We start from the raw sequence: 57671 nt of genomic DNA, 5'->3' as shown, positions 1-57671 counted from the left end.
GTCACCGTATCTGCACAGCTTAGTCTCGGCAAGCATTGACACTTGGTATGCCAATCATCAGTCTGACACGATGGCGACCATTGCGGCGAGTTTGCACATTGATGAAGCGGCCATGAAGCAATGTAGCACTACACTACTGCCTATCGTGTACGATGCTCTTGAGACGCCTTGGTTAACGGCCCATATTCGTGAGATGCTAGCAGCGTTTTATGCACAGCCTGCTATTAAAGAAGGTTTGGCGCACGGTCACGATTAACTTATAACCCTTACTTGTCAGCATACTATTATGAGTCAACGCAATAAACTCAGCTTGTGGCAAAAAATCAAACGGTTACTGACTTCTGCCGCACCGCAGTCAGTCATTGATAGTGCAAACGAGCAAGGGCCTGCATCACTTGCTGATAGCGAGATTAATAATACAAAAAATATGTCGGCTGATATTTCTAATATCAGTTCTCAAGCTACTGATATTACTGTCTCTGATATCTCTCATGAGTTAGAGGCGAATCAGGGCAGCGAACAGAATAACCCTCAAGCGCAAACAAATACATCTCAACTTAAAACCGATAACTTAAAAACCGATAGCGCAAATGCAGAACCTCAAAATCATAGTGACACGCCTATCGTCGACTGCTTAAAGCAATACTTCAATGACAAACAGTGGCACTACACGCATTATCGACCCAAAACCAATGACAGCCAAAAATCGCATCATTTATCCTTGAGAATGCGTCATAAGCAAATAAACTGTGGCTATCTGTTTCGGGTGCAAGAAAAAAACAAACTACTGGCCATCTACGGCATCTTGCCATTTTTGATACCAGAAAGTCATCAAAGTGCCGCGATGCTACTCATCACCCAAATCAACTATGACATGCTAGTCGGTAATCTGGAGATGGATGTCAACGATGGTGAGATACGCTACAAAAATGCTATCGATGTCGAAGCAGTCGGTATAGATGATGAGATTATTGAGCATTTACTACAAAGCGTGGTTGCGATGACTACGGTCGCCAACGAGCTTTTTGGCAACTTGGTTAATAATCAAGACCCTGCTGAAGACATGCAAACGCTACTTGTCGAGCTACGTCAACAGTCAGACGCGCGCACGTTCTTTTTACCGACTCAGTTTGTTCAATAACTCAGTTTGTTCGATAACTCAGTTTGTTCGATAATTAAGTTCATTCGATGAACCGGTTTTTCAATCAAGCCATAATCTATGATAGCGGATACTTATCTCTTTATTTTTCTATCCAAAAACCATCAAGACTAAGCTAGAAATCTTATGCTAAAAATTGCCTACTCTGACGTCTTTCGATATTCCGTGCCAGAAAAGCACCGTTTCCCTATGCAAAAGTACATTATGATTCCTGAGCGTTTACTGGCAGAAGGCACTATTAGCCAAGATAACTTCTTTGCCCCTGCTCGCTTGAGCGAAGATGAGATTTTGACCACGCATACCGCAGAGTACTGGTATCAACTTAAAACCCAAACACTGCCGCGCAAGGCTGCTCGTGCTATCGGATTTGAGATGACACCGCAGTTGGTAGAGCGTGGTCGTTATATTGCTCATGCAACGTATGAGTGCGCGCTATATGCTCAGCAATATGGCGTGGCTATGAATGTTGCAGGCGGCACCCATCACTCTTTTGCTGGTCATGGAGAAGGGTTTTGCGTATTTAATGATGTTTGTATCGCTAGCAATTTATTGTTAAATCGTGGACAGGCACAAAAGATTTTAGTGATCGATTTGGATGTTCATCAAGGCAATGGCAACGCCAGCATCATGGCAGATGAGCCACGCGTTTTTGTCTTTAGCATGCATGGTGCAAAGAACTACCCGTTTCGTAAGCAAGTATCAGACTTAGATATTGAGCTAGACAATGATACCGGCGATGCTGAGTATTTACAGATATTAGAAGACACGCTACCACGCTTAATCGCTGAGGTTGCGCCAGATATGATTTTTTATCAGTCTGCAGTCGACGTGCTCGCTACCGATAAGCTCGGCAAACTTGGTTTGACACAAGCAGGATGTAAGGCGCGTGATGAATACGTTCTGCAGCAAGCAAAAACCGCCAATATCCCTGTCGCTATCGTGATGGGTGGCGGCTACTCAGAAGATATCGAAGACGTGGTCGAAGCGCATTGTAATACCTTTCGTTTGGCACAGCAGATATTTTTTGAAGAATTGGTCTAATAAGATATCGCTGAAAAGGCTTATATCTTTAGCTATAACAAAGCGGTAATACCTTGCCAACCGACACGTATTCCAAGCACGATTAAGATTAATAAAATAAGCTGACGAAAACGCGCTTGCGGCAAATAGCGACGCAAACGGATTCCAACTAGCAGTGTGACTATAGACAGCACACTCAAAAAAGTAATCAGCTGCCATTCACCACTGCTCAGTGCCATGATAGGCTCACGCAACACGATAATTTGGGCAATCTTTCCTAAGAAATAGCACATGTTACCGACTTTGGCGATGGTGTTTTTATCGTCACTGGCAGACAATAAATACATCATCAGTATGGTCGACATTGCATTGGTCGAGCCGCCAATCACGCCTGCACCAAAACCAACGGCAATTAACATAGGCTTGGTGTTTGGTAGACGGATTTGTTTGCCGAGTAAGCTACTCACAACGTAGAAGGCAATGACCGCGGCCAACAATAAGAGAATATAAGCGCTATCGACCCATAGCAAGAGTTTCGCACCTAGAATGCTACCTAATAGGCTAGTAAGCGCAAGCAACCAATAGCGTCTGCCGTAGTAGATAAAGTTTTGCCAAATGGTGCGTTCACCGCCTACTAGCCACGTCATCACATTAACGACTAGCGAGGGAAAAATCACTAACACAATGGCGTGTTGCAATGGGTACATACTAGCAAGCGCAGTGGTCGTCACTAGCGTTGCGCCAAGTCCGCTAATACCATGCAACAGTGAGGCAAGCGCAAAAATGATCGTCAGCACTAGCATCTGAGTGCTATCGTTACCAGCTATATTCATCATATCGGTCACACCATTTGAGGCTCAGCGTCTGTATCTACACACTATCTACATGCTAGCTATCAGATTTAGCGCCTGTAGCTCTAACTATCTTTACGTTGACCGATTGCTTGACCGATGATGCTAGCCAGTTGCTCAGCAATTTTATCTTTACTGGTCTTCTCAAGTGTTACCGCATCACGCTCATAGCGCTCAGAGAAAAACACCTGCATCGCATTGTCATCACTAGCAAAACCGATATCTGCGCGTGAGACATCATTGCAAGCAATCATATCCAAATCTTTTGCGACCAACTTACCACGGGCATAACGCTCGACATCTTGCGTCTCTGCGGCAAAGCCGACGACAAATAGCTCTGGATGCGCAAGAGAAATCGTCGCTAGAATATCAGGGTTTTTAACCAGACTGAGCGTCATGGCATCTTGTGTCTTTTTAATTTTTTGCGGTGCAGCTTCTTCCGTACGATAATCTGCCACTGCTGCGGTCGCGATAAAAATATCTGCTTTTACAAATTGGTTGTCATCATAAGACTGTAGCAAGTCATGATTGTCATTATGGTTATGGTCGCTTACATCATCATCACCGCAACCACAGTCGCCATGATGATGCTCGTGAGAATGGTTATGAGAGTGATCGTGTTCATGAGAATGGTCGTGCTCATCTTCAAAGACCAATTGAAGCTCGCTATGCGTGCCATCTACACATTGCTGCGCCGCTATCAGCATATCTTCAGCAGACAGCACATCGATCCGTGTGACATTAAGCGGCGTGGGCAATGCCACTTTACCACCAGCGATTAAGACAACGTCTGCACCAGCAGCCACACAGGCGCGCGCCAATGCAAAGCCCATTTTTCCTGAAGAGTGGTTAGATAAATAACGTACAGGATCAATCGCTTCTACGGTGGGACCTGCGGTAATGACCACTCTTTTGCCTGCCAGCAATTGCGGCGTTGTGTTCATCGCTATGAACAGTAAAACCTCACCCAATAACTGCTCAGGCTCAGGCAATCGCCCTGCTCCGACATCACCGCACGCTTGCTCACCGCTAGCTGGCTGGATAATCTGATAATTCATATCGCGCAAGGTTTGCACATTTAGATTGACCGCTGGATGCGCCCACATCTGCTGATTCATGGCAGGAGCAATAATGACAGGCGCTGTAGTGGCAAGGCACACTGTAGTCAATAGATCATCAGCCATACCCATGGCCAGACGCGCAAGCGTATTGGCTGAAGCAGGTGCAATGACGATTAAGTCGGCCCACTTGGCCAGCTCAATATGCCCCATGCCTGCCTCTGCCTGCTCATCGAGCAACGACACGTGCACCTCGTTACCCGTCAACGCCTGTAGAGTCAGCGGTGTGATAAATGCTTGTGCACCTGTCGTCATGATAACGCGCACATCAAAGCCTGCCTTAACTAACAAGCGGGCAAATATAGCAGATTTATAAGCGGCGATACCGCCAGTAATAGCAAGCACAATATTGGACATAAGCGTGGTATCAACAAAAAAGTGAAAAGATAAAATTGCGCTTATAGTAACAATTATGAGATAAATTGGGTAAGATTTTCCGTATCTATCTCAGATAACAAGTATCAACCCATTTTCAAGGAGTGACCATGGCGATCAAAGACTGGCATGAGGATGACAGGCCACGCGAAAAACTTTTAAAATTTGGTGCAGCTCATTTGTCTGACGCCGAGATACTGGCCATATTTTTGCGTACGGGTACTCAGTCTCAATCAGCGATTGAATTAGCGCGGCATTTGATTGATCAGTTTGGTAGCTTAGCCGAGCTATTAGCCGCCCCTCAAAAGACGGTTCTTGCCTGTCATGGTATGGGCCCTGCAAAGTACGCCCAAATATTAGCCTCACTTGAGATGGGTACGCGCTATCTGGATAGTCAGCTCAAAACTGGACAAGCACTAGGACGCTCACAAGCGGTCAAAGACTATATCAGTACTCAGTTGCGCGGTGAGCATCGTGAAGTGTTTGCCGTACTTTGTCTCGATAATGCGTTGAACCTTTTAAACTTTGAGATATTATTCACGGGTGGTATCTCATCATGCTCGGTCTGCATCAAGCATGTATTGCGACACGCACTAAGCCATGCTGCTAGCCAACTTATCATCGCTCACAATCATCCTCATACCGATGCCAAGCCATCAACGGCAGATAACTTATTGACCTATGAGCTAAAAAAAGCCTGTGACCTACTAGATATCTCGCTTGTCGATCACATCATCGTCGGACGTAACGACACTTTGTCTTATGCCGAGAGTTGCCTTGCCCCTTTTGGTTAGCTCTTTGACAAGTTTTCGATAATAGCTGGCTACGTGTTCCAACTAGACATATGATGAATCTGCAAACAATTATTTTTGATACATATCATCGACAGAGCGTAGCATTTTGGCTCTTGATAGTTATCGACAACTGTTTCATATTAGTAGCCATTCTTGTCATTTATTTGTCAATTACTTACTAGACCGTTAATACTAGTACTTAAGAGACGTAAAACCGAGCATTTATGGATTAACAAATCATTCGATTTACTTGTAAGACAGTGAATGGCAAGACGAAAAACAATTATAGTTAGCTCTTTCATTCACGTACTTTTCGCATTTTTTATTCAGCGCTTTAAAGGAGATAGTCATGGCAATTGGCTTGTTTATTTTGGCAGTCATCATTCAGTTAGCCGTGGTCTTGGCCATCTTTTTGTTGTCCTTATCACGGGTCACCGGTAGCATCGTCGCCCTGATTACGGTTATCGTCACCGCAATTATCAGCCCATGGTCGCTCATTCTGGGTATACCAATGGCGCTACTGTGTTTGGTCTTACTCGTTGCACCGCTTCGCCAATCGTTAATCACTAAGCCTGTCTATAAAGCGCTAGGCGGTGCGATGCCGAGTATGAGTGATACAGAGCGTGAAGCGCTTGATGCGGGTACTAGTTGGTGGGAAAAAGAGCTGTTTATGGGTGCGCCGAACTGGGATACCTTTGCCAATTATCCTTATCCGCAGCTTTCAGAAGCAGAGCAAAGTTTCATTGATAATGAAGTAGAAACCTTATGTGGTATGCTTGATGAATGGCAAATTCAGCATAAAGATAAAGACCTATCACCTGAGGCATGGCAATTTATTAAAAGTAATGGTTTCTTAGGTTTAATCATTCCAAAAGAATTTGGCGGCTTAGAATTTAGCTCTTATGCCCAAAGCCGTGTAATGAGTAAAATCGCTTCGCGCTCGCCGACTGCCGCTGTGACCTGTATGGTTCCCAACTCGCTCGGCCCTGGTGAGCTACTGATGCATTATGGTACGGACGAGCAAAAGCAGCGCTGGTTGCCAGGTCTTGCCAAAGGTGACGAAGTACCTTGCTTTGGTTTGACTGGGCCTGAAGCGGGCTCTGATGCAGGTGCCATTCCTGATACAGGTGTAGTCTGCTACGGTATGCACGAAGGTAAGCAAGTGCTTGGCTTACGCATGAACTTCTCTAAACGTTGGATTACCCTAGCACCTGTCGCCACTGTCGTTGGTTTAGCATTTAAAATGCACGATCCTGAAGGTCTACTTGGCAATCCTCAAAAGACCGATTACGGCATTACCTGTGCCCTCGTTCCAGCTAATCACGAAGGTGTTGTAACAGGGCCACGTCATAATCCAATCGGCTCACCATTTATGAATGGTACGGTCGATGGCAAAGACGTCTTTATTCCATTAGATTACATCATCGGCGGTGTTGAGAACGCTGGTCGTGGCTGGCGTATGCTGATGGAATGCTTGGGCGTTGGCCGAGGTATTTCTCTACCAGCTCTATCGACATCAGCCAGTGAAATGACTTACCTATCTGTCGGTGCATTCGCCAAAGTTCGCGAACAGTTCAAGATATCAGTAGGTAAATTTGAAGGTGTACAGGACGCTACTAGCCGTATGGCGAGTAACACTTATATGTTAGAAGCATTCCGTCATTTGGTTACTTGCGGATTAAACCAAGGTGGTACGCCATCTGTTATGACTGCCATGGCCAAATACTATGCGACTGAAACCATGCGTAGCGTCGTTAACGACGGTATGGATGTGGTCGGTGGTCGTGCTGTGCAAATGGGTCCACGCAATTTCTTAGCGACACCTTATCAAGCGATTCCTGTCTCTATCACGGTCGAAGGCGCCAACATTTTGACCCGCTCACTCATGATCTTTGGTCAAGGTGCGATGCGTTGTCATCCTTATTTATTCGACGAGCTTCAGTTACTACAAAGCGAAGACAAAGCGGCTGCTACTGAAAAATTTGATACCCTTTTCTTCAAACATTTAGGCTACACGTTTAACCGTGGCGCCAAAGCCTTTGTCGCAGGTTATATCGGTGGTAGCGATAAGGCGCCGAATTTCGCAGACGCCTTTACCCGTCCCTATTACAAACATATTAACCGCTTAAGTGCGAGCTTTGCCCTAACTGCTGATATGGCATTAGGACTACTAGCAGGAGATTTAAAGCGTAAAGAGATGCTCTCTGGTCGTTTAGCAGATATCCATAGTCATCTATTTATTGCGACTGCTATTTTGCAGTTCTATGAGCATGGTAGTAAATCAGAATCTGAGCGCTTACATGCCGAAGTTGCGCTACAAAACAGCTTGTATACGATTCAAGAAGCCTTTGTATCATTCTTTGCTAACTTCCCGAATCGTATGGCAGCCAATGTGGTCAGCTTTGTGACTTTCCCAAGTGGACGTATCTTTACCCCAGCGAGCGATGAGCTGAAACGCCAGTTGGGTGATACTTTCATGGATGATTTTGCAGCCAACCCATTCCGCGATTATCTGAAAACCATGGTTTATTACAATACCGATGCAGACGATGTAACTGGTCGTATGGAGTATGCTTATCAGACCTTAGTCGAAATCGAACCATTGTGGCAGAAGTTCAAAAAGGCAGAGCATCAAGACAGCTTTGAAGGTCTAACCTTTGAAGACCATGTGGTACACGCCAGTCAAAATGGCGGCATTACTGAAGAAGAAGCAGAAGTTCTGATTCAATATAACGCCATGCGTTTTGATTCATTATTGACCGATACGTTTGACGAGCATCTATCGGAAGCGCTAGAACGTGACAATCCACATGCGCTTGAAAATGCGGTTCATCAACTGACTGATTACGCACAGCTAAAAAGACAAGCTCAGAGTAAAAACGGTATCGCTGTGGATACCGATGCATCTGCCGTTGATGAGCTAGCCACTAACGAACCAACTATTAATGATCTAGACAGTTCTGCAAACACAGACAATCATACTGGTGATGCCAACCCTAATCATGGTTATGAAAGTGATGGCGATGTAGAGTTGGTGAGTGAGCAAGATACTGTCAAAGAAGTAAATTCGCAGACAGATTTTGAAGAGTCAAAGCCTGAGAGAGAGGCACTCGATCATCGCCATCGTGATGCTGAATCACATCTTAACGAGCGTATGGGCAATAATCATAATCGTCATATTGCACCACCTGACGAGATCAATACTGAAGTAAGTGATAATGATATCAAACCTTTAGAACGCCAATCACCTTTATCACGCGAAGAAGACGATAAAGTTTAAAGGTCTATGCTGTTTTTGATATTAGTATTAGAAACTGAGTATTATTAGATTTTATAGTAAAATTTTTACTTTTCATTAGCCAGACTATCTATAAACGATAGTCTGGCTTTTTTTGGTCTATTAGAAATTTCAAGCTTAATTAATCATATTCTTTCCTTTGCATTTGGATAATTTAAAATCAACGGTTTGATATCAATAGTTTGACATATTCGCTTACCCTAAAAACTCTTTCATGAATATTTTGTTTCATATGGGAAACAAACCGTTTAGAATAAATATTGACTATATTATGGGCACATAGTTGTAACGAGGAATGTACATTTAGAATAAAATCAGAAAAAAATCTTGCAGTGCCCTTAGCTATTCTTTTATATTGTCCACGAAAATGTGACATCGAGCGACAATCACGGGAACTTAATAGTCATAACAAGCTTTGTAGTAAGGCTGATAAGTACGATCATGTTGGCTAATGAACACTTACTATAAAGCTGTTATGCACACAAAGGATATGAATTATGTGGAAGAATTTGGGACTGACGGGCAAGATCATTGTTGCCATGGTGCTCGGTATTGGACTGGGCCTATTTCTAAACTACTCAGGATTGAACGGCGAAGGTGGATTTGTTAACACTTACATCACCAATGGCTTCCTTGCCATTGTTGGTAAACTATTTGTCAACTCGCTAAAAATGTTGGTCGTACCTTTGGTGCTTATCTCACTGATTTGCGGTGTATGCGGTATTGGTGATATTCGCCTACTTGGACGTATTGGTACCAAAACGTTCATTATTTATATGATAACCACTGCACTCGCTATTGCGACTGCGATTGGTCTTGGCTCGCTATTCGGTATCGGTAAAGGCATGAATATCGGAACGGAAGCCGAGTTTGAAGCTGCGTCAGCGCCGCCTCTACTTGATGTATTCTCTAACATTATCCCATCGAATCCCATCAGCGCGATGGCAAATGGCGATATGTTATCGATCATCTTCTTTGCTATTTTGATCGGCGTCAGTATCCTGATGGTAGGTAAACCTGCCAAAGGCTTAGTGCAGAGCCTAGAGCTGATCAACGAAGTCATCTTAAAGATGGTCACGATCATCATGAACCTTGCACCATATGGTGTATTTGCGCTATTGACCAAAGCAATGGCAGAGCTAGGTTTAGACTTGATTTGGTCACTACTTGGTTATGTCGCGGTATTGGTTGGTTCATTGGCCTTCCACTTCTTTGTCACCATGATGATTGTACTAAAAGTGTCTTCAGGTCTGTCTATCAAGACGTTCTTGGCAAAAATGCGTGAAGTACAGATCTTTGCTTTTAGTACCTCAAGCTCGAACGCGACGATTCCTATTACCTTGCGTACGGTTACCAAGCGTATGGGTGTAAACAACTCAGTTGCGTCGTTCACTGTTCCTTTTGGTGCTACCATCAATATGGATGGTACGGCTATCATGCAGGGTACTGCGACCATCTTTATTGCCAACATTTACGGCATTGACTTGGGCGTGACCGAATACTTAACTGTCATCTTGATGTCAGTACTGGCGTCTGTTGGTACGGCTGGTGTACCTGGTGTTGGTTTGATCATGCTGTCTATGGTATTTGCTCAAGTGGGTCTACCAATCGAAGGCATCGGCCTAATCTTGGGTGTGGATCGTATCCTTGATATGCTACGTACTGCTGTAAACGTAGGTGGTGATGCTGCTGTTACTACTATCGTGGCAAAATCAGAAGGCAAAATGGATCTGGCTATTTACAATGATCCTAACGCTGGTGCAAAAGACGTATTTGATGGTCATATCGATGAAGACAATGAGCGTGAGTTCTCTGAAGTCTTTAGCGATGGCATCATGGGTAGTGAATACGATGATGTTGATCGTCGCCGCTAACCCACGCTTGCTAGATAGAAATGTATAAAATAAAAAACCTCAGTCGAATTGGCTGAGGTTTTTTTATGATCAATAATCAGTAAATAATCATGGTTGATACGGTTCTATCAACAACTAATTAGCCAAACACATATTTGGTCAACATCGCCAGACAGACCAGTACAATCACTGGACGAATCAATTTGCTACCGCCTTTAACCACCATATGTGAACCAAAGTAGGCGCCGATGGTTTGTCCAACCATCATCGCTAGCCCCACTTTCCACAGTACGTTGCCACCCAAAATAAAGAAGATTAACGAACCGATATTGGTCGATAAATTCAATACTTTAGCCGCGCCTGTTGCCTCAATAATTTGACGACCACGTAATGCCACATTACCAAGCGCAAAAAACATACCCGTACCTGGACCGATATAACCATCATAAAAACCAATCAACGGTGCCACGACTTTTTGCCATTTGCCCTCTGAGATGCGCGGTGCAGCTTCTACTTCACCCAATCTAGGGGCAAATAATGTATAGATACCGATAGCAGCAATCAAAAATGGAATGACCTTTTCGAGCAAGTCAGGTGGTGACATCTGTACAGCGATGGTGCCAATAACAGAACCAATAAAAGCAGCGATGATGGCTACTTTGATACGTTGCGGTTTGACGACCCCTTTTCTAATCATAGTAATAGACGCCGCTAGTGCGCCTGATGCCGCTTGCAGTTTGTTGGTACCAAGCGTCAATACTGGTGGGATGTTGGCCAGTAGCATGGCAGGGATAGTCAATAACCCGCCGCCGCCAGCGATAGCATCAATAAATCCTGCCAATGCGGCCACCGCAGTAAGCATTAAAATAATCTCTAACGAGAAAGTTAAGTCCATGACACTGACCTGCAAAATATGATAAGAAGAGAAAAGGAGTTCTAAGTTGAAGCTAAAATATCGTTATCGATAAGCTGACAGCTTACCAGTGCTAGCAAAAGAAATAATGACACGTCGCACAGCGCTGCTCATTATAAAGATAAAACCGTAAAAAAAGCCAAAAACGTAACAAAGTCTGCTAAATTTGTCTAATAACGTTCCGAATATGCTCAGCCAAATAGCGACTTATTAAAAAGATGTAACGACTTACAACTATTGTGCTCGTCAAATCCTCTTTATAATATTGCTATTGTGAATATAAAAAAGTAGACCGTTGGCACTGGCTCAACGTATTTTGTTGTCTATATTGATAAGAGTATGAGAAACTGTTTCTGTCTATTTGCTACCTCGAAATTATAGGTAGCGCAGACATTGATGGATATTTGAGGTTATTTAGTAAATTGTATTTAGCGAATGAGGATGATATGGCAATACGAAGGATTAAGGCATTTTTTGAATTTGAGGCAGCAGGCGGTATCGTCTTAGCATTGGCTGCCATTGCTGCAATGATCATTGCCAACTCCCCTCTTAATGTTTGGTATGAAGGCTTTATTCATGCACCAGTCGCCATTCAGATTGGTGAGTTTGCGATTGCCAAAGACGCTCATCACTGGATTAACGATGGTCTGATGGCGGTTTTCTTTTTCTTGGTTGGATTAGAGCTTAAGCGTGAAGTACTCATTGGCGAGCTGTCCAACGTCAAACAGATAATACTGCCAGCAGGGGCTGCACTTGGCGGTATGATTATGCCAGCGATTGTCTATCTGCTCTTTAACTACAATGAGCCTGAGTTTTGGAAAGGTTGGGCCATTCCTGCTGCGACAGATATTGCCTTTGCACTTGGTATTTTGAGTCTCTTAGGTAATCGTGTACCTAACTCCCTAAAAGTATTTTTAGTCTCTATTGCTATCTTTGATGACATTGGTGCGATTCTGATTATCGCTTTATTTTATACCAGTGAGTTGTCATTAGAGTCATTGGCAGTAGCTGGTTTATGTTTGCCGTTCTTATATGTTCTTAATCGCCGTAACGTCACCAATATCACGCCATATCTACTCATCGGTCTGATCATGTGGATTGCCGTACTCAAGTCTGGTATCCATGCAACATTGGCAGGTGTGGTACTAGCACTGTTTATTCCGATGTTCGACCGCACTGATCCTGAGCACTCTCCGCTTGAAGAGCTAGAGCATGATCTACACAATACCGTCGCCTTTGGTATTTTGCCAATCTTTGCTTTTGCCAACTCGGGTATCTCGCTCGAAGGCGCAGGTTTTGCTGAGTTATTCCACTCAGTGCCGCTAGGTATTGCCGCTGGTTTGTTTATTGGTAAGCAGTTAGGCGTTATGTTCATGTGCTGGTTAATCTTTAAGCTTGGTATCTCAACTATGCCAAAAGGTATGGACTATAAGCAAATCTACGGCGCAGCTCTATTGTGCGGTGTTGGTTTTACCATGAGTTTGTTCATCGGCGGTTTGGCGTTTGCTGGCGACACCACTATGTTTGATGAGCGCTTGGGTATTATTATGGGTTCAATCGTCTCTGGTATTGCTGGTTACATCATGCTAAAAATGAGCTTGAAAGACAATGCTAGCGGTACATCGGTCGATTTGACTCGCCCGCATTAATGAATACCTTTGAGATATAGAGTAGCTTATAGTGGTACTGCTTAATATTAATGCCACTTATAAGCTGCTCTATTTTATTTGTATATGCGTTATCGAGATATCTATAAGTGACCTAGCAATCAATCACAAGGCTGCATAACGTGATTGATTGCTAGCATCATTTATTTGTGTTCATAGTTATTATCGTTATCACAGCTATCGGAGCTAACCATGTACCGACCTATACACCGCGTTGTGCGTCAATTGTCATTAGGGTTATCTGTGTTCGGTAGTATCTATCTGCTAGCAGGCTGTGCAACACTCTCCAAGCAAGAATGTCTCATCGGTGACTGGCAAGCTATCGGCTATAACGATGGCGTGGCAGGTTACCATTCAGACCGCTTAGCCTCTCATACAAAAGCCTGTGCCAAAGCCAGCGTCGCCCCTGACTACCAAGCATGGGAGCGCGGTCGTCAACTTGGTCTGCAACAATACTGTACCATCAATAATGCCTATAACATCGGTAGACGTGGTCGTCAGTTGAACAACGTTTGCCCGATCACTATGGCCAACACATTGCAAGCGGCCAATCAAAAAGGGCTAGATTATTACGCCTTAAACAGTCAGTTAGACAAAGACAATCACCTCCTAGATACTTACCAATCAGAATTCGATAAGCTAGAAAATGGTGAAATGCTAGATTTTGCTAATGAAAAAGAAGCCCGTGCACGGCTGCTATCTCTATCTGATGAGATTCGTGATACTAAACGCCGTATCCAAAAGACGCAGCAGCAATTAGATTCATTGAACCAATCCAGTAATTTTTACGAATGACTGGGATGCGAAGCTATCGCAATGCAAGTTTTACGTTCTAAGGCATGTCCTCATTCTGAAAATGGTACTTGATAACTATGGATAAGAAAATCATCAATACGGCAAGTACTCCAACTGACAAACCTGACTTTCAGTCATCGAACGCTTATCAACGTCATGGACGTACCACTGCTATCAATGACCATAGCGATTTGCAGGTTTTAAAACGAATTAAACGTTATTTATTACCAAAAGACTTTACGATCTCGCCTGCTCTACTAAATGAGATAGTGGCAGGTTATGATATTGGCGATCCACTCGCAGACGCGCTAGCCGCTCAGAACATAAAGTTTGCAAAGCCTTTACAGCATACTATTCTTGACGATAGTCCAAACCATAAACTTACGAACAACGACCTTGTAAACAATCCATCATTTAGCGCGCTCACTGAGCAATTTAGCAGCCATCCTGATTGGTTCGACCCAAAGCTTGCTCAGATAGGTGCAGTTGCCTATCGGCGCTATCCACTGATGCTCATTTGGCTATTGCGTAATGTTGCTCTGATGGCCGGCTATAGCATCCCTGCCCTCTCGTTACCGCTCATTCAGACAGGCGCACTGATGCACGATGCGCTACCGCGATTGATGCGTACTTACGCTTATATCTTGGCCGTGTCTGAACACCCCTCATCTAATATGAGCACACGCAATCAAAACAAACCTATCGAGCAAGTATTGGCTATTGGCTCTGAAGGCTGGCGACAATCGATCCAAGTACGTCAAATACATACTTTGGTACGGCAAAACTTACTCAAAGGTAAAGGCAGTGCTGCTACAGGCGTGATACCCAATGCCGAGCAACATCATAACCCTGACGGCAGTTGGAATACCAACTATTGGGGCATCCCTATCAATCAAACCGATATGATTGCCACCCATTTGCAGTTCTCGTTACTGATTATGCGCGGTCTACGATTGCTGGGCGCACGTATTAGCACAGAAGAAGCCGAGGGTATCTTACATCTATGGAATCTTGCCAGTTATTGGATGGGCGTTGATTTAGATCGCTTACCAAAAGATGAGGCCGCGTGTTGGGAATGGCTCTATACCTATCTATCGATACAGCAGCTAGACTTTAAGATGGGTCAGCCATTGGCAAAGGCATTGCATGATTTACCGCGTCAGCTGATGGGTGAAGACAATCGCCGTGGACGTTTTGTCGAAATGGTCAATGCAAGTGTCACCCGTACCTTAGTTGGTGATGATATAGGCGATGGGCTGAACTTACCAAAATCGAAGATACGCTTTGGTGTATTGTCTTCGGTGCCGATTCTTTTTGCGCTCGATACTGCACGGCAGCATAATGCGTCCGTTGCTCATAAGCTAGAAGCATTTCGTGCCAAGCGCCAAGACAATATGAACTGGTGGCTGAAAAAGAACGATGATTATTATAAGTAGATGATTATAGTCATCCCACTATAAAAGCATTACTGTGTTAACCTCGTTTGAAGTATCACATATACATCTACACTCGGTTGCCTTGTACTACTTTTAAATTGAATCGACTATATTATTAATAGATGACATTTATCAGCGTTTGTTTTCGACGCGGTAATACCACTCTAGCTGTCGATCAAATCCTGTTTCTAATAGGTTAGCAATTACCCGTCCTGTTAGCCCCCATACTGTCTCACCATCGACCTGCCAGCTCGGCGTCAGTATGGTAGCCATTTGCTCTTGCATTTTATACTCAATTTCATACTCTACCGTTGGTTGAGTGACTAACGACTCTAAATCTGCCCAAAAGATACGTGATATTTCTCCTGCCTCTGGGACTAAGACCAGACCTGGAGCGATAAGCGCGACGATTGGACGTACGCTCATACCACTTTTTGAAGTTTGGATAGGTAGCTGACCAAGTAATTGGACTTTATTGGGTGGTAGTGCTGTTTCTTCACAGGCTTCACGCAATGCAGTAACGACATTATTACCATCGCCTCGATCATGTTTACCACCCACACAAGACACCTCACCCGCATGACTGTTCATATGGGCGGCGCGGCGTGTTAATAATAATTTAGGCCTGCGCTCATGAGTAATAGCGACCAGTATTGATGCATCAGCAATTGGTGTCTGATATAAGCTGTCCAAAATACGCGTACTTTGTGAGGTGTTGCTACTCTCGTACATCGCTGGACTCGTCAGCGCGTTCAATGTCTCGTGCTGTACTCGCTCGGCTAGCTTTCTGAGTGTAGGATGACGAATAAAAGTAGGTACAGCAACTGACAGGTTATCGAAGCTCACAGCCTCCGGTGGGAATAACATTATAATTGCCCTATATTTTTATCGTTATTAAGCGGTATCAACAGCATCTTTCTTATTTTCTATTATTAAAATCGCGACTAATAAATAAAACCAACAATCTTTTTATTTGTCTCGGTCACCCGTTTTATTAGCGGCTTAACATCAATAACGACTGAACACTCACTAGACTAGCGCAATATAATAGTGGCTGCATGCTATTTATGTGACTGATTCATTGCTTATCAATGCTCAACAACGACCCTGTTAACTGATAATGGCCAGCCTATCTGCGAAATGATGCGTTACTGTTATCTTGATTCTGTCCGTCGATAATATGTGCTATCTTAAGACGATAGCTGCTCTTTAGAATAATATCTTATATAAGTCAGGTACGTTTAAGTTAGGTTTATCGTCAGGTTCACTCAGTTTACTGCTTGTGGTACTTGTCTCACCGTCCTTGTATCTAACGTATCTCGAAACGATGACAGCAGCACTTCAGAATATAGGTCTTATAACCTATAAAAAACATCATACACAATAATTTTTATAACAAGGTAGTTGATATGCGCTATTGCCTCCAATGCGGTCATGAAGCAGAACGAAAAATCCCACCTACGGACAATATGCCGCGTTTGGTATGCCCCAATTGCCACTATATCCACTACGAAAACCCAAAAGTTATCTGTGGTTCTCTGGTGGTACATGAAAATAGAGTACTACTCTGCCGCCGAGCGATTGAGCCACAGTATGGGCTATGGACGATACCTGCAGGTTTTATGGAAAATGGCGAGACCATGGCTGAAGGCGCAGCACGCGAGAGCTATGAAGAGGCTGATGCCATCGTACTGAATCCGCATCTATACTGCATTTATGACTTGCCAGATATTGGGCAGATCTACTCTATTTATCTAGCCGATCTAAAAGATGGCGCGTATGGTATTGGCTCAGAAAGTCTCGACTGTGCACTGTTTAGCGAAGAAGATATCCCCTGGGATACACTGGCGTTTGAAGCCATTCGCCGTACTCTAAAAAGTTACTTTGCTGATCGTAAGCAGTGTAACGAGTTGTCAGAATTTCCGATTCATCAAGACAAAATTGGCAAAGATTTGAGTATCAAGCGATATTAGTCAATTACCTAACCGCAAAAAGCCAAGCATGATGCTTGGCTTTTTTGTGCTTAACTTTTAATCAAAAACAAACCTAATTGTCTTAGCTCTTTATTCTACATACTTCAAAGCCAAGATCTTTTACTGCCTCTTCTTTGTCGTAAGGCGCTAGTACTGCACGTACATGCTTTTGACCTTGCAGATATTGCTTGGCAACGCGCTGCAAATCAGCGACCGTGACGGCTAATATCGACGCACGCATTTTACGCTGCCAGTCGACACCGCGATGATGCAGATTTGCGAAGCAGGCTTTGATCGCCTCACCTGCAGGAGAGCCCGGCTTATCCATACCTGAGATAATACCTAAGATAGCTTCTTCCAATTGCTCATCGGTTTGTGGCTCGTTTAAGATCCATTCGATACTGGCGTCAAAGTGAGCAAAGGTCTCAGCGCATTGTGGATCACGATAGCTAAAGAACTTAAAGGCACACGCATTGGCATCGTAACCTGCGCCGCCGCCATAGGCACCGCCGCGCTCACGAATCGCACTGTGCAAATAGCCGTTACGTAAGTAAGGCGCCAATACCATTAGTGCAGCGGTATCAGGATGGTCAGCAGCAGGTACAGTATAAGCACTGGCATTGTGATAGACGTTGGTTGGTACTAGCCATGCTAAATCTGCAACATCGAGCACTTCGTTTTTAACATCGTCGCCACTCTCTAATGTTTTGACTGTATCAGTCGCACCATTCAATGCAGTATCTAATTGCAGATTGGCAAACTCGCTTGGGATATTAGTCTCAATATTGGTCAAATTCTCAGCCATCTTTGGCGCTTGGCTATCTTTCCAGCTATCGACGATTAAACTACTCAAGCGTTCGGTTTGCTCTGCCTCACAGATAATAACGGCATGCTTAGGCAAACTGATCAGACGTTGATGTAAATCCATCAAGCTCATAGCCAGTTGATCCCACTGAGTATCATCTGTACTAGCATGTGCCAAGAAATCTTTAAGTGCGTTTAATGCTGGTAGGCCGCTGCGCACATACTCCAACTGCGCTTGGCGACTCATACCACGACTGGCCGTTTGCATCGCGTATGAATGACCAGATCCTGCTAGATTTGACTGCCAACCTGCTTGACGCTGCTGCAAGATTTCTTTGATACGGTCATGCTCAGAGAAGATACTGTGCTCCATCACTTCCTTGAGTAAATCAATCGCTTCAGGCTTGCGATTTAGCGCACGCGTTGCCACCACAAAGTAGCTGCTAATCGCTTGGCTATCATCGACATTGGTACGTTGGCTGATACGTGCAGTCACACCAGAAGAATGCGCTGCCTGCTTGGCTTGCATCTCATGAGCGCTAAGCGAGTCAGTACCTAGCTCAGACAGTAGACTTAAATAAATAGGTAACAATGGATGATTGATCACATCATTGACGGGTAGTTCATCTGCGCTCGCATTACCAATTGCTTCAGTGAGTGGGACAATCACTTGATAGTAATAAATGCCATTAGTGCCAGCTTCATACTCAAATAGCGTGCTGTCTTGCCCGCTCAAACGCACCTGCTTTTGGGTGCCTTCTTTAAAGCTGATATCCGTTGGTACGTCTTCTAGACCCACTTTTGGTAATAAGCTTAAATCATCTGGCGCAGCTTGACGTGCAGCCAAATCTAAGGCTTGTTGCTTTAAAATAGCTTTGTCATCAGCAGTCAAATCCATCGCGATAGTATCCAAACGAGTCTGCTCAGCTGCTGCCAAACGGGCTGTTTTTTCGCTATCAGGGGTCATCGTTACGCGTACGCGATGCTGATTATCCAATAAATGCGTTTTAATCAAGTTCGGTAGCCACTGTGGATCGACGACTTGCTCGCGTAGCCACTGTAGGTGCTCGTCTACTTCCCAAACATCGATAGGATTGCCATCATGAATAGCGGTACTAAAGCCCTCTAGCATAAGGTTTAGACCATAAGGAATGCTATCGCCGCCAATGTGACGCTGATCAATCTCAATCTGATGCAGAATGGTTTCGATTGTCTCATCATCAACTGGTGAATTGGCCACTTCGGTCAGCAAGTCAATGATGCCCTGCTCTACTGCTTCGGCATGTTCAGGGTTAGAACCGCGCAGTCCCGTATAAAAGACCATCTCATAATGACTGTCATCGAGTCCCAATAGCGGACTTGGCGCTTTACCCAGCGGATGACTGTCAAGATAGGCACGCAATGGCGAACCTGCATGCTCAATCAGCACGCCCTCTAATAGACGCAATGCCAAACGCTGCTTAGGATCGGTAATCGATGGTAGTAACCAAGCAACCACGTGATGCGTCTGATCTGGGCCGGCTTCGTCAGCAGTATAAGTATCAACCGCGCTGATTGGCGCAGACAAACGTTGCTCTGGACGCGATACATGCTTTTTGCCTGCTTCAAATTGAATCAAAGCATCTTCGTGTATTTTCGCTTGCGTCTCAGCAACAGGGATATTACCGAAGCTCATAATGACACTGTTTGACGGATGATAATGGCTCTGGTGAAACTCTGTCAGCTCAGTGTGTGTCAAGTCAGGGATATCAGCAGGATCGCCGCCTGAATTATAATGATAGGTCGTCGTTGGGAACAGATGATGAGCAACCGTATGATATAGCTGATCAATCTCGCCACTCATCGCGCCTTTCATCTCATTAAAAACGATACCCTTAAACTGCGGCTTATCATTTTCATCCAATTCCACACGGATGCCTTCTTGGGCAAAATCGAGCGGATGGATATTGGGGAAAAACGACGCGTCTAGATAGACAGCAAGCAAGTTAAAATAATCATTTTTGTTTTGCGTCGCATACGGATAGGCCGTCCAATCAGCGGCGGTCATCGCATTCATAAACGTATTTAACGAGCGTTTAATCATTGAGAAGAATGGGTCACGTACTGGGAACTTATTCGAACCACATAATGCCACGTGTTCTAAAACATGCGCCTCGCCTTTTGAGTCCATTGGCTGGGTGCGAAAACCGACCAAAAACGCATTTTCATCACTTGGGTGTGCCAAATGATAATGCATCGCTCCTGTTTTTACATGCTGACTGATCAGCACATCCATCGATAGCGCCTCAATATGGCGATGCTCAATCAGCTCAAATGCTGGATGCAAGGTTAAATCAGCAGTAAATGGCGTGTCCGTCATAGTTATCCTTATCGCTTATTATGCGTATAGTGCCCTGACTGTCAGGGAAAATAGAGTAATAAATTGGCTAAAAAAGAGTTGGCTTAGCGCTATTAGTGGGGCTCCGACATGGATAAGTCAAGGCAACAGCCATGCAATAATCCACCACATAATCTACGCAGCTATCAACTTTAGCTATCAGAGCCTTAAAGCTACAAATTTATAAATACCCACAATTTTATTATGGATTTATTGCTTAACAAAAACAGCCTGCACTGCTACTATAAAGTTAACTATTAACAGGAGTGGAGTACTTTATGAGCTACCAACACGTTTTACTGGTCACTGATTTGCTATCCGATGCGGACAAAGTGGCGCTAAAAGCCAAGCGTATTCTCGCAGGCTCTCCTGAAGCCAGACTGTCTGTCTTGCATATAGTCAAAGATGACATGGTTCGCTTCGGTTACGAGCTCGTGCCTGCCTCTAGCCTATCAGGTGATGTCGATAGTGAGAAGTGGCAAGAAGCAAGGGCGAAATTAGCGCAATTTTTGGCACGTAACGGGCTAGAAGCAATCAACTCTGAGGTCACCGCTGCTATCTCTAATAGCAAAGGTATCATTAACTATTGCCGTGAAAAAGACGTCGACTTACTTATCATTGGACGCCATGAGCGCCATGGTATTGCCGCTTGGCTGGTAGGAGCCACTGCCGACAGTATCTTACCAAATGTGCCTTGCGACAGTTTAGTGGTGAAGCTTGATCAGCCTGTCTTGGAATAATTGGCATTGCTCTCATCCGCTGCTAAAGACGACAAGCTTTACTTAACAGCGCCCTAGAGTAGTGCTATAGTAAATACTATCTGACATGAGGAAGACGCTATGAGTTACGAACATATTTTACTGGTCACCGACTTACTCTCTGATGCAGATATAGTCGCCCAAAAGGCCAAGCGCATCGTCGAAAACCGTCCAGGCTCTAAGCTATCTGTTTTACATATTGTCAAAGACACCATGGTTGGCTTCGGCTATGAGCTGGTGCCTGCCTCTAGCCTATACGATGAGATTGATGATGAACGCTGCCAAGAAGCGCGTGCAAAGCTAGCGCAATTCCTTGAACGCAATCAGCTAAATGCAGCAACGTCAGAAGTCACGACTGCTATCTCTAGCAGTGAAGGTATCGTCAGCTACTGTCATAAACATGATGTCGATCTATTGGTCATCGGACGTCATAAGCGTACGGGTATAGCTGCATGGATCAGTGGGGCAACTGCGGATAATATCTTGCCCAATGTACCTTGCGACAGCTTTGTGGTGCGACTGGACAAGCCTGTTTCAGCATAACAATATACTTTGATTGTCTTATATTATTAAAGAATCTCTAAAAAAAAGCGCAGCGTAACTTTTAACGCTGCGCTTTTTTATGGTTAATAGGTTTTAGGTTAATCCAAACTCATTGCTTAACCCTGTTGAATAATATCTATAAAGGTTTGCCAAATAGGACTCTGGTGACGGGCTTTATGCCAGACTAGCCACCATGTCCTTGATAAATCAATTCCCGCCACGTTCACTTGTACCAACGTCCCTGTCGAGAGTTCCGTCTCAATCACATGCTGCGATAGACAACCAAGACCAATATCTGCACTCACCATGTGCTTGATGGCCTCGGATTGATGTATCGCCTTCACCACTTCTGCATTAGGTAGATACTTAAGCAATTGCTCATCGATAATCTGCCGTGTGCCTGACCCTGCCTCGCGCACCAGTAACGGCAACTGCGCTAGCTGATTGATACTCAGCTGATAGCAGTCCTTATCTTGGCTATAGGTAGCTATACCCTTTAGCCACTTGCTATCACGCTTGGCAAATATCATTAGCGTATCGGTACGCCATTTGTGCTGCTCAATAACTTTCATATCTACCGGACGCGGCATTCCTTCTACCAGCGCGATATCGATATTTAGTTGCTCAACCTCGCTAACTACCTCTTGCGTATTGGCAATATACATATCGACATTGGCATCGGGTAGCGCCTCATATAGCTTGCCAAGCAAAGATGGCAACACGTAATTACCGATAGTGGTGCTGGCACCGATATGAATCTGTCCTGCTTGATACTGATGATAATGCTCAAGCGTGAGCGACTGACCCAAGATAGCCTGTGCCTGTATATAAATCGGATGGGCATTGGGGTGTTGATTGAGCCGACGACCGACGCGCTCAAACAGTGGCATCTGTAGTCTAGACTCTAACTCTGTCAACGCGCTACTGACTGCTGATTGCGATAAGTGCAGCTCCTCACTGGCTCGACTGGTGCTACCTGTCTGATAAATACTGACAAAAACAGCAAGCTGCTTAAGCGTAATCTTTGGCACTGTCTGCACAGATTTTTTCATAATATTGATAATGCCCTATGTTGCTTTATGTCAGTTTTTAGCCTGTCTTATTCACTATGCGTATCTTTCTTCGCTACTCATGTGCGGTATATCTATTTCTATAATAGATACTAACCTAAAAAATCGATATTTTATATCTTATTAATCTGTTTTTATTATAAATGTAGCGGGCATATACTGTCTATTCATAAGCTTATGCTTATCTTAATATAAGTAATAGGATGCCGCGTCATGCACACACTCGTCCAATCAGTCAGCAACTCCGTTCATAACTATACCCCTAATCACCGTCACTTAGCGGGATTGGTAGTCGTTCTGATTGGTAGTTTGTTCTGCTTATGGTTGGACAGCAGTTTAGATGTATGGTCAAACGGGCGTATCGTCGGCTTGTCCTCTTTAACGCTAGCAATTTTGCTAGGCATGATATTAGGCAATACCATCTACCCCAAGTTCACTGAACGTTTAAACGGCGGTGTTTGCTTTGCAAAGGGTCAGATATTGCGCTTAGCGATTATGTTTTATGGGTTTAAACTGACCATGACGCAAGTTGCGAGCGTCGGTATGCCAGCGATTATGACTGACGCACTGGTACTAACATCGACCTTTATGCTGACCTATTGGTTAGGTACTAGATGGTTAAAAGTCGATAAAGAAACGGTGATCTTGATTGGCTCAGGGGCAAGTATTTGCGGTGCTGCTGCCGTCATTGCTGCAGAGCCAGTCGTCAACGCGCAAGCTCATAAAGTCACTATCGCCGTTGCAACTGTGGTGGTTTTTGGCACTATCGCAATGCTACTTTATCCTTTTTTATATCATCTTGGTTGGTTACAGCCTTGGCTAAGCGCCCAGCAGTACGGCATGTACACTGGCTCAACCGTTCATGAAGTGGCGCAAGTCGTGGTCGCAGGTAATGCAATCAATACTGAGATTGGCGATACCGCTGTCGTGACCAAAATGATACGCGTCATGATGCTCGCGCCTTTCCTGCTTGTATTATCGTTTGCGCTAACCAAAGAGCGCACCGTAGATAACACCGCTATAGAAGATAAAAGCAGTGAAAACGAGATAACGTCATTTATGACCCGCGTCAAACAAGTCAAAGTGCCATGGTTCGCGTTTATATTCATCGGCATTGTGTTGATACATACATGGGTGCCGATGTCTGAGAGTGTCGTACGCAGTATGGTGATGCTGGATGATGTGCTACTGACGATGGCCATGTTTGCATTAGGTCTGACCACTCATCTAAGTGCAATTAAGCAAGCTGGCGTTAGACCGCTTATCTTAGGCGCTATTATGTTTGGTTGGTTGATACTGGGCGGTGGTCTGATCAATATTGGCATTAGCTTTATATAATAAGCTAAATGTCCATTCTTAACTGCTGATGTCATTGCACAATATAAAAGGCCTCCAACTATCTATAGTCGGAGGCCTTTTTGCATTGGTCGCGGTCTAATATGATTAATTAAAACCTTTCAAATAAGACTTCTACTTGCTTAAGTACTCATATCTTAAATATTGAATCGCAGACGAAAAAAAACGAACCCGAAGGTTCGCTTTTCTACATCTATTCATCTATCTGTCTATAAAGACAAATTAGATAGCAACGATGTTATGTGCTTGTGGGCCTTTTTGGCCTTGAGTTACAGTGAACTCAACTTCTTGGCCTTCAGCCAAAGTTTTGAAACCTGAACCAGTGATTTCGCTGTAATGAGCAAAAACGTCTGCGCCAGTTTCTGGAGCGATAAAACCAAAGCCTTTAGCTTCGTTGAACCACTTAACTGTACCTTTTTGAACGTCTGACATAGTATAATCCTACTTTTAAATTTATTAATGGTCTAGTGACCGGTAACGCTTGCAAATAGCTACTGAACGATAAATATTAAAACGAAGGATTATAACTAATACTACGAGGTAATGATTTGGTGCAGAACTGCTCTTAAGCTTGGGCGTATTATAAGGGGTACATCCCAGTATCGCAAGTCTTATCTCATATTTCGTGTAACCAGAGCCGTTTATTGACCGATTTTGGCGCAAATTGCAACGGATTTAGGCATTTGGTAAACGGAACAAATATATCGCTACCCCACTACAGACAGTGGCTACCGCCCATGCCATCCACATCATATCAGCAGGCAAACGATAAAATAACATAATTGTCGATGCTGCCATCATAACCGTCGCTAAACACTTGGCATAAAGCGGAACGGCATGATTCTCTTCCCAATCACGGACGAATTTACCAAAGTATTTATGATTAATCAGCCAAAAATGAAAGCGTCGAGAACTACGCGCCCAGCAGCCTGCTGCTAGCAGAATAAAAGGCGCTGTAGGCATCACTGGCAGCAATATACCGATAATACCCAAGATAAAAAACAACCAACCAAGCGTCACAAAGGTCCAACGCAGCATTGGGCTGTTGGATTGATCAGTCTTGGGTCGGTAATAGAACGCTTTTTTATTGTCGGTCATATAAGTTGTCGGTCGTGTAAGTTGTCAGTTATGCCAAATGTCAATTGTCTAGAGTAGCGCCTATTATATAAGCAGCGGCATAGAAGGCTAATATAGAAGGCTAATCATGCAATATCGCCCGTCTGCTCTCAAGACTATTTATATAAGGTTTTTGCTATTGATAGGTATGTTTGGTTAGTAATTGGGTAAGTACTAATAATAAATGCTGCATTCTTCTATTAACACGTCGATTGAAAGCGCTTATAAAAAGCCGTCACAAATGAGAACTGTTATAAAGAGCGGTTAACGAACATCAGTCATTACTTGCCATCGTCATTCCCGATACGCTTGCATCCCATCTTGTAAGTCGTCTATGATGATGCAGTAACTATCGATAATAGCCATTCGCAGTACGGATTCATTAGCAGTACTGATCAAAAATAATGCAATAACAATCAATCTTGTCGGGGTGCTTTGATTTAACGCTGTAGACACAGCCCACATCATCGCTGAGACACACCCGTGAACCTGAAGCAGTTAGCACTGACGTAGGAAACAAGCGTGACACGCCCTCAGAGGTCTATAAATAAGAGCAGTCTATAGATGACGTACTGATAGTGTTGACCATATCAAATACCGAGCATCTGACAGTTAGCATCGAGACTTCACTTTTCTTATTTGGCCTTTCTTGTTTTACTTAATCGTATCAGTCTGATTGTTTTCTATACTTAAAAGGGAACAACCATGCAGCCGACCACCAAACTTACTCTGACCCTCGAATGGTTTTTAAACCCTGATCATCTGCCCTTTATCGCAGGTGTGACCACAGGCGCGTATGAGCAGGCAGGGCTAGATATCACTATCATTGAGCCTGATGACCATTATGATGGCTTTGCTGAATTGCAAAATCAAAGCATCGATCTGCATGTGAATGAGCCGATTCATCTGTTTGAGCATTACGCACCAAACTTGCGCGCGCTGGGCTGTTTTTTTGAAACAGACGGCGGCATATTGATGCAGCAGTCCAGTATGGATAAGCTAAAAAACAATCAGCCGATTCGCATTTGTACCCCGGCAGCTGAAGAAAAAACCAATCGCATTGGCTTTGAGATATTAGCGCGCTATGCCAAGAAAAACGGCTTTATTATCAGCCGTGATAATGTGAGCTTTGTGCAAAAGGACTTCTATCATATAAAAAACTTGCAAGAAGACCCAAGTCTCGATGGTGCATGGCTGTGCTTTTATAACTTTGAAGGCGTTGAAGCGACTCATGAAGGGCTAGACTTTACGTTTATTGACCAGCATCTGTCACCTTATCCGAACTTTTCGGCATTAGAAATCCTCACGACGGATGAGATCTATAGCGCGAAAAAAGACGCGATAGATACCTTTATCCAAGTGACCAATCAGATGACGGAGCTGTGTAAAAGTGATCCAGAGACTGCCCACCATATGTATTATAACTATAGTAAAACTGAGGCGGATGCGCTGATGGATGCCATAATTGATAATACGCTGGGCAGATTGATCACGCCTATCACACCTGATGCGAGTAAGTGGCAAGAGCTACGCGAGATGCTAGCCGAAATCGATATCGTAACGTTGACTGATGAGCAGTATCAATCGCTGTGGGCGTTGTAGATGTTTTAGAAGTTAAAATATTTTAAGTAATAAAAAACCGCCATAGTGGTTGCTGTGGCGGTTTTTTATTAGGCCAGCTTGATCAAACAGACTTCGATATTTCATATTTATCTATGTTTTGCCTTATCTCTAAAGCTGCTTCAATCCAGCCATTATAATTACTTGTGAATTGTTCCCATGTAGGCATTAATATATAGGATTTGGAACAACCGCTTTCAAACATCTTTGATGGATAACTGTATTTTAAATTATTTCTATTTTTATTGATAATTTCAAATCCAAAATTTAAACTCCTTGCATACTCGTAGCTTCCATATCTATCAGGTAGTATGACCGCCAAAATAGCATTGGGCTTGCTGGGAATATTATTACGACTTTTCTCTCTCAATGAGTACGATATTTCCCAAGGTATCCACTGATCTTTTTCTAAACTTATCCACTCTTTCATATCTGGAGATATTAAAACTATAGTGACTGTACTATCATATATCTTATCTGCTAACCTCCCCCTAATAGTATCTCTCTTAAATTCTGCAAGGCTTTCATTGTTTCTCTCACCTTTATATATATGGTCGCCAGTACTCTCAAAGTGAGATTCAATTATATCAACGTAATCGCGCGCTTTGGCTGTCTGTGAATTCCATGCGTTGTTCAAAGGGTAAACATTACTATCGCCATGCTTGTACGATATAAAAATCTTTTTAGCCATCACAAATAATCCTTAAATAATCTATAGAATAGAGCTATATAAGCGTAGTCATCTTTCAAAGATTGATCAAAATCGCCACCCTCATAAATCTCTAGTGCGGCAGCTCCAGTGCTTGCTATTGGAAGTACCATAGCTTCAGGGTGAGATTGAGTAAATAGTTCAAATTCATCTTCCACCCCTTCCATGCCACCTACAAAAATACCAGCAATAAAGTCATTGTCGATAATCATCTTTTTGCGCATCAAATCAAGGCTTTCATCACGACTTCCAAGATTATCTGTAACAATGAGGGACTCAGAGAACTCCTTATTCTCTATAGGAAACATTTGTCTGAAATAATCTGACTGGTAAAGGTGTACATGCTCTTTAATATTGACATTTACACTCCCTAATATAGAGCTAATTAGAGGTGTAATAGAAGGGTGCCCACCCCAAACAAGACGACATTCAGGCAACACAACTTTAGCTATACTACTAACACAATCTCGAATTGCAATTACATCAGCTGTGTCATAATACATAGGGTTACGTTCTTTCAGAGGTATACTAGCTGAAAGAAAAATATTTTTTAATTTGTTAGCCATTTTTGCACCTTCAAAATACTTAATGTTTCTACTGAAAGGCTACTATCTAACCATTTCAAATGCTTTAGCCAATAGTCGCGAATACAGGTTTCATCAAAAAGTATATAAACATGTTTGTATTTTTCCTTACTAATTTCTTCGACAAAAATAGATGAGCTTTCATAATTTAGAGAATTAGGGATACCAACCGCTGGTACTAAAACTATTTCTTCGTTATTTTTAGTCATAGAAATGATTTTATAGCTATCAAGTTGTGGCTTATAACCTTTAGACTTAGCCATCTTCATAAAATTTGATATCAAATTATCTCTTCTAGCAGCTAACGTTCTAGCTCTTATACTCTCCACATTTCCGATAATTATATCAACTACATTATCATCTAATTGCTTACCTTTATTATTAAAGTCATTGGCTTTCAACTGAATTGGAAATGATATTTCGGCATCTCTATGATCCTTAATAGAGTGGTCAGGCCAAGAAATAACAATCATTCCTAGCAGTAACTTATTTGCCATAGCTAGCTCTTGAGTTGTCCACATACTTCCTAAAAAATTCGAAGTATTCAATAGAACAACTACGTCACTATCCGCCATACGATGCCATAGTTCGTCTTGGAAAGGTTCAGACGGTCTAATACTATGAGTATCAAGAAATACATCAAAGCCATTTTTTTCTAAAGCTTCGTATAATTGAATCGCTATACTGGTAGATTCATCACGTTTATAACTAATAAAAACACGACGATTTTTTCTTAGAAGAGAAAAAGCTTCTAGAATATTATTTGCAATTTTTTCAACTTTTATATCTTTATCTTTTTCTGAAACTGCTAATCCATTGTATGTGGATATAATGTTAGGTACACATTGATTAAAATCTTTTAAAGAACCTTGTACGATAGGCAATACTAAGGAGGCGTCAACGACTATCTCCTTTAGTAACTCTACATCAGCAAACTGACTTCCAGCTTCGTTTCGTCCTAAGTAAATACAAAAAGAAGGGCTTGCATCAGTATACTCTTCGAAATTTTTATTATTAATTATTTTAAAATGACTAATCTCTATACCGATCTCTTTAACTTTATCCTCAAGACTGCTGATAATAGCTTCTTGAATATCGAAGTCTTTCCCTAGTATTATCAACTGATAACAATAATTCTTCACTAACTATTCTCCTTTATCGTTTGACCCAGTCTTTAAGAGATTCAAAAGGATCGTCAAGGTAGAGGCTGAATCCATAGCGTTGCACAAATGGATATAACTCTAAGAACTCTTGGCCATGAAAGCTATCCTCACTATTTTCGGTAAGTCCCAACACTGCGACCTTACTCTTGAGACCATCAAAATATCCAAGTTCCCACAACATCCACTTGGAATCTTCAGAATTTTCGGTAATGGCGAATATTAGTGTTTTACAGCTCTGCATACGTTTTCTGATAACTACCGCTGTCTCTTTAGTTACCTCTCCTCGATCAAGATGTGAATCCTCGTACCAATCTACGTATACACTAAATCCTGCTTCCTCTAAAGTGATTTTTAAACCATAGATTGCTTCAGCATCTAGGAATGCATGTGATAAGAAAATATCGTAAGTTTTATCTGGACTAATACTATCGAACTGAAACTGTCTGTTTAGAGCTTCTCTTGATTCAAGTCCAGTAGATGTCTTACTACGAGCTTTGTTTCGCACTTCTTGTAAAGTCAAAAATGCCATAAAGAACTCTCCTGAAAACTAGCCTAATAATATTAACTTTATTCTAGCATACAAATATTGGGTAATACGGAGAGTAAAAAATGTTAAGTGATGAGCAATAAAAAAACGCCATCACAATTGTGATAGCGTTCTTTGCTAATATTGATATCTACATTTTATTTACAATGCCTTCAGTTGCTCCATCTGCGCCGTCATCGCGGTCAACTGCCCTTCTAACTCAGCCAGTTTAGCCTTTTCAGCATCGACCACTTCCGCAGGTGCTTTACTCACAAAGCCTTCATTACTTAGCTTACGCGCGATACCTTCGGATTGACCTTTCAACTTATCATATGACTTACCCAGACGTGCTAGCTCAGCCGTTGGATCGATTAGCCCTTTCATCGGTACGAGTACCCGTAGCTGACCGACCATACTTGATGATGACAGTGGCACTTCATCGCCTTCTTTGACGATCTCTAAGCTCTCGACTTTGGCAAGCGCTTTGAACTGGTTTTTGATACGTGATAGACGCGCATCTTCATCAGCAGAGATATTTTGTAGTAGCACTGGCAGACGTACCGCGTTACCCAGTTTCATCTCACCACGGATGTTACGGACGCTCGCGATGAGCTCTTGTAGCCATGCCATATCCGCTTCAGTCTGCTCACTGATTTGGCTATCATCGGTCTGTGGATAGTCAGCGACCACGATGCTGTCGGTGTTTTTGCGACCCAGTAGCGGCGCGATGGTCTGCCAGATTTGCTCAGTCAGATACGGCATGATTGGATGGGTGAAACGTAGCGCCGTCTCTAGCACGTGCAGTAGCACATAGCGGATTTGCGCTTTGCGCTCGTCAGACACCGAGTCATCATTTAGGCTGGCTTTGGCAAGCTCAACGTACCAATCACAGTACTCATTCCAGATGAACTCATAGATATCTTGACTGACCATATCGAGACGATACTGAGCGAAATGCTGATGGATATCGGCAACGGTAGAGTTCAGACGACTCATGATCCATTTTTCTGGTAATTCCCACACGTCAGGGTTTGCCGCTTGGGCAATAGGCTTGGCATTGCTGTCACCATCGACACAGTTCATGAGTACGAAACGGCTGGCGTTCCAGATTTTATTACAGAAATTACGATAGCCCTCGACACGTTTTAGATCAAAGTTGATATCGCGACCGGTACTGGCTAATGAAGTAAAGGTAAAGCGCAATGCATCCGTACCATAAGCTGGGATACCTTCTGGGAACTCTTTACGCGTTTGCTTTTCGATTTTGGCCGCGTCTTTTGGATTCATCATGTTGCTGGTGCGTTTTTCTACCAACGCTTCTAGCTCAATACCGTCGATAAGGTCAATCGGATCTAAGACGTTACCTTTTGATTTTGACATTTTTTGACCATTGCCATCACGTACCAGACCATGCACGTAGACGGTCTTGAACGGTACTTGCGGCGTGCCGTCTTCGTTTTTCACGAAGTGCATGGTCATCATGATCATGCGTGCAACCCAAAAGAAGATAATGTCAAAACCCGTCACGAGTACGCTGGTTGGATGGAAGGTGTCCATCACGCGTGGATCAGCGTTGACGTCTGCCCAGTCAAGCGTACTGAACGTCCATAGACCAGAGCTGAACCACGTATCGAGCACGTCATCATCTTGGCGCAGTTTTACATCGTCGCTTAGGTTGTATTTGCTACGCACTTCCGCCTCATCACGGGCAACATAAATCTCACCCGTCGCATCGTCATACCATGCAGGGATACGATGTCCCCACCACAGCTGACGGCTGATGCACCAGTCTTGTAGATCGGTCATCCACGCCATATACATGTTTTTGTACTGGGCAGGGACGAACTCAATGCTGCCGTCTTCTACGGCGTCAATCGCAGGCTTAGCAAGCTCTTTGACCGCGACATACCACTGATCGGTCAACCACGGTTCAACGATTGTACCGCCACGCTCAGCACGCGGGGCTTTTAGCGCATAGTCTTCGATATCTTCTAGCCAGCCCTGCTCGCCTGCTTGCTCAACAAGGAACTTACGAGCGGCAAAACGCTCAAGTCCTGCATACTCGCTTGGCGTGGTCTCTAACGTTGGCTCACGCGTCTGCAAGTCAGGATAGACTTCCATCGCTGGTAAAATATTGGCGCGCTCATCGAGGATGTTAATCAATGGCAGGCTATGACGACGACCTAACTCATAGTCATTAAAATCATGTGCTGGGGTAATTTTTACGCAGCCCGTACCAAAGTCTTTTTCGACATAATCATCAGCGACGATAGGCACGACACGACCAGTAATTGGTAAAGTAATGGTTTTGCCGACCAAATGCGCATAACGCTCATCGCTAGGATTGACTGCGACAGCGGTATCACCAAGCAAAGTCTCAGGGCGTGTGGTGGCGACGACCAAATAGTTTTTACCATCTTGAGTCGTTAGGTCTTTATCCGTGAAATGATAGCGGAAATGCCACAAGCTACCTTTTTCATCATGGTTTTCTACTTCTAAATCAGATAGCGCGGTTTGGAATTTTGGATCCCAGTTCACCAAACGCTTACCACGATAGATCAAACCATCATCAAACAGACGAACGAATACTTCCTTTACCGCGTTAGACAGACCATCATCCATGGTAAAGCGCTCACGCGACCAATCAACCGAGCTGCCCAAACGACGAATTTGGCTAGTGATATTGCCGCCTGACTCTTCTTTCCACTCCCATACTTTATCGATGAAGTCTGCACGGGTCATATCACGGCGTTTGAGTCCTTGCGCTTCTAAGCGACGCTCAACGACCATCTGGGTTGCGATACCCGCATGATCCGTACCTGGCTGCCACAGCGTATTGTCACCATCCATGCGGTGATAACGCGTGAGCGCATCCATGATTGCATTGTTAAAACCATGACCCATGTGCAGCGAGCCGGTGACATTTGGCGGTGGTAGCGCAATAGAAAACGACTCGTCTTTATCAAAAGTCGGCTGAAAATAGCCGCTCTCTTCCCAGCCTTGATACATGCCTGCTTCAACTTCCGCAGGATTATACGCATGCTCTAACTGGCTTAAGGCCGCTTGGATCGACTGGGTCAGATTGGTCTTCGCATTGCTATCAATGCTGGTATCGGTATTAGGATTGCTCATAATAGGGTGATCTTATTGTTGATAATGAATGTGGTCAAAATGAGATAGCGCAAAACGCTATAAAAACAGGAAAAATAGTTGATAGTGTGATTTTAACGCAGATAGGCAGATTTTGTTAGATGGTAAGACAATTTATAAAGCCTGAAGGCGATTTATTACTCAAATTGTTAATCAATTAACAACAGCAATCAGAAGAATGGGAAATATAATAGAGATTACTTATGCAACAAAATCATTAGCCTATAACCAGCGAGCCAACCGTGTCCCAAGATACCGAGCATGACCATGATTCTCAGGCTAATCTATCAGACGATGAGCATGTGAACGCAAACACTACCTCTCCTGTGCCTAAAGGTGACGATACGCCAGAAGAAAACAGCGATTCTTCTAAAGACATTGAAGTAGACAAGGACGCAGACGAACCTATTAAAGCCACTGAAGACTTAGAAAACGATGACCTACCAGAAGAAATCAGCGACGAAGACAAAGAAACCATCAAAAAGGTCGCCAGTGACGACAATTTAAGCCAAGCAAAAAGCTACGCCAGCATTTTAGTCGAGCAAGTTATCCACGCAAAAGAAACCTTTGAGCGTTCACTTGGCTCGCTATTTACCAGCGCCTTTACGGCTGGGCTAGAGATTGGTATCAGCTTTTTTATGATTTTATCAGCGTTTGCCTTGCTCAATGACGTGATACCAAGTCGCTATGCCATGGTGCTGTCGTCACTGCTGTATCCAATCGGCTTTATTATCGTAGTGATTGGTCAGTCGTTATTATTTACAGAGCAGACTTCCCTCTTGAGCCTGCCTGTCTTAAATAAAATTGAACCGCTGCACAAGCTCCTGCGGCTGTGGGGCATCGTCATCGCTGGTAATATCGTTGGCGGCTGTATCTTTGCGGCGTTAATGATTGGTCTAGGACTGCATATGCACCTGTTTACAGACCATGCTATCGATGTTTATGCCGAGCATATTTTGGGCTTTGAATGGTGGGTTATCTTTGGCAGCGCCGTGCTGGCAGGCTGGATGATGGGCGTGGTCGCATGGCTGGTGACCTCCGCACGTGACACACTTAGCCGTATCGTACTGGTGACGCTTATCACTGGTAGCATTGGATTTTTAGGCTTGCATCATAGTATCGTGGGTAATATCGAGGTATTTTCAGCACTGCTATATGGCAATACCGTCAGTCTCTGGCGCTACTTGGTATTTTTAGTTGTGGTACTGGTGGGCAATACGGTCGGCGGTGTGGTATTCGTCGCGGTGCTTAAAAACCGCACATTCTTATTTGAAATTGAAAAAGTAAAAGAGCAAGCCGCCGAGGCAAGAGCGAAAATGGACAGACGAAGATTTTAGACTTGAGATAAACTGGTTTGAGCTAAACTGATTTGAGTTAAAACGAGCACTAAACACAAAAGCCCATAACCTGCTTCATTATACAAAGCGGATTATGGGCTTTTTTACTAAACCATACACTGTTGATTTTCGCCAAGTACTGTCTCAACGGGCGCAACAGTGCGTTACTACGGTTATTTTAAACCTCTTACATTCTACGTGCTGCCAATACACTGTTTTCTATCTCGGTTCTTTTGGCTTTATTATGCTGGGCAGTAAATACTCTGACCATGATACCAGCGGTCAAGAACATGATTAGCGTATAAATGGCTGGCGTCATCGACATCTTATAGTTAGCCAATAGCGTCAGTGCCATAAACATTGAAAGCGTACTGTTTTGTAGGCCGACTTCCATAGTAATCGAGCGTCTTTGTGCAGGATTTAGACCGAACCATTTACTGGTGTAATAACCAAGCGCCATCGTCGATACGTTCAATATCAATGCCACAGGGCCAGTAGCAATTAACGCTTCAACGATAATGTCTCGTTGCACATAGCTTAAGAAAAGTACCAAGAAGCTCAAAAATATCACGCCAAAACGAGACACCATCACCTGTCCCTTGTCTGCCGCGTTAGGGGCATAGCGTTTGATCAACATACCAATACTGACGGGTAAGATAGTCAGAGCAATTAGGCTGACCATAGTCTTGACCACTGGCAACTGAAACTCACTACCCGCACCCATAAAGTATACGAGCGAAAAGCTGAGGACGATAGGAATGGTAAATACGGTAATGACACTGGCAATAGCGGTCATGGTGACCGAAAGTGCGACGTCACCTTTGGCCAAATAGGTAAATAGATTCGATGTCGTGCCACCAGGACACAGTACCAGCAACATAACCCCAACGGCATACTCTGGCTCGAGAGACATAGAGGTTGCCAAAGCAAAACCTACCAATGGTAAAAATATTAGCTGATTGGTCAAGCCTATGGCGACTGCTTTAGGGTATTTGACGACTCTCTTAAAGTCATTGGTAACTAAGGACAATCCCATTCCCATCATAATCAAAAAGATACTAATGGGAATGACTTTTGCATTTATAAACGTGACTAACTCAACACCTTCCATAACTACATCCTTGTAGATAGAGCCCTTACACGGGCAGGTTTATGACAACCTCGTCATGCTCAATCAGCCAATCCTGCTGATATCTTGGGTAAAAGCCACCGACGTTGTCAGCTCTTTATATGACACTTTTCCATATAGTCGTGTTTTTTAAACCGACAATTTTTGATAAAACTGGTTTATACGAACCGAAATAATAACGGAACGGCAAAATTCAGTATATCGTTGTAAAAGTGTATGGTTTTGATTTTTCTGACTACTCGTCAGTCAATTATAGGTTTTTACACTTGATAAAAAAGTAGAAATGATTTAAGCGGAGGTTTTATGATTTACAGCAGATGTGGGTTTAATATGGTCAATACTAATCACTGCCGTACCGTAGGCAATGGCTTCGACCATACTGCCTAATTGGTTGACGTTGGTTACCTCAAGACGTAACCCATAGATATGCGTGTAGCCTTTGGCTTTTGCCTCAGTCCGCATACGAACGATTGCTTCGCGGCGCGCACGATCTAGCAGAGTCTCATAGGTGGTTAAATTTTTGCCAAAGACACTTAGTACGCGAGCGATAATCATTTTGAAATAATCTTGAGCGATGACGACACTACCAAGCACCAACTCGCCTTCACTACCCGCCGCCAACTTGGGACGGTATAGACGTTCGCTTGAGACAGTAATATCGCCCAATGCTTGCTCTGCTACTGTTAGCTGTGCCAAATGCTGACGCTCATGGCGTGACCCGAAGAACCAGCCAGCCGCGAATAAGAAGACAAACGGCCCATAGTTGATGAGCACTTGCGTGAGTGAATCATTCATAGCACGTTTCTCATCATAAAAAGCATCGGTGCCTTTAGCATTATAGGATTAACCAAAAGGATTAAAACGCGGTAAATTATCAGGTGCGACTTGGGTCTGAGTACTCACATTTTGGCTAGAATGGTTGTAACCATCGCTTGGCGGGTTTTGATACTGCTGCTGTGATATCGGCGCAACCTTGACCGCCGTACCATAGACAAATAGCTCTGAGGCACCTTGGGCAATACTAGAAGTAGAAAAACGTAGACCGACCACTGCATCAGCCCCTAGCGCCTCTGCTTTGACAATCATGCGATCGATTGCTTCTTGGCGTGACTCTTCTAATAGCTCGGTATAAGCCGTCAGCTCGCCGCCAACGATGTTTTTTAACCCAGCAAACAGATCCTTGCCTACGTGCTTTGAGCGCACGGTACTACCGTACACCACGTCTAGGCGTTCAGTAATTTGATAGTTAGGTAAGTGTTCAAGGTTAGAGAGTTGCACAGTCATAGGATGACCTTATCGGTGACTTATAAAATACATGGTAAACCAAAGCGCTGCGATACAGCATAGATAAGACAAAAACAGCACTGCTAGTAGCAACGCTGCTTCTTAGCTTTATTAATCGTTGGTATGAAACAACAAAAACAGCTCAGTTAAATTGCCTTCGATGCTATTGGCCATCTGTACCATTTTGTCTTCGTCTTTACGCATCTCAGACAGCTCTGGATCTTCATCATCGATACCGCTTAGTACGATCATTGGCAAGGTCAATACTGCGACGTCTTCTGCTGTTTCTTGATCTTCAAACCAATCGCTTGCTTCATCACCATACATGGCATCAACAAAACCAATTGACCAAGCAACGATGTCTGACTCGTCAGAGAAATCAACCGCCACTTCTTCGTTACCAGCATCTTCACCAAATGGTAATTCGATCGGCGTCTCGTTTTTTAGCTCAGCCATGATCGAATCGCGCCAGCGTTTGATGCCATCGATGACATTTTCTGGAATCTCACTTACGTGACCTTCGAACAGGGCATCCATCCAGTTAGGCAATGGACGACCGATGACCGTCGCTGTCAAAAAACCATGCGCTGCGACACTATCTAGCACGAACTGGCTTTCTTGATTGTCCAAATAGTCTAGTAATTCATCAAAACTTAGTTGGTTACTCATAATTTGGTTTTCCTTAGCAGATAGATGTCATCAATCGCAGTGGGCGATCGGTTAAATAAAAGAGGACGAGTACTTAAGTAGAGACTAAAGGCTGCTTAATTAATCAAACTCAAGCAACCTCTATCAGGTAAGTATGATCGAGATGAATCGGTTGCGAGCAACCCTATAAAATTAGAAAGGTAGCAAATAGCAGGCAACCAGTTTGATTGGCTAAATGGTTTTAGTTGCTAAAGTAATCACTGCTGTCAAAGTAGTTACCGTCATTAAAGTAGCTACTAGAGCACTTTAGTCCACTGAAACGACCGATGCCGATAAATTAAAAATCGTCATCATCCCAATCGTCACCGTCTTCATCGAAGTTGTCTATGTCGTCTAGGTCGTCTTTTAACTCTTTAGCCAAACGCTTTTCTTCTAGCAAATTATCGATTAGCCGACGTTTTTCAAGACTACTTAAACGTGTACGTACGCTCGTCTCAGCTTCTTCAACCATCTTTGCATCATCATCGTCGACAAAATCATCATCAAAATCGTCGTCAATATCAGCGTCACTCATGACAAACTCCTATCATTTTTAGGCAAGGGTATTAAGAATACATCAATATATATATGCCTTATAAAGTCTCTATTGAATGTTGTCAATCCTTTTTCGCAATATGGTACATTTCAACCTTACGATTAAGATAGTCCAGTAGGCTATATAACAGACAATTGTAATATAAATGACCAAATACAGTCGGCATTAAATGTGTAGCTCATCCTCATCTTCAATCATCAGAACCGCGTTGCGCACATCAGCCAAACGCTGAATCAATGAGTCGTTAGCCCCATCAAATATCGCACACTCGCGCTCATAGACAGTGGTTGGGCGCATGATGTTATGTACTTGTACATGATTGCTGATTTGCTTGAGACCGGCATTTGGCAGTAGTATTAATAGCTGCTCTTTTTTGCCGATACTCTGGAGCAAATGGGTCATTGGCTCTGATTGCGCGTCATCACTCACGCCCGCTTTTGCTGGTAAGGCAAAACGCGACAGCTCAATATGCTTATCGTGAATAATTTTGTTGAGCATTAAATATAGCTTGGCAAGCATCACGCCGGCGAGTGCCACTTTTGCATGGCTATTATCAGCCTTTAGTACCACACTTGCGCCGTTATCTTCAAAGTGCGCTTCATTCATCGCACTCACGCCCAGTAGCAATGGCTGTCTTAGCAACTCAGTCACGGCCTGATTGAGCAGCTGGGTGCAGAGTGCTAGATACGGAAGACGCTGCGCAGGTGCAAGGCGTTCAAGCATATTGAACTCATCATGGAATACGATTTGAACTTTGACGCTATCAACAGACCGTGTGGCAGATAGCTTAGACGTATGACTGACAGCTTGAGAAGTGACACCGTCTGTATCTGTTACTTCACTTTCGCTACCTCCACTCGCACTCGCTAGATTGTCAGTATCGCTACCTGTCTCTTGATTTTGCTGAGTTCTAAGGTACTCGTTCACTTCATTATGTACATTGAATTTGCGGGCATTAGTCACTTCGTCATCTGTGGCATTAGCCGTATTATCAGTCGCTACTTGACTGTCTGCTAAATGAGACGCTGATTGACCCGTTGACTGGCGCTCAAGTTCACGGTCATAGCCGCGTTGATCGACTGGTCTATATTGGTCACGATACAGCTCTTGGATATCTCGACTTAATGCATTGATTTGCTCTTTGGTCGGACGAGCGAGGTAACCATAAATCAACCACAGCAGTAAATGTAGCAGCATAGTACCAATCACAAACGGCCATTGCATGGCGATGATCTCGCCTTTGCTGACGTCCTTTAGGGTCAGTGCAACGCTACCGATGACTGCATCGCCATTGGTGGCGATTTGACGAATGGTGTCACCTTGCTGCATCGGCGCATTGCCTACTGGCACCAAGATATCGTCGTTGTTGTCTTTGATCAGTATCCGTGTGACGTCTTGCTCGCTGGTATAGCGATTGGCAATAACGCTTAAACTCACACGGTCTTTATTTTCTAAGGACAACCTTGCTTCATCAATCAGCTGGGCGACCATCTGCTCGCCTTTTAACGCACGACTATTGCTCAGCTGTTGGTCAGTACTAATGACCAATAACAGCGTCTGCAAACAAAAACTAACCAGAAGAATAATGGCAAACAACCCTTGCCGCGGCGCTAAATACGTCATGATATGTTAAACTTTTTTGGAGAGAAGAAATTAAAAAACGAGGCTACTGCTCATTTTTTGGCTAATTTTTAAACAATTATAATATGTGCCAACTATGCTTCGCACATAGTTGTAAAACGATACTGATTATTAGCGACTATCGACACCATCAATATTGTTGCCAGCTTCGCTATCTTTTGCCTTGCAACCTTTTGCCTTGCAATCTTTTGCGAAGGCGTCGTCAATAAGAATGCACCGTCGATAAACAGCCAGCTTATCTCATCTACTATATCACCATAATAAGCCTTATAGCGTGAGCGCTTTATAAATTTATCATAATAACTTTATTGCATTTTCTATGACTTCTTACGCCATAAAATCTGTTTTTTAGCATCATTGTTACTTTGCGCGTCATCTATAGGCGCTGCCCAGTAAAACTGTTATTATTCCTAATCTTATATGAGCATACAAGGGACAATTGAGCCATGCCAAAAAATACATCTTATTCGTTACCAAAAGACAGCAAAGCATGGCAACAAGCCGTTGATTCTATTGCGGCATTATTACCCGAAGATACCAATTTGCAAGACTTTGATGCGCTACAGTCGCTACCTGTTTTTGCGCTCATCGTCGTACTGCCGACTCAGGTATCCGCATTGGATATTCATCAGTACGTTCAGTCGTGGGTCGATGAACAGCCAAGCTGGCATCTAGTGACCGTTGCCGAAGATACTGACGCTAGCTTCGTCAATATCACGGTATCTGATACAGAGCCTACAGCAGCAGACGCACAGCGCCTACCCTTTACCCATACTCAGGTCTACCGTTATCTGTTAGTGCCAGTCACTGACACGCTGATGCACCCTGGCAAAAAAACCGCAGCCGCTCACATCATTGATGATCAGCTGACCGCTCGCCTGCGTCGCGACCTAACTGAAGAATATAACAATACACGCAGTACAGGTAATACAGGCAACATAAACGTCGTGGACTGTCATATCCTATCTGTCGGTCATATGCTACGGACGCACAAACTTGCCTGCTTCGATATGGATTCAACCTTGATTGAGCAAGAAGTCATCGTAGAGCTAGCAAAAACGGCTGGTATTGGCGAGGAAGTAGAAGCCATCACTGAAGCCGCAATGCGCGGTGAAATTGATTTTGATGAATCGTTTGCTCAGCGTGTGGCCTTGCTAAAAGGTACTTCTACTGATGTGCTGGATGATATCTGTAGTCGCTTAACGTTATCGACTGGTGCGCGCACGACGATCAGTGCGCTAAAAGCATTGGGCTATCATACGGTGCTGGTCTCGGGCGGCTTCACTTATTTTGCCCGTTATATCGCGGAGCAGCTGGGTATCGATGAAGTACATGCCAACGCTCTAGATATCGAAGAAGGTGAAGTGACTGGTCATATACAGTGGCCTATTGTCAATGGTGCCAAAAAAGCTGCTATCGTTGAGCATACCGCTGAGCGCTTAGGGATTGAGATGTCACAAGTGGTCTGTGTCGGTGACGGTGCTAATGATTTACCGATGATGGCACTGGCCGATCTGGGTGTGGCCTATCATGCCAAACCAATCGTTCAAGCACGTGCTGATGCCGCTATAAACGTGACAGGGCTTGAAGGTACTCTGTACGCTCTTGGCTACCCAGCACTGGCGCCTACTGAGTAATTGCAGAACGCTTTATACCATTTCATAAGCTAGGTTAATGTTTTGTCATTAATCTGGCTTTTATGCTTTAGGGCGTGGCTTAAACAAGAGAAATAGCGTAGATAGTACCGATATATTAACCAGCTATTTGACGATGTTTGACAAGATTTAGCCATTTTTAGTTCAGTTAGATGCCTATCGAGCGAACGGAAGACACACCCTAGTACATTACGATGATTAATAAAATCTTCTATGCATATTGATGTTTAGCTAACGCCTGTTTTTAGCCAATGCTTACTTTCAGATAACACTTATTTTTAAATGATAAAGGAATGCTCATGACGGCACCACAATCTCCGCGGCCAACTCAGCCGTCAGCGCCATTAGAACAAGATACGGTACCTGTACGTACCGATAGCCCAAAACAGCTGGTAGGTATTTATGTCAGAGGTATGGCCATGGGAGCAGCTGATATCGTACCTGGCGTCTCTGGCGGCACCATTGCGCTAATCGCAGGGATTTACGAGCGCTTGATTAACGCACTTGGTAGTATCGGCCCCAATCTTTGGACGATCTTTCAACAAGAAGGTGGTGTTAAAGGATTCGCTGCGATTTGGCGACAAGTAGATGCGACATTTCTATTATGTTTGCTACTAGGTATTGCCACTAGCTTTGCAACCTTAGCCGGTATCATTAAGCATTTATTGGACAACCAACCATTGCTTATTTGGTCATTCTTTTTTGGACTGGTCGTTGCAACGGTATTTATCTTACTCAGTGAGATAAAGCGCTGGAATATAGGACGTGTCGCACTGTTTGCGACTGGACTTATTGCCGCCGTAGTCATCAGTAGTATGCCATTGCTTACGACCACGCCTAGCTTACCGTATCTGTTTTTTGCAGGGGCAATTGCTATTTGTGCCATGATCCTACCGGGCATATCAGGGTCGTTTATTTTGCTATTGCTAGGCGCCTACGATGCAGTATTAGAAGCGGTCGATACGATGAATCTGAGTGCCATTTTCACAGTCATTGCGGGTATGGCGGCTGGGCTATTGCTATTCACGCGCGCACTTAAGTGGCTACTCTCACATTATTATCAGGCTACCTTAGCATTACTGACCGGCTTTATCGCAGGCTCTCTAATAAAAGTATGGCCATGGAAAGTAGATGCGCTAGGCTCGTTAAATACTGAAGCCGTTCATAATGTCATGCCGTGGCAATACCCTACTGGCGCACAGTGGTCAACGACAGTAGGACTTATGCTACTCGGTGCTATTCTAGTTTCGCTATTATCGTGGTGGGGTAATCGTACCAATCGAGTCTAAATATTTAGCAAACTGTTAGTCCTGTTTGCTATTTTACTTTGCTAGCTAACAAACACCCTCCCGAGCAAACAAAACCATTTCCATATCACTCAAAATAAGCGCCACTCCTCACGGCGCTTAGCCTAAAACCTAGACATCAAATATCACAAAACAAGCCAAAAAACCAAACGTCAACGGTTGTCGCAAAGTCGCCTGTACCCTCTTCAGCTTTACTCAATAACCTCTCATAATAGTCTCATTGGAATTCACCTTATGAATAGCGAGATGAATGATGTTAATGACTATATTTTCTTTTATCGGTGTAGAGGCATGGAGCGGCGCGGCATGGCTTGGTTATGGGCTGCTAGCCAGTTTAGTAGTGGTGCTCGCCTTATCGTCGTATCGTTGGCTACTGCTATATTTGTTTGGCGGGATGGCCTACTGGTTCACCGTTGAGTTGATTCAAAATATATTAACGGGTCGTCCTATGTTGATGGAGCTATCGTCATGGCATCGCTATATCATCGCTATGGGCATCAGTTGGCTACCGTTGGCAGCTTGGGTACTGTATCGAGCGTTGCGCTATGATGATGTAAGTCAGACAGTTAGCCAGCAACGTGAGCTAGAAGCCGCACGCTATATCGAACACACTCCTGTCTACGATGATAACTATCAGCCACGTTTCCGTTAAAACTGTCCTATTTATACCTCTGCTTGTCTATATCAATACCTTACTTACGTCAGTGACATCGAATGTTACAAGATACTTAACGCTCTCTACTTAACTCCTAAAGAGTTGACACCCTGTGATAGTTTATAATCCAGTTATATATTTGTCATAAAAACTGGTATAAAGTACGCTTTATTTTTATGCCTCATTTCTTTAGGAGTTCTGCTATGTTTACTGTTCCTGTATTAGATATCAAATCTGATCCATTAGATGCTTTATTGGCTGTTGTTGGCTATCGTTTGTCTATGTTAGCTGATAGCGATAACGAAGACGTCAAAGCGTTGTTCGCTGATCGTCAAGTTACGATTGAGTTTGCTAGTACTGAGTCTGATATTGCCCGTTCTTTTAGCTTTGACAATGGACAATTCAGTCAACAAAGCGGCCATGCAAAAGAAGCCGATTTGACCATCACTTTTAAAGATTCTATGACTGGCGTTAGACTGCTAACCAAAGGTAGCTTGCCTGCCTTTATGACTGCTGTACAAGAAGGTAACTTGAGCATCGAAGGCGACTATAGCCTAATGATGTGGTTTAACAAACTTGCCAAGCATATCGTTCCAGCTATCCCAGAAGAGTGCAAACCATATATCCAAAAAGCCAAACCTTACGCTTATAAAGCACAGAAATTTGCTGAGCATTGGGTTGGTATTGCTAAGCACAAACTTGGTAAATAAAAAGAATGGTGCACTGAGCGGTAGTCATTGGTAGAATGGATGATATAGAACTAAATAGCCAAACGTATAGTTACTATTTATGTGCGCTACTGTGACAATTATACATACTGTCTAGCAGTGTTCTGATTTTCTAAAAAGGTTGCGGTATACTATACGGCAACCTTTTTTGTTACCTTATAAATGACAATAGATAAAAACATTGGTTTTATTTAATACCTTCTAATTCTTATAAAAGGACTTACCTTATGGCAGGATTGCTTAGCATTTCCGAACCTGACGCCACCCAGCCAACTGATGTAGCCACTCAGCCAGATACGACCAATAGTGATTTTTTGGCCAGTCTAGCCACAGACGCGACTCAAACTGATAATAGAGTAGCTACGACGTATAGCCGTGAAGAAATCGCGCAACTGTTTGATTTACCTCTAATGGACTTGTTATTACAAGCACAGACTATTCATAGAAAGCATTTCACTGCCAATGAAGTACAAATTAGCACGCTACTCTCTATCAAAACGGGCAACTGCCCTGAAGATTGCGGCTACTGCTCACAGTCAGGTCATCATCGCGACACCACCAAACTACAAGCAGAAAAACGCATAGAAGTTGATAAAGTCATCGCAGCGGCCAAACGTGCCAAAAACAGTGGCTCATCACGCTTCTGCATGGGTGCCGCGTGGAAACATCCAAGTGCCAAAGACATGCCCTATGTGGTTGAGCTGATTAAAGAAGTAAAAGCATTGGGACTTGAAACTTGTATGACACTGGGTATGCTTGATACCAATCAAGCAACACAGTTGGCCGATGCAGGGTTAGATTACTACAACCATAACCTAGATACTTCGCGCAGTTACTATGAACAAGTCGTTAGCACGCGTAGCTATGATGAGCGTTTAGACACGATAGAAAACGTGCGTAACTCTGGCATCAACGTCTGTAGTGGTAATATCGTTGGTATGGGTGAAAGCCGTAATGATCGCATCGATTGGGTACTTGAGCTGCTAAAAATGCCTAAAGCGCCTGAATCAATTCCAGTCAACTTACTGGTGCCTATTGCAGGGACACCGATTGGTGACAAAGTATTAGCTGAAGGTCAGCTGTCTGTACTTGAATGGATTCGTACTATTGCGGTCGCCCGTATTTGCTGCCCGACTAGCTACGTGCGTCTATCTGCTGGCCGCGAAAGTCTTTCAGATTCTGAGCAGGCATTAGCCTTTATGGCAGGTGCTAACTCATTCTTTTATGGTGACAAGCTTCTTACCACTGGTAATGCAAGTCAATCAGGCGACGACAGACTCATGCGTGAGCTTGGCCTAACCAAACAGTTTGCTGCACCAAGAGCGCCTAAAGTACTGCCTGTATTGGATGCGATGAATGGTCATCAAACACAAGTTGTATTGGCAGATTAAGCCCACGCTAAAAAATATAAGCTAAGCAAGAGAAACTATGATGGCAGATTATTTTAACTGGATTAAAGCGGCACACATTATTTCGATGGTCTGCTGGTTTGCGGCGATATTTTATTTGCCGCGCCTGTTCGTTTATCATGCGATGAGCGACGATAGTATCAGTCATGAGCGCTTTGCCATTATGGAGCGCAAGCTATATCGCGGCATTATGACCCCGTCGATGATAGCGACATGGATCTTTGGTCTATGGATGTTGGGACTAGGCTGGGAGGTCTATAAAACCCAAGGCTGGCTACATGTTAAATTGCTATTAGTAGTGCTACTGTCAGGCTATCATGGTGCTTGCGGCTTTTATCGTAAAAAGCTAATTGATAATCCACATTATAAAACGCATAAATTCTGGCGCTGGTTTAATGAAGTGCCGGTCTTTGCCTTAGTGATTATCGTCATTCTAGTCGTGGTAAAACCGTTTTAACATCAAAAATATTACGGATAGCTGCACACCAAAAGCGTCCGCAACTTCAATGAGTTGCGGACGCTTTTTTTATCACATTATATAGTGCTGATGATGCCTAGACGCTAGGGCGCATAATTTGATAAACATTGCTTAAATCATAAACGCGATAACGAGCTGGTTCACGGCGATTTTCGCCAGCATAGCTCAGTATCAATGCCTGCTTAGCACGCTCATCGACCCAACCGACGAACAGTCCGCTATGCTCAACGCCATTGTAGCCATGATTGATATAATAGAGCCAGTCGCCTGCTTCAATCTCACTGCTACTAGCATAAGGCCCTTGCGCATAAGTGCCTTTGTGTATGGTATTACGCGATACCCCTGCCCGATTGAATACCGCATTTAAATAGTCCCAGCAGCCACCTTGAATAATCGTGCGCTCGTTAAGTGCCATTTTGCGGGCGGTACTGACCACCTCACGTGCTGCCATACTACTCTGCGTCTCGGCATTGCTCAATAGCGGTAGATACTCGCTATCGACATTGTCATAGTTGCCTGATAAAAACGCTGGTAAGACTGTAGGTGCTGAACGCTGTACCTCAGGATAACGATAGGACGTATTCATCGTTAGTTGAATAGATTTTTGGGCGATAAGCATACTCATACTATCTGCATGGGCTTGCCCTACCATGCCGCAGGTAAATAGTAATAAACCGCACGACACGGCAACTGACGGTATAGACAAACGCAGCATGACTAACTCCTTGTCAACTAGATCCCAATGACAGTATCAATAATAAGAAGGATAAATTTTATAATCCTACTTATAAACCATTTGCGCACAAATCTGCAAGCACTATTCGCTTGCGTCAGGTGATAGACGGTATAAATATACTGATAGATGACGATATTGGAGAGGCACGTCGAGTGAAATTTAAAATGACACTTGAGTTAGAAGTTTAGATAATACGAAGATAATAGCTATGCTTTAGTACAATATGAAATTAAGAAATGATACTAGTTACTCTTCATTTTAATATTTACATGGCGTTTCGTTAGCGCTTGCCCTTCTAGGATAGCCTTCGCAGCTTTTGCTTCTTGAGCACTCTCAAAGCCAGTAATACGATATTTGCGAACGTCACTGCTATCGACAATCTGTAATTGCTCGCCAATCAGCGTTATCTTATCGCCATCCGTTAAATGAATATGTTCACGCTTACCTAGATTGTCATGGACCAACTCGCCAGCCCTTACCCACAGTGTACCGCTACTAATCATACCGCTCATGGCTTTCTTATGCTGTTGGCGCTTTTTATTAAAAATAAAGCTACCAATAATAAGCAGTGCAAGCGCACCGATAGCTAAACGCTCAGGTAACAAGCTCATCGCCATAGCGACTGCGACAGCCCCTACCAATAATGCAGAACCAAACCAAAACATGCCATTATCAGCAGCATTCGATTGCCCTTGTAAGGTGATTTTGGCGCCATCATCTGTCAGCTTGAGCATGTGTTGTTACCTATTACGTAATGTACGAATATTTTCTATTAAAAAACTGCCTATTAGCAGCTAACAGGCAGTTATTGACACCAAAAACAAAGACAAAGACAGTATGTTGAATCTAAACGCTAGTCTACCAACCAAGCGCCGTCTGTTGCATTTTAATCAATTCAGCGATGCCTTTTTCAGCTAATGACAGCATAGCATCTGCTTGAGCACGAGTGAACGGCTTTTCTTCAGCAGTACCTTGCAGCTCAATGTACTCGCCTTTTTGGGTCATCACGACGTTCAAGTCGGTATCGCAGCTAGAGTCTTCTTCGTAGTTCAGATCCAGATATACTTCGCCATCTTTCATACCAACAGAAACCGCAGCAACCAGTCCGATTAGCGGATCTGCTTTGAGTTTCTTGGCCTTTTGGATACTCTCTAGCGCATCGATAAGCGCAATTGCAGCACCAGTGATACTCGCCGTACGAGTACCACCATCCGCTTGCAACACATCGCAATCAAGATAGATAGTGTTTTCACCAAGTTTACTCAGATCAATCATGGCACGTAAGCTACGACCGATCAAACGCTGAATCTCTTGCGTACGACCTGACTGCTTACCGCGAGCCGCTTCACGCTGATTACGAGTGTTGGTCGCACGTGGCAACATACCATACTCAGCTGTGATCCAACCTTTGCCTTTACCCTTGAGCCAGCGCGGTACACCAGATTCTACACTGGCAGTACATAGTACTTTGGTATCGCCAAAACTTACCAATACTGACCCTTCAGCATGCTTCGTATAATGGCGCTCAAAGCTGATCGAGCGAAGTTGGTCAAGCTCACGATTGTCAATACGCATAAAAATTCCTAGTACAATGTTATAAAAGCAGTGTCATAAAAATACCTATCAGTCGTTAGCAAACACATTGATAGGTATGTAGTCGACTAAAATCTTAAGATATCCTAACGTGACAACGGCGCAATAGCAAGATTCGCTCCTGCCATTACGCCACCGTTATCAACAGAATGTCAGATATAAACTATTCTAACCCTTCCATCTTACGCAATTCCTTACGTAGGATTTTGCCAACGTTCGACTTTGGTAATTCGTCAACGAACTGTATATGACGTGGGCGCTTATAGCCAGTCAGTTGTTTTTTGCCATATTCTAGTAGCTCTTTTTCAGTCACATCGCCTTTTTTGACCACAAACAGCTTTGGCTCTTCGCCGCGATCATCGTTTGGAACACCAATGGCACCGCATTCTACGACTGCTGGATGCTCACTCATCGCCTCTTCAATTTCGTTGGGATAAACGTTGAAACCAGAGACTAAAATCATATCTTTTTTGCGATCGACAATTTTGATAAAGCCTTTTTCATCCATAATGCCGATATCGCCAGTTTTTAAGTAACCACTAGCCGTAAAGGATTCAGCAGTTTCTTTCGGACGATTCTGGTAACCAATCATGACCTGTGGACCTTTTACGCAGATTTCACCACGATCGCCCATGGCTACTATATTTTCGTCATCATCAATGAGTACGATATCGGTACTAGGCGCAGGAATACCGATTTTTCCGGTAAATTCCGCAATAGTCATCGGATTGAAAGCCACCACGGGTGAAGTCTCAGACAAGCCATAACCTTCAACGATAGGCAGACCAGTGATTTTATGCCACTCTTTCGCTACGCTAGGCAATACTGACATACCACCGCCGATAGACGCTTTTAGATTAGAAAAGTCTAAATCAGCAAAGTTATCTTTGTGTACTAAGCCATTAAACAAGGTATTTACAGCAGGAATAAACGCTGGCTTATACTTGGCCATCTCTTTGATAAGACCATCAAGATCGCGCGGATTCGGAATGAGTAGCGAGGCATAGCCTTGATACATACTACACATGCCGCAGACCATAAATGAGAATACATGATATAGCGGCAGTGCGGTCAAAATCACGTCTCTACCATCTATATCATCATCAAATGCACTGTTCATCAGCGCACTGACCTGTAACATGTTGGCGACTAGATTACCGTGAGACAGCATTGCCCCTTTCGCTACTCCCGTCGTACCACCAGTATATTGCAGCAAGGCCACATCACTCAAGTTTAACTCAGGGCGTTGGTACTTACTGGCTGATTCAGCATTCAGAGCATGCTTGAAACTCACGCTATTCGGTATGCTATAAGCAGGAATCATCTTTTTGACATGACGAGCCACAAGGTTAACCACAGCTCCTTTAATCGTACCTAGCATATCGCCAATGGTACACACGACTACATGCTCTACCTGACCTTTGTCTTCGGCATCTTGATACGTCTTGGCAAAGTTTTCAACAATAAATAGTGCTTTAGCACCACTGTCATGCAACTGATGTGATAGCTCACGGCTGGTGTATAGAGGGTTTACATTGACCAACACCATCCCTGCACGAATGATACCCAAAGCAACTACTGGATACTGCAAGACGTTGGGCATCATTACCCCAACTTTATCGCCTGCGACCAGTCCTATTGACTGCAAATAGCTAGCAATCTGTCGGCTATATAGATCTAATTGCTTAAAAGTAATCGATGAGCCCATGCAGATATAGGCAGGTTTTTGACCATAACGGCTAAAATTACGCTCGAACACATCAAGTAGAGAGGTATTGTCTTCTGGCATCTCGATAGTAGCATCGATGCTATAGCGCTCATAAGCGCTCAGCCACGGACTATCACTGTCGATGGTCGGCATAGTAGGAAACGCATTGCTTTGATAAACGTCGTTAGTAGTATTGGCTTTATCGTCAGTTGCAGCGCTATTATCTGTCGTTTTTTTATTAATATTATCCGTCATAATTTTCCCTAAATGTTACTGTTAAAAACATTGAATATGCTAATGGAAACACCATTTTTTATGATTATCGCTGACAGCAGAAGCTTATGAATAAGAAATAGATAAGTATGATCGGGTTTGTCATTCATAAGCTTTGCAAATTAAAGTGTGTTACTGGGTCTATGATAAATAATACTACCACTCAGCACGACCAAGTCGAAAACGATATTTACTACCATGATTTCGCCTGTTACCTTGAGCAAAACCAGTACGATTTTTTGGACAAAAACAAAAATACGTCGATGGGCACTATAGCAGTTTTAATAGATATTCTCTATTAATAGTGGCTGTCATCCGCAAATGTCAAAAGCGATAAAGACAAAAAAAAGCGATAAAGACAAAAAAATGATAAGACAGCATGGTTGCAGCCTTATCATTTTTGGTTACTACTTTACTTACTACAGTATCTAATCGAGCGACACTTTCACATGTGTCTTTGGTTAATACACACATCTATCAAACAACTATCTAGGTGCGTGTATCAGCAAATTAACCGTGGTTTTTTTCTTCGAGTACGCGTAAGTCTTTATGTAAGATTTTGCCGACGTTTGATTTTGGCAACTCATCGATAAACTCAACATGGCGCGGACGTTTATAGCCTGTGAGATTCTCTACCGCATAATCCAATACTTCTTGCTTGGTCAAGCTTGTATCGTTACGGACAACAAAAATCTTTGGTATCTCGCCGCTCTTTTCATCTTCGATACCGATAACGCCGCACTCCAAGATTTTTGGATGACCAGACATGACTTCTTCGACTTCGTTTGGATAGACATTAAAGCCTGAAACCAAGATCATGTTCTTTTTGCGATCAACAATAGTGACATAGCCGTCTTCGTCCATAATACCGATATCACCAGTTAAAAAATAACCATCTGGCGTCATCACTTCATTGGTCGCATCTTCGCGCTGCCAGTAACCTTTCATCACCTGTGGACCACGAACCCCAATCTCACCGCGCGCGCCGATCTCGACTTCATTGCCTTCTTCATCGATGATAGCAATTTCAGTACCTGGCATGGGAACGCCGATGGTGCCACTAAACTCTGTGCTGCTCAGCGGATTGGCAGTAGCCACGGGTGACGTCTCAGACAAGCCATAACCTTGTAGGATAATGTTGCCCGTGATTTCGCGCCATTTCTCAGCGGTAGCGCTCACAACTGCCATACCGCCGCCCATCGACATCTGCAACTTGCTATGATCCATGGCTTTAAACTCTTCGTTGTTAGCCAGTGCATTGAACAAGGTGTTGACCGCTGGGAAGAAGGCGGGTGGATTGCCTTTATATGCTTTCATTAAGCTATCAAGGTCGCGAGGGTTTGGCACTAGTAAGCAGACGCAGCCACGATAGATCCCAAACATACCGCAAACGGTAAACGAGAAAATATGGTATAGCGGCAGGGCGGTCAGAATAACAGCCTGCTCGCCTTTGGCATCGAACTCATCAAAAGCACTACCTAAGAAGGTGTTGCTCTGTACTAAGTTGGCAATGAGGTTTTTGTGCGTGAGCATCGCGCCTTTAGCCACGCCTGTTGTACCACCTGTGTATTGTAGGACAGCAACATCATTGAGCATAATGTCATTAGGACGCTTGTATTTACGCGCAGGACTTTTTTTCAGCATGTTCTTAAAGCTGATGCTTTTAGCGATACTATAATCAGGTACCATCTTTTTGACATGGCGTACGACAGTATTGACCATAAAGCCTTTGAGCGTACCCATCATGTCGCCCATACCAGTGATGACGACATTATCAACCACATCACGGCCGATATCTTGATAAGTTTTAGCGAAGTTTTCGACCATGATTAGTGCTTTGGCATCAGAATCTGTAAGTTGATGCTCAAGCTCTTTGGTGGTGTATAAAGGGTTGACGTTGACCAGGGTCAAACCTGCACGCAAGACACCAATGACAGATACTGGCAGTTGCAAAATGTTTGGCATCATGACTGCGACTTTATCGCCTTTGGTCAAGCCAAGCGACTGCAAATAAACAGCGACTTGCTTGCTTTGCTCATCAACTTCTTTAAAAGTAATACTAGCGCCCATACAGACATAAGCGGTCTTACTGCCATATTTAGCAAAACTTTGCTCAAAGATATCAATAAGCGAAGTGTTATCAGCTGGCATATCGATATCATAAGTCATGCCAAGCTTTTCATAGGTTTTTAGCCAAACTTTATCGTCACGACGGGTTAAGTTTCCTTGATTTTCCATAATCTTTTCTCTCCTAGTAATAATACATTACCGTCAACCCACGCCAATCACAGTGTGATAAATATACAAAACGTCAGAGTCTTGCCTATCACTATGATGAAAAGCAAGGCTGCGACATATTTGTATAGTGCTGAGCGAACAATATAGCGGTAAATAGCCCTTTGTTCATTAACATACACACTTTATACATAGTACTCAATACAAAAGATTGCTACACCAGTTCTCAAATAGGCTTGACGCTAAATTTCCCTATATATATCAATATTTTAGTATAAAAATACCAGTCATACCATTAGAAAATATGACCATTGACTTTTGCTCCCTAATGACCATCCCGACACGATATCTGTTCACTATCGGCTATTTTTTAGCGCAATCGCCAGCTCAGTCAACGTCACAAAATTGCGACGCGTACCATCAGTATCGCTACTCGGTCTATCTGCGATACTACTTCTTGCAAGCTTAGTGCTATCACTGTACTGCCAATCGTTAATATAATCGCTTTGAGTCAAGCGTTGACCGAACCCTGCTACTGCCATCGCAAACTGAGTATCGATACTGGCTTTATTTAAAGCGTGGCTAGCTTTATTAATAGGTTGGCTAACGAGTTTAGAGCTACCACCTGTCGGTGCTTTATAACGAATTTTTAGATAGCCAAGCTCATTAGAGTTCTGTTTATTATTCCAACTAATACTGGCATTGCTATTAGCATAACGGCGATCGCTATATAACCCTTTTTGTCCTTTTGGAGTTACCTCAAACAAAGCGATAACTGCCTTACCTGCCCCAAGCTCACCTGCATCAACTTTGTCATTATTGAAGTCTTCTTCAGCCAGTACGCGATTTTCATAACCAATTAATCGCCACTCACTCACCACATCAGGATTAAATTCAACTTGGACTTTTACATCCTTGGCAACGGTGTTGAATGTCGCGGCTAATTCATCGCCAAAGACTTTTTTCGCTTCAGTTAAGCTGTCAATATAGCTGTAATTACCATTGCCGTTGTCCGCCATCTGTTCCATCATGTGATCATTAAGGTTGCCGCGACCAAAGCCAACGGTAGACAAAGAAATACCGCGATCGCGATTGGCTTTGACCAAATCCAGCATATCATCGACATCACTAATACCGACATTAAAATCGCCATCCGTTAACATCATGATTCGATTGATACCATTCTTTTTTAGTCCTTGCTCAGCTTGCCTGTAGGCCAATTTAAGAGCATCTTCCCCATTGGTCGAGCCTGAGGCATTTAATCCCTCGATTGCAGCCAATATTTTTGCTTTTTGGTCACCATTAGTCACAGGCAATGCCACACTAGTGCTACCTGAATAGGTCACGATGCTGATACTGTCTTGGGCGCGCATTTGCTCTGTCAACAGCTTGAGCGATGACTGTGCCAATGGCAGTTTATCGCGCGACGACATAGAGCCTGACACATCTACTAAAAACACAAGGTTGGCAGGAGGCATAGACTGCTTATCCGTTTTTTGCGACCAGCTACTATCAACGGCCTTGATACCAACTTTGACGATTTTATTATCCTGATCTGCTCTATCCCAAGGTGAGTCTACTACTTCAGTTGACACAATAAACGGGGCGCTACCTAAGCGTTTGCCATCATCAAATTGATAGTTAAAATAATTAATCAATTCCTCTACCCGTACGGCATCAACAGGTGGTAGTTGACCCTCGTTTAAATAGCGGCGCACATTGGCGTAGCTGCCCGTATCGGTATCGATAGACAGGGTGGATACCGCCATATCCGTAGTTCGATGTACAGGATTAGCTGCGTTTTTTTGATAGTTGTCTTTTGCCTCTGGCGTGACTATGATGCTCGGTGATGGGCGTACGATACCTGTCTGTGCCGCAGAACGTATCATCATCTGTTGGCTGATGACTGATGGCCTCACACTGGGTGACGCCATGATAGACTCTGACATCACTGCTGCATCTTGATTGACTGTACTGCTTGTCTCGGTTGGTAGCGTTTTGCTCATTTGTGAAGAGCTACAGGCTGTCAATCCTAGACTGGCTATAGCAGTAATCAACAGCACATTTCTAGTAACGTTTTTCCCTAGGTGCTTATTTTCATTTTTTAGTATGGTAGAGGCGGAAATATTAGATAAAGGGTCACATGACATAACAGAAATTCCTTATTGTAAGATAATTCAGTAGCGACTTGTCCGTGTCAATATATGGTTAACGCTATTTAAATAGGCACATAAGCACATAAGCACATAAGCACAACAGCTACCTTATTTAATCTATTAACTGTCATACTTTCAGTTATTAATTTTGCATTAAAACTATTCTGAACCTACTTTTTTTAGACTAATAATAGATAAAACATCCTAAATAAAAACGATTCAACCTTAAGACATTTATTAACCATATCAAAAACAAATATTAGATTTACTATACTTAACTTAATCTATAAAAGCTATGAATCACCATACTATAAAAGACCCTTATAAGTACTTGTCTTAAGCACGTCACGAGATGTCGTATATTCTGACATACGTCTTTTTAATTGGTGCAATATCCTTTACGATAGCACTATCCTATTTGTATGCTTGAACCAATTATCTATACCTATTAAAACTGATAAGTGAATCCTATTTTATGTCTGATGTTATTGATCATACGATCGCCCCAATTATTCCCAATGAGCCGATGGATACTCGTTCAGTCGCAGAGTTCACTGAGCAGGCCTATCTCAACTATGCCATGTACGTCATCATGGATCGGGCGTTGCCAAATATCGCTGACGGTCTAAAACCTGTCCAACGTCGCATCGTCTATGCCATGAGCGAGCTTGGGCTAAAGTCCTCTGCTAAGGCCAAGAAATCCGCGCGTACGGTCGGTGATGTATTGGGTAAATACCATCCGCATGGTGACAGCGCTTGTTATGAGGCAATGGTACTGATGGCTCAACCGTTCAGCTATCGCTATCCACTCATCACTGGTCAAGGTAACTGGGGTAGCCCAGATGATCCGAAATCCTTTGCCGCGATGCGTTATACCGAAGCTAAAATGTCGGCTTATGCCAATACGTTGCTCGCAGAATTGGGACAAGGCACGGTCGATTGGCAAGATAACTTCGATGGCACGATGCAAGAACCAACGACCCTACCTGCCCGCCTGCCTAATATCTTATTAAATGGTACAACAGGTATCGCGGTCGGCATGGCAACAGATATTCCACCACATAATCTTAATGAAGTGGTACGCGCGGCCATTCGTTTGCTCAAAAACCCAGAGCTGTCGGTTAAGCAGCTTACCCAATCGATACCAGCACCTGACCTACCGACACCAGCGGAAATCATCACTAGTAAAAAAGATTTGCAAGCGATGTACGAGACTGGACGTGGCAGTTATAAGATGCGCGCCACCTTTCATGTTGACTCTAAAGAAAAAAACCTCGTCATTATCGATGCGCTGCCTTACCAAGTGTCAGGCAACAAAATTCAAGAGCAAATCGCCAAGCTTATGACCGATAAGAAGCTGCCTTGGGTGACCGATATTCACGATGAATCAGATCACGAAAACGCTTGTCGTATCGTCCTTGAGTTGCGCTCAACGCGAGTCGATGTCGATCGTGTCATGAGTCACCTGTTTGCCAGTACTGACCTAGAAAGCAATTACCGCGTCAATATGAATATGATTGGCTTAAATGGCAAGCCGCAGGTGAAAAACTTAAAAGAAGTCTTGGAAGAATGGTTAATCTGTCGCCGCTCGGTGGTCACACGCCGTCTGCAGTATCGCCTAGATAAAATTGATAAACGCTTGCATATCTTGGCGGGCTTGCTGATTGCTTATCTGAATATTGATGAAGTGATTCGCATCATTCGTGAAGAGGACGATCCAAAAGCGACCTTGATGCAAGACTATGACCTGACTGACATTCAAGCCAATGCTATCTTAGATATTCGTTTGCGTCAGTTGGCAAAATTAGAGGAAATTGAGCTGCGCCGCGAGCAAGATGAACTCGCTGCCGAACGTGCCATCATTCAAGAGTACTTAGACAATCCAGACAGTCTAACCAATCTGATGATCGATGAGCTTACCGCCGATATGAAAGAACACGGTAATGAGCGTGTGTCGCCATTAGCAGAACGCGAAGAAGCTCAGGCACTAAAAGAGTCAGACCTCGTACCGAGTGAGCCGGTCACTGCTATCTTATCAAAGGCAGGTTGGATTCGTGCCGCTAAGGGCCATGATGTCGATGCTGCTGGTATGAGTTACCGCTCAGGTGACAGCTATCAAGCGCACGTGCGCGGCAAATCAAACGAAAGGATTTACGTACTCGATAGTACGGGACGCAGTTACAGTATCGATGCGCACAACTTAGCGTCTGCGCGTGGTCAAGGTGATCCATTGACCAGTGTATTAAAGCCGCCAGTAGGCGCTAGCTTTGAGCAGCTACTAACGGGTGATAACGATCAACGCATTATCCTTGCTAGTTCAGCAGGTTATGGTTTTATCAATACCATTGGCAACCTCGATAGCAATCAAAAAGCTGGTAAAAACGTCATTAACCTAGCAACTGACAGTCGACTGCTCCCTGTTGCACGTATCGACGTACCAGTAGAGACGGCCGCTAATACAGAAGGTGAAAATAGCAATATAAGCGTGACACCTGATCATGTTGCCGTTGCAACCAATGCAGGGTATCTACTGATATTTGCCCTCGATGATTTGCCTGAACAAGCTCGCGGTAAAGGGAACAAACTTATTAAACTGAAAGATGGCGAAGAGGTACTTGCTATCACACCACTTAGTCAGCAAGACAGTCTTGTCATCACTGCTGGCAAACGCCATGTGACACTCAAGCCAAATGATTTGGCTAACTATACGGGTGTTCGTGGTAATCGTGGTGGTCAGTTACCAAGAGGCTTTCAGAACGTGACGAGTGTTGAGGTTGGGTGATTTAGCTTGAGTAAGCTCGATTAATAGCCTAGTTGACGTATGGTGCGCCCCGTGCACCATTTTTAGAGATTATTATTACTTTAGTGTGTTGGGAGCACCGTATAGCTAACCTATCCATGCTTATATTTTCTAAAATATATTATTGTAGATTAGTTAAATTTTGACATAATCAGTATATTTAAAATCGAATTGAAATTAATTAAGTTTCAAGTAACTAAAATAAATTTATTTAACAGACCTCTTGCAAAAGTGGCAGAGGATTTTACAATAACTAATGCACTCACAACTGGCTGG

The 57671-nt window shown here is 43.6% G+C and carries 47 protein-coding genes and 1 pseudogene (1 of these 48 running past the window's edge); 22 read left to right on the top strand and 26 right to left on the bottom strand.

What is annotated here, in order from left to right; genetic code table 11:
* From FQV37_RS12955 to FQV37_RS12945, 3 genes are all read left to right on the top strand, one after another.
* Nucleotides 1-256 carry the end of a hypothetical protein gene (locus FQV37_RS12955; protein WP_167514321.1) on the top strand. The gene continues 854 nt to the left of window position 1, outside the view, so only the last 256 of its 1110 coding nucleotides appear in the window; the start codon falls outside the window, past its left edge; its stop codon occupies nt 254-256.
* Between the two features lie 30 nt (nt 257-286).
* The gene (locus FQV37_RS12950) at nt 287-1141 is read left to right on the top strand and encodes a type III secretion system chaperone family protein (protein WP_160023565.1); all 855 of its coding nucleotides are present in this window, start codon (nt 287-289) and stop codon (nt 1139-1141) included.
* Between the two features lie 144 nt (nt 1142-1285).
* Entirely contained in the window at nt 1286-2200 is a 915-nt protein-coding gene (locus tag FQV37_RS12945) for a histone deacetylase family protein (protein WP_160023563.1), read from the top strand.
* Between the two features lie 32 nt (nt 2201-2232).
* On the opposite strand, the gene FQV37_RS12940 is transcribed toward FQV37_RS12945, so the two are convergent.
* The 3 genes and pseudogenes from FQV37_RS12940 to coaBC all read right to left on the bottom strand — a co-directional run.
* A complete protein-coding gene (locus FQV37_RS12940) occupies nt 2233-3015 on the bottom strand; it encodes a sulfite exporter TauE/SafE family protein (RefSeq protein WP_101206033.1) in 783 nt (260 codons plus the stop codon).
* Nucleotides 3016-3095: 80 nt separating this feature from the next.
* Complete coding sequence (locus tag FQV37_RS14355) at nt 3096-3737, bottom strand: phosphopantothenoylcysteine decarboxylase domain-containing protein (protein WP_420877020.1); 642 nt, start codon at nt 3735-3737, stop codon at nt 3096-3098.
* Nucleotides 3729-4505 (bottom strand): annotated as a pseudogene (coaBC, locus tag FQV37_RS14350) (bifunctional phosphopantothenoylcysteine decarboxylase/phosphopantothenate--cysteine ligase CoaBC); the annotation flags it as partial. The pseudogene coaBC and the gene FQV37_RS14355, both read right to left, overlap by 9 nt.
* 128 nt (nt 4506-4633) lie before the next feature.
* On the opposite strand from coaBC, the gene radC reads away from it, so the two are divergent.
* From radC to FQV37_RS12920, 3 genes are all read left to right on the top strand, one after another.
* Nucleotides 4634-5317 (top strand): RadC family protein, encoded by a 684-nt coding sequence (radC, locus tag FQV37_RS12930; RefSeq protein WP_160023559.1) that lies wholly within the window; start codon nt 4634-4636, stop codon nt 5315-5317.
* Between the two features lie 349 nt (nt 5318-5666).
* Nucleotides 5667-8597, top strand: coding sequence for an acyl-CoA dehydrogenase (locus FQV37_RS12925; protein ID WP_160023557.1), 2931 nt, complete (start codon nt 5667-5669; stop codon nt 8595-8597).
* A gap of 515 nt (nt 8598-9112) precedes the next feature.
* Nucleotides 9113-10489 carry a dicarboxylate/amino acid:cation symporter gene (locus FQV37_RS12920; protein ID WP_057761609.1) on the top strand — a complete coding sequence of 459 codons (1377 nt, stop codon included), beginning with the start codon at nt 9113-9115 and terminating at the stop codon, nt 10487-10489.
* 118 nt (nt 10490-10607) lie between these two features.
* Here the strand turns inward: FQV37_RS12920 and FQV37_RS12915 are convergent, their stop codons facing one another.
* Complete coding sequence (locus FQV37_RS12915; protein WP_057761611.1) at nt 10608-11363, bottom strand: TSUP family transporter; 756 nt, start codon at nt 11361-11363, stop codon at nt 10608-10610.
* A 464-nt stretch (nt 11364-11827) separates the two neighbouring features.
* Between FQV37_RS12915 and nhaA the strand changes: the two genes are divergently transcribed.
* The 3 genes from nhaA (at nt 11828) to FQV37_RS12900 (ending at nt 15279) form a co-directional block, all read left to right on the top strand.
* Nucleotides 11828-13030 carry a Na+/H+ antiporter NhaA gene (gene nhaA, locus FQV37_RS12910; protein ID WP_102091810.1) on the top strand — a complete coding sequence of 401 codons (1203 nt, stop codon included), beginning with the start codon at nt 11828-11830 and terminating at the stop codon, nt 13028-13030.
* A 210-nt stretch (nt 13031-13240) separates the two neighbouring features.
* Nucleotides 13241-13843 carry a DUF2799 domain-containing protein gene (locus FQV37_RS12905; protein ID WP_160023555.1) on the top strand — a complete coding sequence of 201 codons (603 nt, stop codon included), beginning with the start codon at nt 13241-13243 and terminating at the stop codon, nt 13841-13843.
* Nucleotides 13844-13920: 77 nt separating this feature from the next.
* Nucleotides 13921-15279 (top strand): oxygenase MpaB family protein, encoded by a 1359-nt coding sequence (locus FQV37_RS12900; RefSeq protein WP_160023553.1) that lies wholly within the window; start codon nt 13921-13923, stop codon nt 15277-15279.
* Nucleotides 15280-15411: 132 nt separating this feature from the next.
* On the opposite strand, the gene FQV37_RS12895 is transcribed toward FQV37_RS12900, so the two are convergent.
* Entirely contained in the window at nt 15412-16146 is a 735-nt protein-coding gene (locus FQV37_RS12895; protein ID WP_160023551.1) for an NUDIX hydrolase, read from the bottom strand.
* A gap of 542 nt (nt 16147-16688) precedes the next feature.
* Between FQV37_RS12895 and FQV37_RS12890 the strand changes: the two genes are divergently transcribed.
* Entirely contained in the window at nt 16689-17252 is a 564-nt protein-coding gene (locus tag FQV37_RS12890) for an NUDIX hydrolase (RefSeq protein ID WP_160023549.1), read from the top strand.
* An 82-nt stretch (nt 17253-17334) separates the two neighbouring features.
* On the opposite strand, the gene FQV37_RS12885 is transcribed toward FQV37_RS12890, so the two are convergent.
* Nucleotides 17335-20415, bottom strand: a complete 3081-nt coding sequence (locus tag FQV37_RS12885; RefSeq protein WP_160023547.1) for an insulinase family protein — start codon at nt 20413-20415, stop codon at nt 17335-17337.
* Between the two features lie 296 nt (nt 20416-20711).
* On the opposite strand from FQV37_RS12885, the gene FQV37_RS12880 reads away from it, so the two are divergent.
* Nucleotides 20712-21173, top strand: a complete 462-nt coding sequence (locus FQV37_RS12880; RefSeq protein ID WP_160023545.1) for a universal stress protein — start codon at nt 20712-20714, stop codon at nt 21171-21173.
* Nucleotides 21174-21272: 99 nt separating this feature from the next.
* Entirely contained in the window at nt 21273-21734 is a 462-nt protein-coding gene (locus FQV37_RS12875) for a universal stress protein (protein ID WP_057761630.1), read from the top strand.
* 116 nt (nt 21735-21850) lie between these two features.
* Here FQV37_RS12875 and FQV37_RS12870 read toward each other — a convergent pair whose 3' ends face one another.
* Nucleotides 21851-22786: a LysR substrate-binding domain-containing protein gene (locus tag FQV37_RS12870; RefSeq protein ID WP_160023543.1), complete on the bottom strand. Its 936-nt coding sequence runs from the start codon at nt 22784-22786 to the stop codon at nt 21851-21853.
* Nucleotides 22787-23017: 231 nt separating this feature from the next.
* Between FQV37_RS12870 and FQV37_RS12865 the strand changes: the two genes are divergently transcribed.
* On the top strand, nt 23018-24142 hold the full coding sequence (locus FQV37_RS12865) for a YeiH family protein (RefSeq protein WP_160023541.1): 1125 nt from the start codon (nt 23018-23020) through the stop codon (nt 24140-24142).
* A 240-nt stretch (nt 24143-24382) separates the two neighbouring features.
* On the opposite strand, the gene FQV37_RS12860 is transcribed toward FQV37_RS12865, so the two are convergent.
* Together FQV37_RS12860 and FQV37_RS12855 are read right to left on the bottom strand one after the other, a co-directional pair.
* Nucleotides 24383-24592, bottom strand: a complete 210-nt coding sequence (locus FQV37_RS12860) for a cold-shock protein (protein WP_045453470.1) — start codon at nt 24590-24592, stop codon at nt 24383-24385.
* A gap of 243 nt (nt 24593-24835) precedes the next feature.
* Nucleotides 24836-25258, bottom strand: coding sequence for a YbaN family protein (locus tag FQV37_RS12855; protein ID WP_101206048.1), 423 nt, complete (start codon nt 25256-25258; stop codon nt 24836-24838).
* A 723-nt stretch (nt 25259-25981) separates the two neighbouring features.
* On the opposite strand from FQV37_RS12855, the gene FQV37_RS12850 reads away from it, so the two are divergent.
* Nucleotides 25982-26878, top strand: a complete 897-nt coding sequence (locus FQV37_RS12850) for an ABC transporter substrate-binding protein (RefSeq protein ID WP_160023539.1) — start codon at nt 25982-25984, stop codon at nt 26876-26878.
* An 82-nt stretch (nt 26879-26960) separates the two neighbouring features.
* Here FQV37_RS12850 and FQV37_RS12845 read toward each other — a convergent pair whose 3' ends face one another.
* The 5 genes from FQV37_RS12845 to FQV37_RS12825 form a co-directional block, all read right to left on the bottom strand.
* On the bottom strand, nt 26961-27587 hold the full coding sequence (locus tag FQV37_RS12845) for a TIR domain-containing protein (protein WP_160023537.1): 627 nt from the start codon (nt 27585-27587) through the stop codon (nt 26961-26963).
* Nucleotides 27587-28171 carry an SLOG domain-containing protein gene (locus tag FQV37_RS12840; protein ID WP_160023535.1) on the bottom strand — a complete coding sequence of 195 codons (585 nt, stop codon included), beginning with the start codon at nt 28169-28171 and terminating at the stop codon, nt 27587-27589. The genes FQV37_RS12845 and FQV37_RS12840 overlap by 1 nt, the downstream gene beginning before the upstream one ends.
* Entirely contained in the window at nt 28156-29331 is a 1176-nt protein-coding gene (locus tag FQV37_RS12835; RefSeq protein WP_160023533.1) for a toll/interleukin-1 receptor domain-containing protein, read from the bottom strand. The genes FQV37_RS12840 and FQV37_RS12835 overlap by 16 nt, the downstream gene beginning before the upstream one ends.
* 13 nt (nt 29332-29344) lie before the next feature.
* The gene (locus tag FQV37_RS12830; RefSeq protein ID WP_160023531.1) at nt 29345-29881 is read right to left on the bottom strand and encodes a TIR domain-containing protein; all 537 of its coding nucleotides are present in this window, start codon (nt 29879-29881) and stop codon (nt 29345-29347) included.
* Nucleotides 29882-30040: 159 nt separating this feature from the next.
* Entirely contained in the window at nt 30041-33010 is a 2970-nt protein-coding gene (locus tag FQV37_RS12825; protein ID WP_160023529.1) for a valine--tRNA ligase, read from the bottom strand.
* A 260-nt stretch (nt 33011-33270) separates the two neighbouring features.
* Here FQV37_RS12825 and FQV37_RS12820 point away from each other — a divergent pair, with 260 nt between their 5' ends.
* On the top strand, nt 33271-34365 hold the full coding sequence (locus tag FQV37_RS12820; protein ID WP_160023518.1) for a formate/nitrite transporter family protein: 1095 nt from the start codon (nt 33271-33273) through the stop codon (nt 34363-34365).
* A 187-nt stretch (nt 34366-34552) separates the two neighbouring features.
* Here FQV37_RS12820 and FQV37_RS12815 read toward each other — a convergent pair whose 3' ends face one another.
* From FQV37_RS12815 to FQV37_RS12790, 6 genes are all read right to left on the bottom strand, one after another.
* Nucleotides 34553-35476 carry a bile acid:sodium symporter family protein gene (locus tag FQV37_RS12815; protein WP_160023516.1) on the bottom strand — a complete coding sequence of 308 codons (924 nt, stop codon included), beginning with the start codon at nt 35474-35476 and terminating at the stop codon, nt 34553-34555.
* Nucleotides 35477-35782: 306 nt separating this feature from the next.
* Complete coding sequence (locus tag FQV37_RS12810; protein WP_102093165.1) at nt 35783-36289, bottom strand: YbjQ family protein; 507 nt, start codon at nt 36287-36289, stop codon at nt 35783-35785.
* Nucleotides 36290-36337: 48 nt separating this feature from the next.
* The gene (locus FQV37_RS12805) at nt 36338-36778 is read right to left on the bottom strand and encodes a YbjQ family protein (protein ID WP_240991033.1); all 441 of its coding nucleotides are present in this window, start codon (nt 36776-36778) and stop codon (nt 36338-36340) included.
* Nucleotides 36779-36889: 111 nt separating this feature from the next.
* A complete protein-coding gene (locus tag FQV37_RS12800; RefSeq protein ID WP_057761653.1) occupies nt 36890-37447 on the bottom strand; it encodes a YecA/YgfB family protein in 558 nt (185 codons plus the stop codon).
* Between the two features lie 316 nt (nt 37448-37763).
* The gene (locus FQV37_RS12795; RefSeq protein WP_057761656.1) at nt 37764-38000 is read right to left on the bottom strand and encodes a PA3496 family putative envelope integrity protein; all 237 of its coding nucleotides are present in this window, start codon (nt 37998-38000) and stop codon (nt 37764-37766) included.
* A 186-nt stretch (nt 38001-38186) separates the two neighbouring features.
* On the bottom strand, nt 38187-39644 hold the full coding sequence (locus FQV37_RS12790) for a hypothetical protein (RefSeq protein WP_102093167.1): 1458 nt from the start codon (nt 39642-39644) through the stop codon (nt 38187-38189).
* A gap of 464 nt (nt 39645-40108) precedes the next feature.
* On the opposite strand from FQV37_RS12790, the gene serB reads away from it, so the two are divergent.
* From serB to hemJ, 6 genes are all read left to right on the top strand, one after another.
* The gene (serB, locus tag FQV37_RS12785; protein WP_160023514.1) at nt 40109-41299 is read left to right on the top strand and encodes a phosphoserine phosphatase SerB; all 1191 of its coding nucleotides are present in this window, start codon (nt 40109-40111) and stop codon (nt 41297-41299) included.
* A gap of 317 nt (nt 41300-41616) precedes the next feature.
* Nucleotides 41617-42606 (top strand): DUF368 domain-containing protein, encoded by a 990-nt coding sequence (locus tag FQV37_RS12780; protein WP_160023512.1) that lies wholly within the window; start codon nt 41617-41619, stop codon nt 42604-42606.
* 277 nt (nt 42607-42883) lie between these two features.
* Complete coding sequence (gene aciT / locus FQV37_RS12775) at nt 42884-43276, top strand: AciT family ciprofloxacin tolerance protein (RefSeq protein ID WP_240991032.1); 393 nt, start codon at nt 42884-42886, stop codon at nt 43274-43276.
* Between the two features lie 206 nt (nt 43277-43482).
* A complete protein-coding gene (locus tag FQV37_RS12770; RefSeq protein ID WP_102090478.1) occupies nt 43483-43989 on the top strand; it encodes an SCP2 sterol-binding domain-containing protein in 507 nt (168 codons plus the stop codon).
* Nucleotides 43990-44234: 245 nt separating this feature from the next.
* Complete coding sequence (gene bioB / locus FQV37_RS12765) at nt 44235-45398, top strand: biotin synthase BioB (RefSeq protein ID WP_160023508.1); 1164 nt, start codon at nt 44235-44237, stop codon at nt 45396-45398.
* Nucleotides 45399-45438: 40 nt separating this feature from the next.
* Nucleotides 45439-45873: a protoporphyrinogen oxidase HemJ gene (gene hemJ / locus FQV37_RS12760; RefSeq protein WP_160023579.1), complete on the top strand. Its 435-nt coding sequence runs from the start codon at nt 45439-45441 to the stop codon at nt 45871-45873.
* Between the two features lie 97 nt (nt 45874-45970).
* Here the strand turns inward: hemJ and FQV37_RS12755 are convergent, their stop codons facing one another.
* From FQV37_RS12755 to FQV37_RS12730, 6 genes are all read right to left on the bottom strand, one after another.
* Entirely contained in the window at nt 45971-46609 is a 639-nt protein-coding gene (locus FQV37_RS12755; RefSeq protein WP_160023506.1) for a hypothetical protein, read from the bottom strand.
* A 263-nt stretch (nt 46610-46872) separates the two neighbouring features.
* Nucleotides 46873-47364: a hypothetical protein gene (locus FQV37_RS12750; protein WP_160023504.1), complete on the bottom strand. Its 492-nt coding sequence runs from the start codon at nt 47362-47364 to the stop codon at nt 46873-46875.
* Nucleotides 47365-47488: 124 nt separating this feature from the next.
* Complete coding sequence (rph, locus tag FQV37_RS12745; protein WP_160023502.1) at nt 47489-48205, bottom strand: ribonuclease PH; 717 nt, start codon at nt 48203-48205, stop codon at nt 47489-47491.
* Nucleotides 48206-48386: 181 nt separating this feature from the next.
* Nucleotides 48387-50186 carry an AMP-binding protein gene (locus tag FQV37_RS12740; RefSeq protein ID WP_160023500.1) on the bottom strand — a complete coding sequence of 600 codons (1800 nt, stop codon included), beginning with the start codon at nt 50184-50186 and terminating at the stop codon, nt 48387-48389.
* 528 nt (nt 50187-50714) lie between these two features.
* On the bottom strand, nt 50715-52442 hold the full coding sequence (locus FQV37_RS12735; protein WP_160023498.1) for an AMP-binding protein: 1728 nt from the start codon (nt 52440-52442) through the stop codon (nt 50715-50717).
* A gap of 353 nt (nt 52443-52795) precedes the next feature.
* Nucleotides 52796-54589, bottom strand: coding sequence for a vWA domain-containing protein (locus FQV37_RS12730; protein WP_160023496.1), 1794 nt, complete (start codon nt 54587-54589; stop codon nt 52796-52798).
* Nucleotides 54590-55070: 481 nt separating this feature from the next.
* On the opposite strand from FQV37_RS12730, the gene parC reads away from it, so the two are divergent.
* Entirely contained in the window at nt 55071-57377 is a 2307-nt protein-coding gene (gene parC / locus FQV37_RS12725; protein ID WP_160023494.1) for a DNA topoisomerase IV subunit A, read from the top strand.
* The last annotated feature ends 294 nt before the right edge of the window (nt 57378-57671 follow it).

Source organism: Psychrobacter nivimaris (assembly GCF_009812035.1).
Classification (GTDB): Bacteria; Pseudomonadota; Gammaproteobacteria; order Pseudomonadales; family Moraxellaceae; genus Psychrobacter; species Psychrobacter nivimaris.
The sequence above is the reverse complement of the archived record's forward strand: the minus strand, read 5'-3'. Positions and strand labels throughout refer to the sequence as shown.

Bases quoted from the DNA above. Each gene is read 5' to 3' on its own strand.
- FQV37_RS12950 (WP_160023565.1), top strand. From the start codon at position 287: ATGAGTCAACGCAATAAACTCAGCTTGTGGCAAAAAATCAAACGGTTA.
- FQV37_RS12945 (WP_160023563.1), top strand. From the start codon at position 1,286: ATGCTAAAAATTGCCTACTCTGACGTCTTTCGATATTCCGTGCCAGAA.
- FQV37_RS12940 (WP_101206033.1), bottom strand. From the start codon at position 3,015: ATGATGAATATAGCTGGTAACGATAGCACTCAGATGCTAGTGCTGACG.
- FQV37_RS14355 (WP_420877020.1), bottom strand. From the start codon at position 3,737: ATGCTGATAGCGGCGCAGCAATGTGTAGATGGCACGCATAGCGAGCTT.
- radC (WP_160023559.1), top strand. From the start codon at position 4,634: ATGGCGATCAAAGACTGGCATGAGGATGACAGGCCACGCGAAAAACTT.
- FQV37_RS12925 (WP_160023557.1), top strand. From the start codon at position 5,667: ATGGCAATTGGCTTGTTTATTTTGGCAGTCATCATTCAGTTAGCCGTG.
- FQV37_RS12920 (WP_057761609.1), top strand. From the start codon at position 9,113: ATGTGGAAGAATTTGGGACTGACGGGCAAGATCATTGTTGCCATGGTG.
- FQV37_RS12915 (WP_057761611.1), bottom strand. From the start codon at position 11,363: ATGGACTTAACTTTCTCGTTAGAGATTATTTTAATGCTTACTGCGGTG.
- nhaA (WP_102091810.1), top strand. From the start codon at position 11,828: ATGGCAATACGAAGGATTAAGGCATTTTTTGAATTTGAGGCAGCAGGC.
- FQV37_RS12905 (WP_160023555.1), top strand. From the start codon at position 13,241: ATGTACCGACCTATACACCGCGTTGTGCGTCAATTGTCATTAGGGTTA.
- FQV37_RS12900 (WP_160023553.1), top strand. From the start codon at position 13,921: ATGGATAAGAAAATCATCAATACGGCAAGTACTCCAACTGACAAACCT.
- FQV37_RS12895 (WP_160023551.1), bottom strand. From the start codon at position 16,146: ATGTTATTCCCACCGGAGGCTGTGAGCTTCGATAACCTGTCAGTTGCT.
- FQV37_RS12890 (WP_160023549.1), top strand. From the start codon at position 16,689: ATGCGCTATTGCCTCCAATGCGGTCATGAAGCAGAACGAAAAATCCCA.
- FQV37_RS12885 (WP_160023547.1), bottom strand. From the start codon at position 20,415: ATGACGGACACGCCATTTACTGCTGATTTAACCTTGCATCCAGCATTT.
- FQV37_RS12880 (WP_160023545.1), top strand. From the start codon at position 20,712: ATGAGCTACCAACACGTTTTACTGGTCACTGATTTGCTATCCGATGCG.
- FQV37_RS12875 (WP_057761630.1), top strand. From the start codon at position 21,273: ATGAGTTACGAACATATTTTACTGGTCACCGACTTACTCTCTGATGCA.
- FQV37_RS12870 (WP_160023543.1), bottom strand. From the start codon at position 22,786: ATGAAAAAATCTGTGCAGACAGTGCCAAAGATTACGCTTAAGCAGCTT.
- FQV37_RS12865 (WP_160023541.1), top strand. From the start codon at position 23,018: ATGCACACACTCGTCCAATCAGTCAGCAACTCCGTTCATAACTATACC.
- FQV37_RS12860 (WP_045453470.1), bottom strand. From the start codon at position 24,592: ATGTCAGACGTTCAAAAAGGTACAGTTAAGTGGTTCAACGAAGCTAAA.
- FQV37_RS12855 (WP_101206048.1), bottom strand. From the start codon at position 25,258: ATGACCGACAATAAAAAAGCGTTCTATTACCGACCCAAGACTGATCAA.
- FQV37_RS12850 (WP_160023539.1), top strand. From the start codon at position 25,982: ATGCAGCCGACCACCAAACTTACTCTGACCCTCGAATGGTTTTTAAAC.
- FQV37_RS12845 (WP_160023537.1), bottom strand. From the start codon at position 27,587: ATGGCTAAAAAGATTTTTATATCGTACAAGCATGGCGATAGTAATGTT.
- FQV37_RS12840 (WP_160023535.1), bottom strand. From the start codon at position 28,171: ATGGCTAACAAATTAAAAAATATTTTTCTTTCAGCTAGTATACCTCTG.
- FQV37_RS12830 (WP_160023531.1), bottom strand. From the start codon at position 29,881: ATGGCATTTTTGACTTTACAAGAAGTGCGAAACAAAGCTCGTAGTAAG.
- FQV37_RS12825 (WP_160023529.1), bottom strand. From the start codon at position 33,010: ATGAGCAATCCTAATACCGATACCAGCATTGATAGCAATGCGAAGACC.
- FQV37_RS12815 (WP_160023516.1), bottom strand. From the start codon at position 35,476: ATGGAAGGTGTTGAGTTAGTCACGTTTATAAATGCAAAAGTCATTCCC.
- FQV37_RS12810 (WP_102093165.1), bottom strand. From the start codon at position 36,289: ATGAATGATTCACTCACGCAAGTGCTCATCAACTATGGGCCGTTTGTC.
- FQV37_RS12805 (WP_240991033.1), bottom strand. From the start codon at position 36,778: ATGACTGTGCAACTCTCTAACCTTGAACACTTACCTAACTATCAAATT.
- FQV37_RS12800 (WP_057761653.1), bottom strand. From the start codon at position 37,447: ATGAGTAACCAACTAAGTTTTGATGAATTACTAGACTATTTGGACAAT.
- FQV37_RS12795 (WP_057761656.1), bottom strand. From the start codon at position 38,000: ATGAGTGACGCTGATATTGACGACGATTTTGATGATGATTTTGTCGAC.
- FQV37_RS12790 (WP_102093167.1), bottom strand. From the start codon at position 39,644: ATGACGTATTTAGCGCCGCGGCAAGGGTTGTTTGCCATTATTCTTCTG.
- serB (WP_160023514.1), top strand. From the start codon at position 40,109: ATGCCAAAAAATACATCTTATTCGTTACCAAAAGACAGCAAAGCATGG.
- FQV37_RS12780 (WP_160023512.1), top strand. From the start codon at position 41,617: ATGACGGCACCACAATCTCCGCGGCCAACTCAGCCGTCAGCGCCATTA.
- aciT (WP_240991032.1), top strand. From the start codon at position 42,884: ATGACTATATTTTCTTTTATCGGTGTAGAGGCATGGAGCGGCGCGGCA.
- FQV37_RS12770 (WP_102090478.1), top strand. From the start codon at position 43,483: ATGTTTACTGTTCCTGTATTAGATATCAAATCTGATCCATTAGATGCT.
- bioB (WP_160023508.1), top strand. From the start codon at position 44,235: ATGGCAGGATTGCTTAGCATTTCCGAACCTGACGCCACCCAGCCAACT.
- hemJ (WP_160023579.1), top strand. From the start codon at position 45,439: ATGGCAGATTATTTTAACTGGATTAAAGCGGCACACATTATTTCGATG.
- FQV37_RS12755 (WP_160023506.1), bottom strand. From the start codon at position 46,609: ATGCTGCGTTTGTCTATACCGTCAGTTGCCGTGTCGTGCGGTTTATTA.
- FQV37_RS12750 (WP_160023504.1), bottom strand. From the start codon at position 47,364: ATGCTCAAGCTGACAGATGATGGCGCCAAAATCACCTTACAAGGGCAA.
- rph (WP_160023502.1), bottom strand. From the start codon at position 48,205: ATGCGTATTGACAATCGTGAGCTTGACCAACTTCGCTCGATCAGCTTT.
- FQV37_RS12740 (WP_160023500.1), bottom strand. From the start codon at position 50,186: ATGACGGATAATATTAATAAAAAAACGACAGATAATAGCGCTGCAACT.
- FQV37_RS12735 (WP_160023498.1), bottom strand. From the start codon at position 52,442: ATGGAAAATCAAGGAAACTTAACCCGTCGTGACGATAAAGTTTGGCTA.
- FQV37_RS12730 (WP_160023496.1), bottom strand. From the start codon at position 54,589: ATGTCATGTGACCCTTTATCTAATATTTCCGCCTCTACCATACTAAAA.
- parC (WP_160023494.1), top strand. From the start codon at position 55,071: ATGTCTGATGTTATTGATCATACGATCGCCCCAATTATTCCCAATGAG.